The 57,671-nt window shown below is 46.8% G+C and carries 52 protein-coding genes, 1 pseudogene and 1 riboswitch (1 of these 54 running past the window's edge); of the genes and pseudogenes, 12 read left to right on the top strand and 41 right to left on the bottom strand.

The genetic code is table 11. The features are described 5' to 3' along the window. From AC4EHB_RS00650 to AC4EHB_RS00615, 8 genes are all read right to left on the bottom strand, one after another. Nucleotides 1–31: the 5' end (the start) of an FxsA family protein gene (locus AC4EHB_RS00650; RefSeq protein ID WP_490980412.1), read on the bottom strand. 353 nt of this gene lie to the left of the window's left edge; 31 of the gene's 384 nt are visible here — the first part of the coding sequence; the start codon lies at nucleotides 29–31; the stop codon falls past the left edge of the window. 24 nt (nucleotides 32–55) lie between these two features. After that, the gene (gene pyk, locus AC4EHB_RS00645; RefSeq protein WP_490973674.1) at nucleotides 56–1,816 is read right to left on the bottom strand and encodes a pyruvate kinase; all 1,761 of its coding nucleotides are present in this window, start codon (nucleotides 1,814–1,816) and stop codon (nucleotides 56–58) included. Between the two features lie 21 nt (nucleotides 1,817–1,837). Beyond that, complete coding sequence (gene pfkA, locus AC4EHB_RS00640; protein WP_490973673.1) at nucleotides 1,838–2,797, bottom strand: 6-phosphofructokinase; 960 nt, start codon at nucleotides 2,795–2,797, stop codon at nucleotides 1,838–1,840. A gap of 181 nt (nucleotides 2,798–2,978) precedes the next feature. Further along, on the bottom strand, nucleotides 2,979–3,962 hold the full coding sequence (gene accA / locus AC4EHB_RS00635) for an acetyl-CoA carboxylase carboxyl transferase subunit alpha (protein ID WP_490980411.1): 984 nt from the start codon (nucleotides 3,960–3,962) through the stop codon (nucleotides 2,979–2,981). After that, nucleotides 3,949–4,827, bottom strand: a complete 879-nt coding sequence (gene accD / locus AC4EHB_RS00630; RefSeq protein ID WP_490973671.1) for an acetyl-CoA carboxylase, carboxyltransferase subunit beta — start codon at nucleotides 4,825–4,827, stop codon at nucleotides 3,949–3,951. Before accD ends, accA begins: the two co-directional genes overlap by 14 nt. Continuing rightward, nucleotides 4,811–5,461, bottom strand: a complete 651-nt coding sequence (locus AC4EHB_RS00625; protein ID WP_490973670.1) for a FadR/GntR family transcriptional regulator — start codon at nucleotides 5,459–5,461, stop codon at nucleotides 4,811–4,813. The genes accD and AC4EHB_RS00625 overlap by 17 nt, the downstream gene beginning before the upstream one ends. Before the next feature lie 113 nt (nucleotides 5,462–5,574). Next, nucleotides 5,575–8,631 carry a DNA polymerase III subunit alpha gene (dnaE, locus tag AC4EHB_RS00620; protein WP_490981475.1) on the bottom strand — a complete coding sequence of 1,019 codons (3,057 nt, stop codon included), beginning with the start codon at nucleotides 8,629–8,631 and terminating at the stop codon, nucleotides 5,575–5,577. Between the two features lie 21 nt (nucleotides 8,632–8,652). Beyond that, a complete protein-coding gene (locus tag AC4EHB_RS00615; protein ID WP_490980410.1) occupies nucleotides 8,653–9,591 on the bottom strand; it encodes a DHH family phosphoesterase in 939 nt (312 codons plus the stop codon). 93 nt (nucleotides 9,592–9,684) lie between these two features. Between AC4EHB_RS00615 and AC4EHB_RS00610 the strand changes: the two genes are divergently transcribed. Beyond that, nucleotides 9,685–9,984: a YtpI family protein gene (locus tag AC4EHB_RS00610; protein WP_490973668.1), complete on the top strand. Its 300-nt coding sequence runs from the start codon at nucleotides 9,685–9,687 to the stop codon at nucleotides 9,982–9,984. 63 nt (nucleotides 9,985–10,047) lie between these two features. Here the strand turns inward: AC4EHB_RS00610 and AC4EHB_RS00605 are convergent, their stop codons facing one another. Both AC4EHB_RS00605 and AC4EHB_RS00600 read right to left on the bottom strand, forming a co-directional pair. Beyond that, complete coding sequence (locus AC4EHB_RS00605; RefSeq protein ID WP_490980409.1) at nucleotides 10,048–11,355, bottom strand: DRTGG domain-containing protein; 1,308 nt, start codon at nucleotides 11,353–11,355, stop codon at nucleotides 10,048–10,050. 147 nt (nucleotides 11,356–11,502) lie between these two features. Next, nucleotides 11,503–12,183: a metal-dependent hydrolase gene (locus tag AC4EHB_RS00600; RefSeq protein WP_490973666.1), complete on the bottom strand. Its 681-nt coding sequence runs from the start codon at nucleotides 12,181–12,183 to the stop codon at nucleotides 11,503–11,505. Between the two features lie 96 nt (nucleotides 12,184–12,279). Here AC4EHB_RS00600 and AC4EHB_RS00595 point away from each other — a divergent pair, with 96 nt between their 5' ends. Continuing rightward, nucleotides 12,280–13,377: a M24 family metallopeptidase gene (locus tag AC4EHB_RS00595; RefSeq protein WP_490980408.1), complete on the top strand. Its 1,098-nt coding sequence runs from the start codon at nucleotides 12,280–12,282 to the stop codon at nucleotides 13,375–13,377. A gap of 66 nt (nucleotides 13,378–13,443) precedes the next feature. Here the strand turns inward: AC4EHB_RS00595 and ald are convergent, their stop codons facing one another. Further along, nucleotides 13,444–14,562, bottom strand: coding sequence for an alanine dehydrogenase (gene ald / locus AC4EHB_RS00590; RefSeq protein WP_490980407.1), 1,119 nt, complete (start codon nucleotides 14,560–14,562; stop codon nucleotides 13,444–13,446). 560 nt (nucleotides 14,563–15,122) lie between these two features. On the opposite strand from ald, the pseudogene AC4EHB_RS00585 reads away from it, so the two are divergent. Continuing rightward, a pseudogene (locus AC4EHB_RS00585) lies at nucleotides 15,123–15,572 on the top strand (universal stress protein); the annotation flags it as partial. 206 nt (nucleotides 15,573–15,778) lie between these two features. On the opposite strand, the gene AC4EHB_RS00580 reads toward AC4EHB_RS00585, so the two are convergent. The 3 genes from AC4EHB_RS00580 to AC4EHB_RS00570 form a co-directional block, all read right to left on the bottom strand. Next, a complete protein-coding gene (locus AC4EHB_RS00580) occupies nucleotides 15,779–17,314 on the bottom strand; it encodes a hypothetical protein (protein WP_490980406.1) in 1,536 nt (511 codons plus the stop codon). A gap of 231 nt (nucleotides 17,315–17,545) precedes the next feature. After that, on the bottom strand, nucleotides 17,546–17,950 hold the full coding sequence (locus AC4EHB_RS00575) for a DUF4362 domain-containing protein (RefSeq protein ID WP_490980405.1): 405 nt from the start codon (nucleotides 17,948–17,950) through the stop codon (nucleotides 17,546–17,548). A 65-nt stretch (nucleotides 17,951–18,015) separates the two neighbouring features. Further along, entirely contained in the window at nucleotides 18,016–19,386 is a 1,371-nt protein-coding gene (locus AC4EHB_RS00570) for a M1 family metallopeptidase (RefSeq protein WP_490980404.1), read from the bottom strand. A gap of 108 nt (nucleotides 19,387–19,494) precedes the next feature. Beyond that, nucleotides 19,495–19,538: riboswitch (PreQ1 riboswitch) on the top strand. Between the two features lie 7 nt (nucleotides 19,539–19,545). Here AC4EHB_RS00570 and queC point away from each other — a divergent pair. The 3 genes from queC to queE are packed head-to-tail and all read left to right on the top strand — an operon-like array spanning nucleotide 19,546 to nucleotide 21,337. After that, nucleotides 19,546–20,211 (top strand): 7-cyano-7-deazaguanine synthase QueC, encoded by a 666-nt coding sequence (gene queC / locus AC4EHB_RS00565; protein ID WP_490980403.1) that lies wholly within the window; start codon nucleotides 19,546–19,548, stop codon nucleotides 20,209–20,211. Further along, nucleotides 20,208–20,633: a 6-carboxytetrahydropterin synthase QueD gene (gene queD / locus AC4EHB_RS00560; RefSeq protein WP_490973659.1), complete on the top strand. Its 426-nt coding sequence runs from the start codon at nucleotides 20,208–20,210 to the stop codon at nucleotides 20,631–20,633. The genes queC and queD overlap by 4 nt, the downstream gene beginning before the upstream one ends. After that, the gene (gene queE, locus AC4EHB_RS00555) at nucleotides 20,630–21,337 is read left to right on the top strand and encodes a 7-carboxy-7-deazaguanine synthase QueE (RefSeq protein ID WP_490980402.1); all 708 of its coding nucleotides are present in this window, start codon (nucleotides 20,630–20,632) and stop codon (nucleotides 21,335–21,337) included. The genes queD and queE overlap by 4 nt, the downstream gene beginning before the upstream one ends. Before the next feature lie 47 nt (nucleotides 21,338–21,384). Here the strand turns inward: queE and AC4EHB_RS00550 are convergent, their stop codons facing one another. From AC4EHB_RS00550 to AC4EHB_RS00515, 8 genes are all read right to left on the bottom strand, one after another. After that, on the bottom strand, nucleotides 21,385–22,203 hold the full coding sequence (locus AC4EHB_RS00550; RefSeq protein ID WP_490973657.1) for an STAS domain-containing protein: 819 nt from the start codon (nucleotides 22,201–22,203) through the stop codon (nucleotides 21,385–21,387). A gap of 129 nt (nucleotides 22,204–22,332) precedes the next feature. Beyond that, nucleotides 22,333–23,715 (bottom strand): Na+/H+ antiporter NhaC, encoded by a 1,383-nt coding sequence (gene nhaC, locus AC4EHB_RS00545; RefSeq protein WP_490973656.1) that lies wholly within the window; start codon nucleotides 23,713–23,715, stop codon nucleotides 22,333–22,335. Nucleotides 23,716–24,050: 335 nt separating this feature from the next. Beyond that, nucleotides 24,051–25,115: an AbrB family transcriptional regulator gene (locus AC4EHB_RS00540; RefSeq protein WP_490980401.1), complete on the bottom strand. Its 1,065-nt coding sequence runs from the start codon at nucleotides 25,113–25,115 to the stop codon at nucleotides 24,051–24,053. Nucleotides 25,116–25,313: 198 nt separating this feature from the next. Further along, nucleotides 25,314–25,703 (bottom strand): GNAT family N-acetyltransferase, encoded by a 390-nt coding sequence (locus AC4EHB_RS00535; RefSeq protein WP_490973654.1) that lies wholly within the window; start codon nucleotides 25,701–25,703, stop codon nucleotides 25,314–25,316. Nucleotides 25,704–25,826: 123 nt separating this feature from the next. Beyond that, complete coding sequence (locus AC4EHB_RS00530; protein WP_490973653.1) at nucleotides 25,827–26,723, bottom strand: DMT family transporter; 897 nt, start codon at nucleotides 26,721–26,723, stop codon at nucleotides 25,827–25,829. 291 nt (nucleotides 26,724–27,014) lie between these two features. Further along, nucleotides 27,015–27,572: a DEAD/DEAH box helicase family protein gene (locus tag AC4EHB_RS00525; RefSeq protein WP_490980400.1), complete on the bottom strand. Its 558-nt coding sequence runs from the start codon at nucleotides 27,570–27,572 to the stop codon at nucleotides 27,015–27,017. After that, nucleotides 27,569–28,117 carry a GNAT family N-acetyltransferase gene (locus AC4EHB_RS00520; RefSeq protein WP_490980399.1) on the bottom strand — a complete coding sequence of 183 codons (549 nt, stop codon included), beginning with the start codon at nucleotides 28,115–28,117 and terminating at the stop codon, nucleotides 27,569–27,571. Before AC4EHB_RS00520 ends, AC4EHB_RS00525 begins: the two co-directional genes overlap by 4 nt. 147 nt (nucleotides 28,118–28,264) lie before the next feature. Continuing rightward, nucleotides 28,265–29,512 (bottom strand): MDR family MFS transporter, encoded by a 1,248-nt coding sequence (locus tag AC4EHB_RS00515; RefSeq protein ID WP_490980398.1) that lies wholly within the window; start codon nucleotides 29,510–29,512, stop codon nucleotides 28,265–28,267. Nucleotides 29,513–29,614: 102 nt separating this feature from the next. Between AC4EHB_RS00515 and AC4EHB_RS00510 the strand changes: the two genes are divergently transcribed. After that, nucleotides 29,615–31,285 (top strand): ABC transporter substrate-binding protein, encoded by a 1,671-nt coding sequence (locus AC4EHB_RS00510; RefSeq protein WP_490980397.1) that lies wholly within the window; start codon nucleotides 29,615–29,617, stop codon nucleotides 31,283–31,285. 94 nt (nucleotides 31,286–31,379) lie between these two features. Here the strand turns inward: AC4EHB_RS00510 and AC4EHB_RS00505 are convergent, their stop codons facing one another. The 13 genes from AC4EHB_RS00505 to ezrA form a co-directional block, all read right to left on the bottom strand. Next, complete coding sequence (locus AC4EHB_RS00505) at nucleotides 31,380–32,195, bottom strand: nucleotidyltransferase domain-containing protein (protein ID WP_490980396.1); 816 nt, start codon at nucleotides 32,193–32,195, stop codon at nucleotides 31,380–31,382. A 17-nt stretch (nucleotides 32,196–32,212) separates the two neighbouring features. After that, a complete protein-coding gene (locus tag AC4EHB_RS00500) occupies nucleotides 32,213–33,058 on the bottom strand; it encodes a pentapeptide repeat-containing protein (RefSeq protein ID WP_490980395.1) in 846 nt (281 codons plus the stop codon). 60 nt (nucleotides 33,059–33,118) lie between these two features. Next, nucleotides 33,119–33,715 (bottom strand): histidine phosphatase family protein, encoded by a 597-nt coding sequence (locus AC4EHB_RS00495; protein WP_490973646.1) that lies wholly within the window; start codon nucleotides 33,713–33,715, stop codon nucleotides 33,119–33,121. 140 nt (nucleotides 33,716–33,855) lie between these two features. After that, the gene (locus tag AC4EHB_RS00490; RefSeq protein WP_490973645.1) at nucleotides 33,856–34,041 is read right to left on the bottom strand and encodes a hypothetical protein; all 186 of its coding nucleotides are present in this window, start codon (nucleotides 34,039–34,041) and stop codon (nucleotides 33,856–33,858) included. 73 nt (nucleotides 34,042–34,114) lie between these two features. Next, on the bottom strand, nucleotides 34,115–35,038 hold the full coding sequence (locus tag AC4EHB_RS00485; protein WP_490973644.1) for a class I SAM-dependent methyltransferase: 924 nt from the start codon (nucleotides 35,036–35,038) through the stop codon (nucleotides 34,115–34,117). A 54-nt stretch (nucleotides 35,039–35,092) separates the two neighbouring features. Continuing rightward, on the bottom strand, nucleotides 35,093–35,599 hold the full coding sequence (tpx, locus tag AC4EHB_RS00480) for a thiol peroxidase (RefSeq protein ID WP_490973643.1): 507 nt from the start codon (nucleotides 35,597–35,599) through the stop codon (nucleotides 35,093–35,095). A gap of 43 nt (nucleotides 35,600–35,642) precedes the next feature. Then, complete coding sequence (locus tag AC4EHB_RS00475; protein ID WP_490973642.1) at nucleotides 35,643–36,203, bottom strand: RDD family protein; 561 nt, start codon at nucleotides 36,201–36,203, stop codon at nucleotides 35,643–35,645. A 15-nt stretch (nucleotides 36,204–36,218) separates the two neighbouring features. Beyond that, entirely contained in the window at nucleotides 36,219–37,232 is a 1,014-nt protein-coding gene (gene sppA / locus AC4EHB_RS00470; RefSeq protein WP_490980394.1) for a signal peptide peptidase SppA, read from the bottom strand. An 84-nt stretch (nucleotides 37,233–37,316) separates the two neighbouring features. Beyond that, entirely contained in the window at nucleotides 37,317–38,234 is a 918-nt protein-coding gene (rarD, locus tag AC4EHB_RS00465) for an EamA family transporter RarD (protein WP_490981474.1), read from the bottom strand. Nucleotides 38,235–38,540: 306 nt separating this feature from the next. Then, nucleotides 38,541–40,112: an acyl-CoA synthetase MbcS gene (gene mbcS, locus AC4EHB_RS00460; RefSeq protein ID WP_490973640.1), complete on the bottom strand. Its 1,572-nt coding sequence runs from the start codon at nucleotides 40,110–40,112 to the stop codon at nucleotides 38,541–38,543. A gap of 155 nt (nucleotides 40,113–40,267) precedes the next feature. Next, nucleotides 40,268–41,470 carry a tRNA uracil 4-sulfurtransferase ThiI gene (thiI, locus tag AC4EHB_RS00455; RefSeq protein WP_490980393.1) on the bottom strand — a complete coding sequence of 401 codons (1,203 nt, stop codon included), beginning with the start codon at nucleotides 41,468–41,470 and terminating at the stop codon, nucleotides 40,268–40,270. A gap of 5 nt (nucleotides 41,471–41,475) precedes the next feature. Then, a complete protein-coding gene (locus AC4EHB_RS00450) occupies nucleotides 41,476–42,582 on the bottom strand; it encodes a cysteine desulfurase family protein (RefSeq protein WP_490980392.1) in 1,107 nt (368 codons plus the stop codon). Nucleotides 42,583–42,637: 55 nt separating this feature from the next. Beyond that, nucleotides 42,638–44,341, bottom strand: a complete 1,704-nt coding sequence (gene ezrA / locus AC4EHB_RS00445) for a septation ring formation regulator EzrA (RefSeq protein ID WP_490980391.1) — start codon at nucleotides 44,339–44,341, stop codon at nucleotides 42,638–42,640. 154 nt (nucleotides 44,342–44,495) lie between these two features. On the opposite strand from ezrA, the gene hisJ reads away from it, so the two are divergent. Together hisJ and AC4EHB_RS00435 are read left to right on the top strand one after the other, a co-directional pair. Then, nucleotides 44,496–45,290, top strand: coding sequence for a histidinol-phosphatase HisJ (gene hisJ / locus AC4EHB_RS00440; protein ID WP_490973636.1), 795 nt, complete (start codon nucleotides 44,496–44,498; stop codon nucleotides 45,288–45,290). A 26-nt stretch (nucleotides 45,291–45,316) separates the two neighbouring features. Then, entirely contained in the window at nucleotides 45,317–45,796 is a 480-nt protein-coding gene (locus AC4EHB_RS00435; RefSeq protein ID WP_490973635.1) for a GAF domain-containing protein, read from the top strand. A gap of 58 nt (nucleotides 45,797–45,854) precedes the next feature. Here the strand turns inward: AC4EHB_RS00435 and megL are convergent, their stop codons facing one another. After that, on the bottom strand, nucleotides 45,855–47,063 hold the full coding sequence (gene megL, locus AC4EHB_RS00430; protein ID WP_490973634.1) for a methionine gamma-lyase: 1,209 nt from the start codon (nucleotides 47,061–47,063) through the stop codon (nucleotides 45,855–45,857). 387 nt (nucleotides 47,064–47,450) lie between these two features. Here megL and rpsD point away from each other — a divergent pair, with 387 nt between their 5' ends. After that, the gene (rpsD, locus tag AC4EHB_RS00425) at nucleotides 47,451–48,053 is read left to right on the top strand and encodes a 30S ribosomal protein S4 (RefSeq protein ID WP_490973633.1); all 603 of its coding nucleotides are present in this window, start codon (nucleotides 47,451–47,453) and stop codon (nucleotides 48,051–48,053) included. A 100-nt stretch (nucleotides 48,054–48,153) separates the two neighbouring features. Here the strand turns inward: rpsD and AC4EHB_RS00420 are convergent, their stop codons facing one another. Further along, nucleotides 48,154–48,999 carry an STAS domain-containing protein gene (locus AC4EHB_RS00420; protein WP_490973632.1) on the bottom strand — a complete coding sequence of 282 codons (846 nt, stop codon included), beginning with the start codon at nucleotides 48,997–48,999 and terminating at the stop codon, nucleotides 48,154–48,156. Nucleotides 49,000–49,187: 188 nt separating this feature from the next. Here AC4EHB_RS00420 and AC4EHB_RS00415 point away from each other — a divergent pair, with 188 nt between their 5' ends. Continuing rightward, nucleotides 49,188–49,994, top strand: coding sequence for a cobalamin-binding protein (locus AC4EHB_RS00415; RefSeq protein ID WP_490980390.1), 807 nt, complete (start codon nucleotides 49,188–49,190; stop codon nucleotides 49,992–49,994). 36 nt (nucleotides 49,995–50,030) lie between these two features. Here AC4EHB_RS00415 and AC4EHB_RS00410 read toward each other — a convergent pair whose 3' ends face one another. From AC4EHB_RS00410 to AC4EHB_RS00400, 3 genes are all read right to left on the bottom strand, one after another. Beyond that, entirely contained in the window at nucleotides 50,031–50,882 is an 852-nt protein-coding gene (locus AC4EHB_RS00410) for a general stress protein (RefSeq protein WP_490980389.1), read from the bottom strand. 159 nt (nucleotides 50,883–51,041) lie between these two features. Further along, complete coding sequence (gene tyrS / locus AC4EHB_RS00405; protein WP_490973629.1) at nucleotides 51,042–52,310, bottom strand: tyrosine--tRNA ligase; 1,269 nt, start codon at nucleotides 52,308–52,310, stop codon at nucleotides 51,042–51,044. A 168-nt stretch (nucleotides 52,311–52,478) separates the two neighbouring features. After that, the gene (locus AC4EHB_RS00400) at nucleotides 52,479–52,655 is read right to left on the bottom strand and encodes a hypothetical protein (protein ID WP_490973628.1); all 177 of its coding nucleotides are present in this window, start codon (nucleotides 52,653–52,655) and stop codon (nucleotides 52,479–52,481) included. 68 nt (nucleotides 52,656–52,723) lie between these two features. Here AC4EHB_RS00400 and AC4EHB_RS00395 point away from each other — a divergent pair, with 68 nt between their 5' ends. Next, entirely contained in the window at nucleotides 52,724–55,783 is a 3,060-nt protein-coding gene (locus tag AC4EHB_RS00395) for a transglycosylase domain-containing protein (protein ID WP_490980388.1), read from the top strand. Nucleotides 55,784–55,830: 47 nt separating this feature from the next. Here AC4EHB_RS00395 and acsA read toward each other — a convergent pair whose 3' ends face one another. Then, on the bottom strand, nucleotides 55,831–57,549 hold the full coding sequence (gene acsA / locus AC4EHB_RS00390) for an acetate--CoA ligase (RefSeq protein ID WP_490973626.1): 1,719 nt from the start codon (nucleotides 57,547–57,549) through the stop codon (nucleotides 55,831–55,833). Nucleotides 57,550–57,671: the final 122 nt, after the last annotated feature.

Genomic DNA, 57,671 nt, shown 5'->3' with positions numbered 1-57,671 from the left:
CGATGATTAAAGCCAAGAAAAACCATTTCATAACGATTTACCCTCCTTGCTGAACTTATAAAACACTAGCATGGCCGTCATAGATAATGCCTGTTTCTGCATCTATCGTGACGTCGTAATCGTTCTTGATTAATGATGTGGCACCTTCAACTCCGACAATGACCGGAATTCCCAGGCTCAAACCGACTACAGCTGCATGGCTTGTCAATCCGCCTTCTTCAGTAATCAGCCCTGCACATTTCTCTATGGCTGGCATCATATCGCGGTCTGAACCGATTGTTACTATAATTTTGCCGGTAGCGTCATAAGCCAGCGCTTCTTCTGAGTTTTTTACGACAAGTGTTCTGCCGAAAGCGCTCATTCTGCCAATGCCTTGGCCTTGCGCTATGCTATCGCCAATGAGATGAACTTTCATCAAATTGGTCGTGCCTGCTTGCCCAACCGGAACGCCTGCAGTAATAACAACCAAGTCGCCATGTTTTACAAAATGATGGCGCAAGCTTTCATCCACTGCATTTTCAAGAACTTCATCGGTCGATTTTACTTCTTTGCCGACAATTGGCTGAACGCCCCAGACAAGTGTAAGTTTGCGTGACGGACGGTCAGATGAAGTCACAGCAATGATCGGCACACCTGGACGGTATTTTGAAATCATCTTCGCCGTATGGCCGCTTTCTGTTGGAGCAATAATCGCTTTCACTTTTAAGTTCAGTGCGGTATAGGCTACTGCCTGGCCGATTGCTTCCGTCATATTGGGCTCTTTTTCCTTGCGGCGGTTATCGACTAGCTGTTTGTAATTCAACGCTGCTTCCGTTGTCACCGCAATACGGTGCATCGTTTCAACAGATTCAACCGGATAAATTCCAGCAGCTGTTTCGCCTGACAACATGATTGCATCAGTTCCGTCAAAGATGGCGTTAGCAACATCGCTTGCTTCTGCTCTTGTCGGACGCGGGTTGCGCTGCATGGAATCGAGCATTTGCGTAGCCGTGATAACCGGCTTGCCTGCACTATTGCATTTTTCAATTAAAGATTTTTGGACAAGCGGCACTTCTTCTGCTGGAATCTCTACGCCGAGATCCCCTCGCGCAACCATCAGGCCGTCAGATACAACAAGGATTTCATCGATGTTGTCGACGCCTTCCTGATTCTCGATTTTCGGTATGATTTGGATATGCGAACCGTTGTTATTTTCCAAATGGCCACGGATTTCCATAACATCAGATGCTCTGCGGACAAACGAAGCCGCTACAAAATCCACGTTTTGTTCAATTCCGAAAAGGATATCCTGGGCATCTTTTTCAGTCATGCCTGGCAATTGAACAGAAACGCCAGGTACGTTTACGCCTTTTTTCGTTTTTAATGTTCCTGCATTTTCGACAACTGTATGAAGCAGTCCTTTTTCCTTATCAATGCCAGTAACATGCAATTCGATTAATCCGTCATCAAGCAAGATGACCGATCCGACATGCACATCATCGATCAATTGGCCGTAGCTGATTGAGAACATTTCCTTGGTTCCCAACACTTCAGTCATAGAGATGGCGATGTTTTGTCCGGTCTCCAAATCGATTGAGTCATTTTCCATTTGGTGGGTACGGATTTCTGGGCCTTTCGTATCGAGCAGAATGCCGACGATTTTCCCTGTTTTTGCTGCCGCTTCACGGATTCGTTTGATGCGTAGTGCGTGTTCTTCGTGATTGCCATGGGAAAAATTCAAGCGGGCCACATTCATTCCCGCATTGATTAGTTCTTCTAGAAGCTCCGGTGTTTCACTTGCCGGCCCAATTGTACAGACGATTTTCGTTTTTCTCAATGTGCTCACTCCAATATGCTTTTAAATTGATAGTTCTTTAGATAATTTATACAGGCTCATATCCGCTTTGCGTTTCTGCTTGAATGCTTCTTCCATATCATAGTCGACAACTTGGTTGTTGACCATGCCAATCGCTTGTCCACCTTCACCTTTTAGCAATGCTTCCACTGCCCGTGCGCCGAACAAACTGCCAAGCACCCGGTCACGCGCGGTTGGTGAACCGCCCCGCTGGATATGCCCAAGTACAGAGATGCGCGTCTCAGTATCCGATTTCTCCGCAAGCAGGCTTGCCAGATCTTGTGCGCTCATGACACCTTCAGCTACGATGATGATACTGTGCTTCTTGCCGCGCTTCTTCCCTTTTTCCAACCTGTCAATCATATCATCCAAGTCAAAATCTTGTTCCGGTATCAGGATGGTTTCTGCTCCACCGGCAAGCCCTGCCCATAAAGCGAGGTCCCCTGCATCGCGGCCCATTACTTCTATTATAAATGTCCGTTCATGGCTCGTGGCAGTATCGCGGATTTTATCAATCGCTTCAATTACCGTATTCAATGCTGTATCAAAACCGATTGTGTAATCCGTGCCCGGAATGTCGTTATCGATCGTTCCTGGAACTCCTACTGCCGGAATCCCTTTTTTCGTAAGTGCCATAGCGCCCCGGTAAGAACCGTCGCCGCCGATGACCACTAGCCCCTCAAGGCCGTGTTCTTTCATATGGGCAATCGCTTTTTCCTGCCCCGCGTCCGTGATAAATTCCGGACATCTTGCAGAATACAAAGCTGTCCCGCCGCGTTGTATGATATCGCCGACGTCTCCGGCTTCAAGTTTGGAGATTCTGCCATCGATCAATCCTTGATAGCCGCTGTAGACTCCGTAAACTTCAATTCCTTCATAAATACCTTTACGCACGACAGCCCTTACTGCAGCATTCATGCCTGGGGAATCTCCCCCGCTAGTTAAAACGCCGATCTTTTTCATGCAAATCCCTCCTGCCAATCCATTTACTCATTTCACCTTACCACGCTAGCACCTGACTGTCAGTCTTGAAAACCCTATTGTTCTGTTAATTTTTCGTTATTTTACCATTAAAACTCTGCTATCTGAAAAGTTGGCAATCCCTCTTGACTGCTGAAACGAAAAAAACCGCCGAAGCGGTCCTTTATTCACTAAAAACGCCTATTGATTTGAATTTTGCATAACGCTGGTTGATCAATTCTTCAGCGTTCAGTTTATTCAGCTCAGCAAGCGATTCTTTAATCGCTTCAGCCATGAATGCAGCTTGTTTCTGAGAATTATGGTGCGCGCCTCCGCGCACTTCTGGAATCATGCGCTCGATAATGCCCATTTCAAGCAAATCGGGTGCGGTGATTTTCATCGCCTCAGCCGCTGTCTGCGCAAGCGCAGAATCTTTCCAAAGTATCGATGCAGCACCTTCCGGCGAAATGACCGAGAAGGTTGAATTCTCCAGCATCAAAATATGGTTTCCGACACCCAGCGCAAGCGCGCCGCCGCTGCCGCCTTCGCCGATGACGATCGACAAGACAGGTACTTCAAGGCCAGCCATTTCGACAAGGTTGCGTGCAATTGCTTCACTTTGCCCGCGTTCTTCAGCCGCTTTGCCCGGATAGGCACCTTTCGTATCGATCAGGCAAATGATCGGTCGTTTAAACTTCTCAGCTTGCTTCATCAGGCGGAGGGCTTTGCGATAACCTTCCGGATGGGGCATGCCGAAATTGCGGCGGATATTTTCTTTTGTACTTTTTCCGCGCTGATGGCCGATCACCGTAACAGGCTGCCCTTCAAAAGAAGCGATGCCGCCGACAATGGCCTCGTCATCGCCGTATAAACGGTCGCCGTGGAATTCAATAAACTCTTCAAAAATTAGCGGGATATAATCCAAAGTTGTTGGACGCTCTGGATGCCGCGCCACTTGGACACGATCCCAAGGCTTCATGTTTTCGTAAATGTCATTCTCCAGCTTTGATAAACGATCTTCGAGGCTTTTAATTTCCGAACTCAAATCCACATCCGCCGTAGCGGAATACTCTTTCAACTCATTGATTTTTTTATGCAATTGAATCAATGGTTCTTCGAAGCCCATCGATTTTGGCGCACCTTTTTTTGACAATTTATGCTTGGGCATTGTGTTCAGCCCCTTTCGCGTGAAGTTTAACGATCGCCGTTAAGGTTTCTTTCATTTTCCCACGGTGGACGACGGCATCTAATTGACCATGGTCCAACAGGAACTCGGCTGTCTGGAAATCTTCCGGAAGTTTTTCGCGCACGGTTTGTTCAATGACCCGGCGGCCCGCAAAGCCAATGAGCGCTTTCGGTTCCGCGATATTGATATCGCCAACCGATGCAAAACTGGCCGAGACGCCGCCAGTTGTCGGATGCGTCAAAATGGAAACGAATAAGAGCCCGGCATTGCTATGGCGCTTTAATGCAACGCTTGTCTTCGCCATTTGCATAAGCGACAAGACACCTTCTTGCATGCGTGCACCGCCGCTCGCTGTAAAAATCAAAAACGGAATCCCGCGGCTAGTTGCCGCTTCGATGGCACGGGTGATTTTTTCTCCAACAACAGAGCCCATCGAACCCATGCGGAAATGCGAATCCATGACAGCAATAGAAATTTCATGGCTGCCAATTTTGCCGATTCCAGTCAACACAGCTTCGTTCAAGCCGGTCTTTTCACTATCGGACTTAATTTTTTCTGCGTAGCCGGGAAAGCCGAGCGGATTCTCGGATTTCAAATGGTCATCCATCGAGTGGAAAGATCCCTCATCCAACAAGCTGTCAATCCGTTCGTAGGCAGTCATTTTAAAATGATGGTCGCATTTCGGGCAAACTTTCAATAATTTTGTCAAATCTTTCGTCAAGGTGATTTCTTTGCATTCCGGGCACTTCGTCATCAGCCCTTCCGGCACATCCTTGGATTTCTTTGAAGGGATCGTTGCTTCTCTATCTTCTTTATTGCGTTTAAACATTTCACGAATTATCGCCATTTAGCATTCTCCTTTTTTCTATCCATTCGCTCCAGGTTTTAAAAGCGTGGATCGCCTTCTCTTCTTGCTGTTCTTCAAGTGCATCCAATATCGGAAGCATAAATTCCTTTTCGTCTTCGGCCACTTCGTGGGAATATGGGCTGCCGCTGTATTGATGCAGCAAAAACCATATTTTCAACGACAAGCGGTTGCCGGACAAGACCATCAATTCACGTACAAAATCGGTCCGTTGGAAACTTTCGCCTTCGAGCCTTTTCTTAAAGCTGTCCCAAATACGCAGCTCCGCCAACGCTTTGTTTTGGCAGATAGACTGTATTGCCGAAATTTCGTGCAACAACCTTGTCTCCCAGACATCTTCCCGGGATTGGTTGTCCTGCAATATGAAAGTGGATAAAACCTCCACTAGTTTGTGATTGCGATGGTCGGACAGGAACGTTCCTTCTCCCCTGCGTGTTTCGATGAGCCCTAATAATTCAAGGCTTCGCAGCGCTTCCCTGAGCGTCGATCTACCGACTTGAAGTTTTTCAGCCAATTCCCTTTCAGATGGAATGCGGTCGCCCGGCCTGATTTTCTCATGCCGAATCATGTCTCGGATTTCTTTGACAATGTCTAAATATCGCTTTGATTGATTCATGGTCGCCCCTATTTCCCATTAATTTGAAAGTGGTCTGGCCACTCATATTGTTTAGAATACAAAACTTTTTGCCATACGTAAAGAAAAAACTGCCTTTCTTGGAAGAAAGGCAGTCAGCTGTGGATCGTTTTGCATATAATAGTTGTTTTTTGGTTGCGATTTTCAATGGTGCCGTGCACTTCCAAAATGGCGTTCATTTCGAGCAATGCGTTGAACTTGGCGTATTCAGCCGGAAATAACGTAACAGATGCAGGCCCGGTATCGTCCTGCAATGTGACGAACCCCATTGCGTCCCCTTTTTTTGTACGAATCCGCTTGACATCCTCCACCATTCCGAGCACAAGAACGGGTTCGCGGTCTTTGCAGTTTTTTAATTCCGCTAAATCAGCAAAAGATTTTTGCCGCTGTTCTTTTTCCCGCGCAATCGGATGCGTCGACAAATAAAAGCCTAGAACTTCTTTTTCAAAATCGAGTTTCAAGTTTTCCGGCATCGGCGAAGCTTTAGCGTATTTCGGCTTCATGAAGCTTGACCCCATATCGTCAAAAAGCCCAGGTTCCTCGTTCGGCTTAACTAGTTCAGCGTGTTTCACAGCACTGTCGAGCGACGCCAGAAGAACTCCTCTATCCAGTCCAAAACCATCCAAAGTGCCCGCTTTTATCAGCGGTTCAAACGCTTTTCTAGTAAAATGCACGGCAGAAATGCGTTCTGCAATATTGAACATGCTGGTGAATGGACCTTCTTTGCGCGCATTCAGCAATGTTTTGATGGCACTGCCTGGCACGCTTTTCACCGAATTCAGCCCGATCCGGATCCCTCCATCATCCACTGAAAACGAGTAGCTGCTTTCTTGGATTGATGGTGGAAGAACCGGGATATTGCGCCCTTTTATCTCCTGCAGCAACTGCTGAATCTTTTCGTTATTGCCTGCACTGTTCGCCAGCATTGCCGCATAAAACGGAAGGGCGTAATGCGTTTTCATAAATGCCAGTTGATAAGAAATCATGCTATAGGCGACTGCGTGGCTTTTCGGGAATCCATAATCCGCAAAACGGACGATCAAATCGTAGACTTCAGTCGCTGCATCAGCAGGAAAGCCTTTTGCAGCTGCGCCTTTTGTAAAGTTCAAACGCTGCTCATCGAGAATTTCACGTTTCTTTTTGCTGACTGCCCTCCGAAGCAGGTCGGCTTCTCCTAGCGAAAATCCTGCCATCTGGGCAGCAATCTGCATAATTTGCTCCTGGTAGACAATAACTCCGTAAGTTTCTGCGAGAATCGGCTCCAGTATTGGATGGGCGTAAGCCACGGTTTCCTGTTTGTGCTTGCGGCGAGCATATAACGGAATAAATTCCATCGGACCTGGCCGGAACAATGCGTTGACCGCTACGATATCGCCGAAAGCCGTCGGTTTGACTTGCTGCAGCGAGCGTCTCATCCCATCGCTTTCAAGCTGGAATATGCCCGTCGTGTCGCCTTTTGCAAGCAGGGCATAGGTGGCATCGTCTTGGAGCGGAATTTTGCGGTAATCGATCCATTTTCCACTTTGGCGATGCAGCAGCCGGCGTATTTGTTCGAGAATCGTCAAGTTCCGCAGCCCTAGAAAATCCATTTTCAGCAGCCCGATTTGTTCCAGCTCTCCCATTGGCCATTGGGTGATATAGATGTCTTCACTGCCTTTTTCAATCGGTACAAGATCGACAAGCGGAGCCGGGCTTAATATTACGCCTGCAGCATGCGTCGAGGCATGCCGAGGCAGCCCCTCTAATTTCAATGCTGTTTTGAACCATGTTTTTCGTTCATCTTTGGAAGTGACCCAATCGCTGAATTTGGGGGATTCTTTTAATGCTGACCTTAGAGTCGTCCCCAGACGGTTCGGAATCATCTTGGAAATTGCCTCCAGCTCTTCCGCCTCGAAGCCGAAAACCCTAGCGGTATCGCGTGCGACCGCTTTTGCAGATAAGGTTCCGAACGTAATGATCTGAGCGGTTTTATCTTTGCCATATTTTCGTGCGACATATTCCACAACTTCATGGCGCCGATGGTCAGCGAAATCGATATCAATATCCGGCAGCGTCACGCGTTCCGGATTTAAGAAACGTTCAAATAACAACCCATGTTCTAGTGGATCAACGTCTGTAATGCGCAAAGAAAAAGCAACAAGTGAACTGGCAGAAGAGCCCCTGCCCGGCCCTGTCAGAATTTCTTGATCACGGGCAAACTTCATAAAGTCGGCGACAATCAAAAAGTAATCGATAAAGCCCATTTGGCTTATGACCCCTAATTCATACGACAGCCGCTGTGAATAGTCCGCAGTTGTTCCAGGCAGCCGCTCCTCAAGGCCAGTCTTGCAAAGTTCTTCTATGTAACGCAAACGGTCCGTCCCTTCCGGAAGCGGGAACAGCGGCAGCAATTGCCTGTTCAGAGCAATCGTCACTTTGCAGCCCGCCATCAACGCAGCTGCTTCAGTGATCCATTCCGGACGGTCTGAGAACCAGCCAGCAAATTCTTGTGTTGATGGCACATATGCTTTTACGTGCCCAGGCTTTTTGCGTTCCGGGTCATTCATTTTCAAACCTTGACCGATTGCTGAAGCTACTTCAAAAGCAAATGCATCCTCTTCGCGCAAGTAGCGGCATTCTTGTGTGGAGAAGATTGCAATCCCGATTTCGGTGCATTGCGCCACAAATCCTTCTTCGTATTCCGTCCGTTCCCCTCCCGGGCGGCTAACACTCGCGAAGCACTCCGCACCAAATACTGACTGCAAATAACGGAACGCTTTACTCCGGTCTGTCAGCGTCCATTGGATGGAATTCGGAATTACACAGACCAGCCCGTCTTTGTAAGCTTTGAGCCATTGCTCTGGAATTGAATTTTTATCGCGGGTCGACAACGCGCTCGTTATTTTCAATAAATTTTGGTAGCCTGCATTGGACCGGGCATACAGCACCACTGGATATTCCTGCCCATCGAATTCAATAAACGCCGAAAGGCCGGCCACCGCATGGATGCCTGCCTTTTTGCACGCTTCCCAAAAGGGCAGTATGCCGTATAATTTCGTATTGACGATGGCAGCCGCGACGGCCCCTTGCTGTTTCAGGAAAGGGAATAGTTCGTCAAGGCGCACCGTGCTTTTCAGCAGATCAGCCGAAGTGCTTATATGCGGGTAGACCATTGACAACACAATCCCTCCTTTTTATGATGAGCAAATTTCATTCAGGCGCGCAACAACTTGGTCCGCTTCTTCCCATGAATAAGCTGTAGCACCAGAAGCCATTGGATGGCCCCCGCCCCCGAACTCTTTTGCCAATCCGTTGATGACCGGGCCTTTAGAGCGCAGGCGGACACGGATTTCATTTTCTTCTTCGATAAAAATGACCCATGCTTTCAAGTCTTTGACGTTGCCTAAGGAACCGACTAGAAGCGAAGTTTCCGTCGCTGTAACGCCGAACTCCTTTAAAATATCCATTGTGATTTTGACATGGGCGGCACCGCTGCTTTCCATGACGAAGTTCTGATAAATATAGCCCTGCAGATGCAGAAGGCTGCGGTCCATTTCATACAAGCCGTTGTGGAGTTCGTTGCGATCGAAATCCGCTTTGATCAATTCACCGGCTACGTCGAACGTCTTTTCTGTCGTGCTCGGAAACAGGAATCGGCCTGTATCGGCGATTATGCCGGCATATAGCTGGCGCGCGGCTGAAGCCGGCAGATCCCAACCCTTGTGCTGGCGCCCGAAAGCGAACAATTCGAAAACGAGTTCAGAAGCAGAACTGGCTTTGGTATCGACCAAAAGCAGGTCCCCATAAGCGTCGTCATTCGGGTGGTGATCGATTTTCACTACTTTTTCCCCGGTCTTGTAACGTTGGTCATCGACGCGTTCGGTATTGGCAGTATCCGTTACGATTACAAGTGCGCCTCTAAAGTCCTGGTCTTCAACCGTATCCGGAAATCCGAGAAAGTCGAGCGTAAAATCGTGTTCGCCTGCCGCCAGAACTTGTTTTTCCGGATAATTATGCTGGAGGAGATATTTCAGGCCAAGCTGCGACCCGTAAGCATCAGGGTCCGGGCGGACATGGCGATGGATAATGATCTTGCTATACTGTTCAATTGTGTCGATGATTTGACTGTTCATATCCAAGTTCCTCCATTTATAAGGAAATCCATTCGCAATTTCATGCTTTTCTAAGTACAATAGATATGAATTATGCATGACAGGAGGTCCCTTATGTTAGTATTTGTATTATTGATCATTGTATCATTTGTTTTTTATTTTTATTATAAAACAAAACAATTCCGCGCGGTGCTGCCGATCCGCAAAAAGTGGTACGGCGCAACCGCATCGTTTTCGTTGGGTGCATTTATGCTGTTTTTCGGCATCAACCAGCTTTTCATCTTCCAGACAGCCGTCACATACATCATTGCCGGCATTTTCATCGTACTCGGCTTGGCAATGATCGTCACGAATTACAAAGCAGCTAAACATTATCACCAATTTGTTGCTGAAGAAGCGCGCTTGAACCAGTAAGCCGAATAATAGTTGCAAGAGCTAAAACCTCTCCTTTTTGGAGAGGTTTTTTCATATCCACTTTTATCGATCAAGCAATTGGAACGTCAATAAGGCTTTTCCGACAATTTCGTTGTCGAACGTTACTTCAACATCCACTTTTGCTGATTTACGGCTAATATCCAAAATTACAGGTTTTATGGATACGGTAGAATCGAGCTGGACCGGATTCAAGTAATAGACGGTCATGTTTTCCAACGCGCTGTCTTTCCGGTTTTTCGTTTTCAAAGCGGCCGTTGCCGCTTCGATCAAAATCATGGAATATGCTCCGTATGAAATCGAGCCGTATGCGTTTGTCATTTGCGGCGTCACTTTAAAATCGAGCGCCAGTTTGTCGGCTGACTGCTGATTCAGCTGGCTCTTGATGATGTCGTCAATTGTTTCGCCTTGCTGGGGCTGGCGCTGTGCGGTCTGGATCGCTTTCAGCACATCTTGCCTGCTGATAACGCCTTTCAGCTTGCCCTGGTCATTCGCCACTGGAAGCAAATCGATTCCTTCCCAGATCATGCGGTGCCCGGCAGCGGCGACACTGGTCTGCATAGAAACGGTGATGGGATCTTTTGTCATGACTTTCTCGACCATTTCAGATGGCGCGTGCCCCATAACGTCTCGTGAAGTAATGATGCCAACAAGCTTGCCATTGTCATCTACCACGGGAAATCCGCCATGGGATGTTTCTTCGTTCTTTTCATGGTAGCGGCTGATCGAGTCTTTTTCATTCAACAGATGTGTTTCTTCAAGGGGGATCAATATGTCTTCGGTCAACAGAATTTCTTTTTTGATCAATTGATCGTAAATCGCCCGGTTGATCATCGTTGCCACTGTAAACGTGTCATAACTGGTCGAAATGACCGGCAATTCGTATTCATCTGCCAGTTTCTTGACTGTGTCGGAAGCTTCGAAACCACCTGTCACGAGGACTGCGGCTCCAGCTTGCAAAGCATATTCATGGGCCTTGTAGCGGTTGCCGACAATCAATAGATTGCCCGCTTCGGTATAGCGCATCATATCATCGAGCTGCATCGCACCGATGACAAATTTGGTCAATGATTTATGTAGGCCAGCCCGGCCACCGAGCACTTGGCCGTCGACGATATTGACGATTTCTGCATATGTGAGCCTTTCGATATTTTCCTTGTTTTTCCGCTCGATGCGGATTGTGCCGACGCGCTCAATCGTTGAAACGAGGCGCTGGACTTCCGCCTCTTTAATCGCGCGATAAGCTGTGCCTTCGCTGACTTGCAGCTCTTTGGCAATTCGGCGCACCGAAATTTTTTCGCCGACCGGAAGTTTTTCGATATATTGCAGGATTTGTTCGTGTTTGGTAGCCATCTTCTCACCTTTTCCTTCTGCATGCTGTTCTTTTCAGTGTACCATATTCCCTAATAAAACAATGATACAGCTGAAGCATCGGAAAGAAAGGCTGCGCACTGGATGCCATAAAAAAAGTCCAGAGAACTGGGTTCTCCGGACCGGCTATTAAATATCAAGGATGGTTCCGATTGCCAATACTGCCACTTCGGCGCTTTTCACCATTTTCTTGAATTCTTCAGGATCTTGCTTGATCGGTGGGAATGTATCGTAATGGATTGGGACAGCTACTTTCGGTTTGATCAGGTCGACTGCGTAAGCTGCATCTTCCGGTCCCATTGTGAAAAAGTCGCCGATCGGCACGAACGCCACATCAATATCGTTTCGTTTACCAATTAATTCCATGTCACCGAACAAGTCGGTATCGCCCGCGTGGTAGATTGTCTTGCCTTCTGCTTTGAACAAGATGCCGGCTGGCATACCGCCGTAAATCACATCACCGCTTTCTGTTGTATAGGCAGAACTGTGAAATGCTTTTGTGTATTTAACAGTGCCGAAGTCGAATTCATGCGAGCCGCCGAGATTCATGCCGACTGCATCGACTCCTTGCGAACCGAGATAGTTTGCCAATTCAACTGGTGCAACCACCTTGGCATTTTTCTTCTTCGCGAGTTCCACTGTGTCCCCTACGTGGTCGTTATGGGCATGCGTCAGCAAAATTGCATCTGGTTGTTCCGTACTGACATCCAAGTCAGTCAAGCTGTTGCCATTGATGAATGGATCGATTAAAATCGTCTTGCCGTTCGTTTGAATCTTCACTACTGAATGCCCGTGGTATGAAAGCTGCATAGAATCCCTCCTGAGTTTGTTGACAATAGTTTCAAGCAGTAATATACCCTAGTATTTGTTATGCTACACCTATAATAATTTAGAGGAGGACTACATATGGACAAAGTCAACCAATTGGAAAGCTACTTGAACGAATTTGACATCGATGCTGCATTCATCACTAACCCGGATAACGTCTTTTATTTCAGTGGCTTTAAAAGCAACCCGCATGAGCGCCTGCTTGGCATAATGGTATTCAAGGATGCAGAACCTTTCCTGATTTGCCCGCAAATGGAAATGCCGGACGCTAAAAATGCTGGATGGGAAGGTGAAATTATCGGTCATGCCGATACAGACAATTCCATGTCGATCCTCGCGGCCGCTGTTGCAGAGCGGACGGGCAGCCTTGGCAGATTCGCAATTGAAAAATCGCATATGACGGTCGAACGCTATGACGCGCTTACAGAAGCTATTGGCGAGCTGAAAATTTTAGCATTGGATAATCGAATCAATGCGATGCGCGTCATCAAAGATGAACTTGAACTGCAAATCCTCCGTGAAGCGGCAGAACTCGCTGATTACGCAATTGAAGTCGGCGCTAAAACCTTAAAAGAAGGCATTACGGAAATCGAAGTCATGACGGAAATCGAATTGGCGCTGAAAAAACGCGGTGTCACGCATATGTCATTCGATACCACTGTACTGAGCGGGCCAAAAGCGGCGTCGCCCCATGGCAAGACTGGCGACCGCAAAATCCAAAAAGGCGACCTTGTTCTTTTCGACCTTGGCGTCGTGCACAAAGGCTATTGCTCAGATATTACACGGACGCTTGCTTTCGGCGAGCCGAACGCTGAGCAGATTAAAGTGTATAACTTGGTGCTGAAAGCTGAACTCGCCTCATTAGAAGCCGTCAAACCGGGCGTTACCGCTGCTCAGCTTGATGAAGCTGCGCGAAACGTCATCGAAGATGCAGGGTATGGCGAATTTTTCACGCACCGCCTCGGCCACGGGCTCGGCATTTCGGTCCACGAATTCCCATCCCTTCACGGTTCCAATAACTTGATTATCGAAAGTGGCATGGTGTTCACGTTGGAACCTGGCGTTTACGTTCCAGGCAAAGTCGGCGTGCGCATCGAAGACGATGTCGCTGTTACTGAAACCGGCGTAGAAGTGTTGACGAAATATCCAAAAGAGCTGCAAATTATTCAACCTTGATCAGCGTATGAAAAAAGGCTGTCCCCAAAAGTCATCAATCGTGACTTCGGGAACAGCCTTTGTTATTTATCGGGACAATAATTCGTCAACCGATTTGTATTCCAATCCTTGGTCATCCGCAACCGCTTTATAAGTTACATAGCCTTGGAAAGTATTGACGCCTTTTTTCAGCGCTTCGTTATCAAGCACTGCTTTTTCGAAGCCTTTATTGGCAATTTGCACTGCAAATGGCACCGTAACGTTCGTCAGTCCCATCGTCGATGTGCGTGGAACCGCTCCAGGCATATTTGCGACTGCATAGTGGACAACATCGTGTTTGATGTAAGTCGGGTTGTCATGCGTCGTGATGCGGTCGCTCGTCTCGAAAATCCCGCCTTGGTCGATTGCGATATCAACGACCACAGAGCCAGGTTTCATCGACTTGATCATGTCTTCAGTGACAAGTTTAGGAGCTTTCGCACCTGGGATCAATACTGCGCCGACAACAAGGTCAGCTTCTTTCACTGATTCCGCGATATGAAGCGGATTTGAAATCAAAGTTTGTACATCAGAACCGAACAAATCGTCCAATTGGCGCAGGCGATCCGGATTCAAGTCGAGGATCGTAACGCTTGCACCCATTCCCACTGCCACTTTTGCAGCGTTCGTACCGGCAACACCCCCGCCGATAACAGCTACTTTGCCGCGTGATACTCCAGGAATACCACCAAGCAAGATTCCGCCGCCGCCGTAGATTTTCTCCAGAAATTGCGCGCCGATTTGCGTGGACATTTTTCCAGCCACTTCGCTCATTGGCGTCAATAACGGCAATGTGTTGTTCGGAAGCTGAACCGTTTCATAGGCGATGCCGATCACTTTCGACTCAAGCAACGCTTTCGTCAATTCAGGCTCCGGAGCTAAATGAAGATAGGTGAACAGAATCTGCCCTTCGCGGAAGAAGCCGTATTCCGAAGCAACTGGTTCTTTGACCTTCATAACCATGTCGTGCGACCACGCTTCTTGGGCTGTTGCTGCGATTTGTGCGCCTGCAACAACATAGTCTTCGTCCGTAAAACCTGAGCCGAGTCCAGCTCCTGCCTGGATGAAAACTTCATGGCCGAATAATGTCAAATTGACAACGCCCGCAGGTGTCATCGCGACACGGTTTTCATTGTTCTTCACTTCTGTTGGTACTCCAATACGCATTTCAAAACCCTCCAATGTCTGTTCTACAATATATTATTGAGAAACCGGTTAAATGTTCAAAGCAAGTCCATTTTATCAGATATTCCCAGATTCCGCTCTTCTTTTTTCAAGATATATATATTGAGTTATTGAATTCAGTTGTCAAAATTTCGCAAAAAAGCTGCGAAGGCATGGACCCAAGCATTGGGGCAATGCCTTTGCGACGAAGTGCGCAGCACTGCAACGCACTCCAATGTTTCAAAGCTAGCGTAGCGTTGCAACGGTTTTTCATGTCCCGAAGCTAGCGCAGCGTTGCAGGGACAGGGACAGGGACAGGGACAGGGACAGGGACAGGGACAGAAACAATCGTCATTGCACTGCCCAAAGCGACCAGAGCAAATTCAAATACCCCACTTCTTTATTTCAACTAATATGGTTCAATCTATATAACAAAGCTTATATAGGCAAACGCAAACATTCAGTGACAGCAATAAATAATTTCCTAAATCTTTTACATTAAAAGAAGGAATTCCTCCTAAATTAAGAGAACTTTATACTTATCAATTAAGGAGGAATGCATAATGACTTTAAAGTATTCACAGATTCTTGTAGCGGTTGATGGTTCAAAAGAAGCGGAATGGGCTTTCAAGAAATCAGTAGGAATTGCAAAACGGAATCATGCTACTCTTAATTTGGTAAATATTATTGATACCCGTTCGTTTGCGGCAATTGAAGCGTATGACCGTTCAATCGCTGACCGGGCTCAGAAATTCGCTGAAGATCTGCTTAACGGCTACAAACGTGAAGCGGAAGCCGGCGGTGTTGAAAAAGTTAACATCGTTGTTGATTACGGTTCTCCAAAAACGATGATTTCACGTGAGTTGGCTGAACGGGTTTCTGCAGATTTGATCATCTGCGGAGCGACTGGACTTAATGCAGTTGAACGCTTCCTGATTGGCAGTGTTTCGGAACACATTGTCCGTTCTGCGAAATGCGACGTGCTCGTAGTGCGTACGGATGACCAAGGAGAAGAAATCGAGGCAGGCGAATTCGCAGCAAGCGACGAAATGTCCTCTAGCAATTCTGAACAGATTGTCGGAGACAAAACTCCATTGCAAAAATCGTCTGAGCCGGTAGTGGGCGAAAACATCGATCGACGTTAAACACACGGTTCTTAAAACTTTAAATAAACATTCAAAGCGGCCAGTCATCAGACTGGCCGCTTTCTTATGCAGTTTTAAAATACTCCAGGGTATTCCGTTTCCAATTGTTTCAGCAGCTGTTTTCGGATAATTTCATTGTAAACAATGTATTCTTCGATGAGTATTTTAAACCCTTCCAAACGGTCCGCTGAATTCACCTTTTCAAAAGCAGGCACCGAAAGTCCGAAATCGTAATAGTCGGTTTCACCGCTCGCTTCGGCCTCTTTTTCTGCCGCCAGGTGATATTCGAGCGCTTTTTTTGAATCCGTTAACAGATAAATCTCCGACAAGAACAACAAATCATCAATCGGGAATAGGCTGGTATTTTCTTTGAGTTTCTGTTCGGTATAGTCTGCTGCCTTTTCAAACTTGCCTTGCTGAAGGTACATATCCGTCATGAGCCACATCGCTTCATCGGCGTCGTATTCGCTGCCTGTTTTCAGAATGTCAGCCGCATATTCTTCCGCTTCTGCGAAACGCTCCATCTCAATTGCCGTCAACAGTCTATTGTATTTGGCTTCAGACGCTTGTTGGTCGCTGATCATTTCATCAAGGAACGTATCCTGGAACTCCGCAAGGTCCTGCTGGGTAATGTCTTCCAAGGTGCTGTAAAATTCCGCAACACTTTTGGTCGCTAATAATTCGGTTATCCGCTGTTCGCCATGCTCTTCTGCAATTGATGCTACCGCTAATGAACTTTGTACATATGGATCAAAATCATCGGAAAAAGCGGCATCGAAATTCTCAGGGTCATCCAAGCTGTGAAAATCCAATATTTCCACCGTTTCAAGGTCAACCCAGATAGCAACGTCTTCTGCAAGATAATCTGCCATGCCTTCTTCGAACCATTGCGGCGTCCTAGTTAAATTTAAACCGTTCTTTTCAGCGAAGAGATGACTTTGGTAATGGGCGTATTCGTGAATCAAGATTACTTCCCAGAATGGATCGTCTGGAACCAAGTGGATTGTCCGGTTTGCGCCGTTGTAGAAACCGGATATCTCTTCCATCCCACCGCTTTCCTCAAGCGAACTGTACTCTTGGTGAAACTCGATGGCGAGCCCGCCTTTATCTTGCGTGCCAAAAAAGGCATTGAATTCTTCCCTTTTTTCGGCAAGTACTCCATCGAATTTTTCTATCTCTTCGGCATTTTTTGCCGTGTGGTAATAAGCAACACCATTTTTCAATTCTTTCTGCAGCTCTTGCTGGGTCGGAATCTGGAGGACTGTACTGGTGAATAACCGTGTCTTTTCGGTGTGAGACAGCCCCCTCTCACCCAAAGTATATTCAACATACGAGTTGATCACAGCTACGAAAGTGACAACAGAAAAAAGCAGCACCGAAAATACCATTAAGCCGGCCGCTTCCCCTGAATTTGCAATCCGTAAAAAGGCGAACCCGCCTTTGATCATGGCGTAAAAGCTGATAATGAAAAGTACAGCGCATAACAATAACAGCAAAACCGCAGCCCCCAGCCCGCCAGCCAAGCCTGAACTTAATATCAAGTGATAGCTGCCAATTGACAAAGAGACCAAGGCAATAACATAAATGAAGAATTTCAATAAGCTTTTCATAGGGCCTCCCGTTAAGCTGAATGTGTTATTAAATTAATATTCACATAGACATATAAGCTAAATGTTTTCTATATATTAACAGTAATATAAATCTAAATACACTAAATTTTTTATTAATTGAAAAAGAACACACAGAAAGGCTTTGCATTTATGCCTTTCTGTTTGCTCTTTTCTTGCCACTCGAATCTCTTTCCCCGATTTGCGGCCGGATTTCAGGCGTTTTTCTTCTAATTATTTTTGAATTTCGATTATTGTGTATGCGGGATTTCCGCTGCAGCCGCCCAAAATATAGCTTGTCGATTCTTCACTTTCCTTTTTTTCCAGCGTATCGCAGTTGCGTTCCCATTCTTCGCCTGACCCATAAGCGTCTTCGCTGGCGTCATACTGAAGTAAAATGCCGTTGCTGGAATACCGCAGCGTTTCATATATCGGATCGCCTTCAATTGTGAAGTGTTCAATGCGGACTGCGTCTTCTTTTTTCTGTTCGAAATTTTCCAGGAACCGGTCGAGCCTTTCGATATTTTCAAGTTCTCCGTGTGTATCAACTATGAGGTCTTCTTCTGGCCAGCTGCCGGATGGCCCACAGCCACCTGACACCATCAGTGTAAGTAGGGACAATAACAATAAACGCAACATGCCCTTGCCTCCCTCTTTTATTCATTAGACGCATCAGCATCGAATAGATTACATCTGAAAGGCATTTATTTTAGCCAACTGTCCAGAAACTCACTTTGGTCCCCTTCAAAATAATCTTCAAAGAAAACTTTAAAGTCTTCGGTGTTCAAGAACTTGAATTGAAATTCGGTGTAGTAGGCAGACAAAAATGCTAATGCCTCTTCTTGGCCACCCCGTTCAGCGAAAAAGTCCCGCAATCTGAGCGGTGCTTCTCCGTAGACAGTGGAGACATAGCGGAGATCGCTGTACTCGTCGAGCGGCAGGTTCGTGTATTTCTCTGGATCTTCGGACAGCAGCGCCATTTCAGCAGAACTAAAGCCGTACGATTCGTCGCCGTAATATTCTGTCAAAAACAGTGATGAGGCAAATTCAGTAATGCTTTCGTCAAGCCATGCATCTTCGAAGGGATCGTTGCCGACGATGTAATAAAACCATTGATGTGCGATTTCATGCACCAGCACACTGTCGACTGAATCCTGGTCCGCCCCCACTTCAACGATGTTCGGGTATTCCATGTAGCCGTCGTTGCCGATGATGTCGAGTTCCGGAAAAGGATTGTCTCCGATCGATTCCTCGAAAAAAGCGAATGCTGACTGCGCCACTTCTGCCGATCTATCCAGCAATTCCTGATCCAGCGGCATGAAAAGCCGTATATCCGTTCCCTCGGATTGCACTGTTTCATGAAGCCATTGAGTTGGATTCAACAGCGCCATATAGAAGTCTTTAATCCTATCGCCCTGCACCATGCCGGAAGAAGATGCTTGGACAACTCCATCATCCGCCGAGGTAGCGACAAGAAATTCTTGCGGCAAGCTATAGGATACCGTGAACGAGCCAAAACCGGTATGGTACGACTCACCCGTCAGGTCGAAATCCTGGATATCCCATCCCCCGTCATATTGAGCGAGCATCGGGTACCACTGGGCCAAATAGAAATTCCGTTCATCCTGCGATAACCGCAAACCGCCTTCCGGCAGCTTTAAGGAGTAGCTGATATCGATTGTTTCACTTTCTCCGGGTTGGAGCGGACTATGGAGTTCAACCAGAAGTTCGTTATTTTCAAGGCTGTATGGCATATCACCATCTGAAACCGAAATTGCATCGATCTCAGATTTCGCTGAATCCTGATAAAAATCGAAAGTTTCATCCGGATTCAAGGCGTTCGGCACAAAATAAAACCCGATGTCTTCAAATGCCTCGTCCGAGTCGTTCGTCACTCTGATTTTTGCAGCGACGTGAAAAACGTCTTCGTTGTCGAGCTCCAGCTTTATATCATACACTGCGCTTGCGCTCATTTCCGTGGCACCGCTTTTCTTATCCTGTAATGCAACGGCTAGCCAAATGACAACCGCTGCTATCAAGGCTAAGCCCAAACCTATCCATATCCTGCGGTTCATTTTCATCCCTCATTTTCCATTTATTAATAAGTGGATTCGACAATCCTGTGCATTTCCCTTTATCTGAATGAAACCTTGCCTCCATCTATGTTATTATTAACGATGTTGAAAAAAGAGGTTCGCAAACTCCCTCTCTAAAAAACTAAGGAGATGTTTTCATTGAAAAAAGAAAAAGCGGTCGTCGTTTTCAGCGGCGGCCAAGACAGCACCACTTGTTTGTTCTGGGCGATTAAAAACTTCAGCGAAGTCGCAACTGTGACGTTCGACTACGGGCAGCGCCATTCAGCCGAAATCGAATGCGCCCGAAAAATTGCGGAAGAATTGAACGTTTCATTTAAAGTGCTCGATATGACATTGATCAATCAGCTTTCAGCGAATGCGTTGACACGGGATGATATCGAAGTGTCGGCACAAGAAGGCGAATTGCCTTCCACGTTCGTGCCGGGCAGAAACCTGCTGTTCCTGTCATTTGCGGCAGTTTACGCGGATGCAATCGGAGCACGCCAATTGATCACAGGCGTCAGCCAAACGGATTTCAGCGGCTATCCTGATTGCCGTGACACCTTCATCAAATCATTGAACGTCACGCTGAACTTGGCGATGGATAAACAATTCATCATCCAAACACCGTTGATGTGGCTCGATAAAGCGGACGTCTGGCAATTATCCGACGAGCTCGGCGCATTGGACTTCGTGCAGGAAAAAACCTTGACATGCTATAACGGCATCCCAAGCACGGGCTGTGGTGAATGCCCTGCCTGCCAATTGCGCAATGCCGGCCTTGCTGCTTACAAAGAACGGAAATTTGCAGGTGAATTCGTATGATGCAGCAATTCTATCCGACAGTGCCGCATGAATTCCGCTTTGAATTGAACAAAGACCTGAATTTCTCTGCTGCGCACTTCATCCCGAGCAAAGACGCCGGGCAATGCCAGGAAATGCACGGCCATACGTATTTCGTCAATGTCACCATCGGCGGCGATACGGTTGATGCCAGTGGCTTCTTGATCGATTTTAAACAAATCAAACAAGCAATCCATAAAAAATATGACCATTCGGTCTTGAACAACCATCCGGAATTTAAAGATAAGTTTCCGACGACTGAATTATTGGCTGAACAAATCTGGCAGACGATTCAGGACTTGCTTATGGCAACGGAAAACAAACCTTTTTGCCTGCAGGTCATCGTACGGGAAACTCCCACGAGCTATGTCATCTACCGTCCGCTCAAGGAGGATTTCCGATGAAGATTCCTGTCATGGAAGTGTTCGGCCCGACGATTCAAGGCGAAGGCATGGTCATGGGCCAGAAAACGATGTTCGTACGCACAGCCGGCTGTGATTATTCGTGTTCCTGGTGTGATTCCAAATTCACCTGGGACGGAACAGGCACGAGTGTTTCTAAAAAGCCGGAAGAAATTATCGACGAATTAATAGAAATCGGAGGCGCCGCATTTTCGCACGTCACCATTTCCGGCGGCAATCCTGCGCTGCATAAGGGCATCGGCGAGCTGGTCGATTTATGCCACTCGAATAACTGGAAAGTCGGCGTTGAAACTCAAGGCTCGTTTTGGCAGGATTGGATGCGAGAAATCGACGACATCACGATATCGCCAAAACCTCCGAGCTCAGGGATGAATACGGATTTCAGCAAACTGGATTTTTTCGTTGATAATCTAGCGGATGCCAATGCAACATTAAAAGTCGTCATTTTCGACGAAGAAGATTTCAAGTATGCGGAAGATCTCCATGTACGTTACCCGGCGTTGCCGTTTTTTCTGCAGGTCGGCAATAGCGACACCACAACTATCGACGACGCGAAACTCGTCTCCGATTTATTAGGCCGCTATGAATGGCTCATCGAACTTGCCGTGCGCTCCCAAATCATGAATGACGCGAAAGTTCTGCCGCAGCTCCACACACTCTTATGGGGAAACAAACGCGGCGTCTAAGGAATAGAAAAAGCACGCAATCGATTTTGATTGCGTGCTTTTTGCGTTTAAGGGATGCTTTGCAATGCTTGCTTCACTGTCGCATATGAATCGATGCCGGACATATCAATGTTGCTATTGACAATGGTCTGCGCGAGATCCGGACGCAGGCCCGCAGCCACAACATGAATGCCCATAAGGCGGAGTGTGCCGCCGATTTGATGCAGCGCATGAGCGACATGCTCATTGATTGTGGCGACACCAGAAAAGTCGGTGATGACGTGGTGGACATCTTTTTCCGCAATTTCAGGTATGACATTCTCCATGATATGTTTTACGCGCATATCGTCCAGATAACCGATCAATGGCAAGACCACAATTTCGTCTGTTATGGGAACGACCGGAGCGGACAGCTTCACCAACTCTTTCTGCACGCCTTCCTGTTTTGATTCCGACAATTTCTCATATGCCGAGAAGGTTTCACTTAGACTGGCATCCAGGAGATTATTGATTCGCTTGATGATGAACGCGTTTTGTCTAATAGATAATCCGAACTCTTCACTTAAATCCGTAAAGACATCCGTAAAAACATCACGTGTCGGCGGGTAACGGACAACTATGATAGACAACTGCCCACTTATGGCGACAACCATTTCTGCATTTTTTCTGCTCCATTCGATCAATGCCGGCGGGATGTTATGCTCGCTGTCTTGGTCAAGCAGCTCGGTCAAGTAACTCAAAAACTGCACATACATATCAATCGCCTGTTCTTTTTCACCTGGTTGAAGTTTAATCGCCAGCCTGTCAACGACTTCTTCCACAATCCGAGTTGATAAAGAAAACAAGTTGTCATTTATATGATTGGAAAAATTATTCAATGAACTCATCATTTCCCATCCTTTTCTTTGGCTATGTGTCCAATTATACCGCAAAAGATTAGGGAGGCGACAAGAATTTTCCATAAAAAAAGAGATTTTCGGCTCTGTTTCTCCGTTTTCGGGAATGGACAAAATCGTTTATTTGTTGATGGCCGTCAATGTTTTTCCAGCATAGCCAAATGCGATGGTCAATGCCGGTGACAATAGGCAGAAAAACGCAAACGGTAGATATTCCATCGTCGAAACACCAAGCACTGAAGCGATAAAGATGCCGCAGACGCTCCATGGGACCAGTGGGTTGACGACGGTACCCGCATCTTCCATCACCCGGCTCAAGTTTTTATTGCTGAGCCCGACTTTTTCGTATTGCTGTTGAAAAGCTTGGCCAGTCAATAAAATAGACAGGTATTGTTCACCAATCAAAACGTTGATTCCCACTGCCGTCAATGCTGAAGCCGTAATGACCGACGAAGCTTTTTTCAATGAGCTTTCAATTTTTGAAAGCAGTGTTTGAATAATTCCAAGTGTAAAGAGCAGACCGCCCATACTCAGCGCCAGCAGCACCAGGCTGACTGTGAAAAGCATGCTTTCCATACCGCCTCGCGTCAATAGGGAATCGATTTCCGCGACGCCTGTCGCCGATACATAACCACCGTACAGGACATTAAGAATCTCTGCAGGGCTAGACACCAGGTGCAGGTAAGATAGCGCAATCGCACTAATTGAGGTCGCTGCCAACGCCAGCAGCGCCGGCACTTTGGCGAGCGTCATAGCCACAAGAACGACCAGCGGCAACAGAGAATACCAGTGAACGCCGCCGGTCGCGAGCAGACCGTCCTGAAATGCATCGATATTAGCGCCGTCAATTTCCATGCTGCTAGGCGATAACACAGCAAAAATGATGAAGGAAATGATGAATGCCGGGACCGTCGTCCATCCCATATTGCGGATATGCTCGAAAAGATTGACTCCGACGATCGATGAAGCGAGATTGGTGGTATCCGACAACGGCGACATCTTGTCACCGAAAAATGCACCGGAAACGATTGCTCCCGCTGTAATCGCCAAGGAAAGATCCATTGCAGACGCCATGCCGATAAACGCGACGCCGACAGTGGCAACCGTCGTCAATGAACTACCGATTGATAACCCAATGATTGACACCACCGTGAAAACGATGGCAAAGAAAAAGGCCGGTGTGATGATGCTGAAGCCGATATAAATCATTGTCGGAATCGTACCGCTCAGCATCCAGCTGCCGATCAGCATGCCGATGAAGAAAAAGAGGAAGACTGCACCCATTCCTGCTCCCGCTCCTGCCACTAAACCACTTTCGATTTTCTGGTACGGTATTTTTTTAATCAAGCCGTAGCCCATCAATAGCAGGATTGAAAAGACGATCGGCAAATGCGGCACCGCTTCCCATTTGATAATTGAGACGCTTATGCTTGCTACGATGAGCAAGACCAAAATAACCGCTTCTTTTGTTGATGGATTCATCACCTTTTTGATTTCAAACATTCTTACTCCTCCTTCGATTGGCTGGATTGTTAGTTCCAAGCCTTATATTGCGAAAATAAAAAAAGAAGAAAACCATCCATCCCTAAAAATAAGGGACGAAGGTTTTCTCCGCGCTACCACCCAAATTGAAAGTTCTCCTAAGAAAACTGACCACTTCATTGACTAAGCTGACTAAGGATAAATGGTGTAATTCATGTACATTAACGCCTGAACTTGCACCTTCCGTTCAGTCTCTGCTTTCTGCGCTCAATGCCATTACTGGACCATTCGACAACTGCTATATATATTATATAAAAATAAATATTACCATGCCTTTTTAAGAAGTCAAGCGTGTTTTATTCTTGGAAACCGTGATTGGCTTTAGCATTGTCCGCTTTCATTGCACGGCTGCCAATTATTTTCACGAACGGCACGATGAAAATCGACAAGAAAAGAATGCGGAACAATTGAAATGACGTGACGACGGTGACGTCAGCATGGACGGACGCTGCGATGATGCCCATCTGGTCCAAACCGCCTGGCACAACGCTTAAAAAGCTTGTTGAAAAACTGAGTCCGTACAAATCGGACAGGATGAAACTAGTGCCGTAAGCCGCTGCGATAAACAGCATGCTTGAGAAGAATGCATAGAAAATGAGTTTGTTCGTCAGTTTAATATTTTCTTTTTTCAGCAGCAGTCCAATATAAATACCAATCATCACTTGGGCTGCGTGAAGGAAAGAACCGGGCATAACCGGCACTTCAATGCCCGCAAGATTAAAGCCCATGATGAGAAAAACAGGACCCAGCAAATACGCCGTCGGAACTTTTATCTTCTGGCTGGCCATGCCGGCCAAATAGCCGAGAGCCAACAACGCAATCAAATAAAGGGAAATCTCTCCGTGGACCGCTTGCTGCGGCGGGCCATTGCTGCCGCTTGCGACGATGAACGGCACGATTGCAACAATCAGCAGCACCCGCAGCACGTGGTAAAACGTCACAGCAGCCAAGTCGATGCCTTTTTGCTCTTCGGCAAAAGAAATGATTTGCGACAGGCCGCCGGGGACGCAGCATGTCATGGCGGTCGCTTTATCCGCTTTTGTCCGTTTCGCCATCAATGAACTGATCAACAGGAACAAGAAGAAAAAAGCAATATTGATAACCAGCATGGCCATAAAATATTGTTTCATGCCTTGAATGGCATCCAATGTAAAAGCGAAGCCAATAACATAACCCGCGATAACGAGCCCACCATTTCGGAGTGACGCATGCCATTTTAATTTTATGGGTGAAAACAATTGAACGGCGAGCACCGTAAACAATGGCCCAAGCAGCCAAGGCATCGGCGCGCCGACCAACACGAAAATGCCGGCTCCGGCAAGGCCGATTAATAATGCCTTGCCCATAGATAATAAGTCCATCCCTTCCATCTTCTTTCTTCGCAGCGCGAATCTATTAGAGATGAAGCCAATTATCCGACCAATGCAGGCCGAGGCTTCACTCCATCTAACCCCATTATATCTTTTTTCACGCTGGCTAAATATTTTTTTCGGTATTTGACCGAGTTTTTGAACAAAATACAAAAACCTGCCAGCAATGGCAGGTTTCGAATCATTTCTTTATGAAATTTCCTTCGCTTCGCGATAGGGCAAAATATCATCCGCCATGTTCCGGATTTTCCCGAGGTAGAGGGCAGCACCGCGGGACAAGATCATTTCCTTGCTGCGCATCAAAAGACGCAGCTCTTCCACGATCTGCAGGCCGGTTTCCTCTACCGGATAAGAAGGGTTCACGGACAAATGAAGAATGGAAAAATCATTATCGCCGATTTCAACACCCGCAAGGCCGGTGATATTTTCTCCCTCTTTCCAAAAATATAATTGCATATGTGGATTTTTTTCGTATACTTCAATCGTTTCCGATAAATGGCTTACGCTTTTGTTTTTTGTCACCAAAGACAAGAGTCCCATGGCAACTTTATTAGATGATTTCTTGTATTTATAAAGCATCTGTCGTCCCTCGTTCTCTCTATCAATCTAAGCAGCAGAAGATCCCCTGCAGGCTTGGCGGAAACTCCGCCTATACGTATATTCACGAATCCCGAATAAGATAAACATAATTTAACATATTTTTTATTTCAAAACGGTTTTTGCAGGTTTAGTGGATTCTTCTGTTTTTTCCGGCCAATTCACCAGGAATATTCCTGCGAATATAAGCGCGCCTCCCGCAAGCAAGGTTAACCCTATTTTTTCATCCAAAATCAGCCACCCTGAAAGGATGCCGAAAAACGGGGCCAGAAATAAGAAAGCACTGACTTTTCCCGGATTGCCGTTTTGCAGCAAATAAAACCATACAGCAAATTGGACGATTGATGCCGGAATCGCAAGCCAGATCATCACGAATACCGATACCGGATTGACAGCCAGCTGAAGGTCTTCAAGCAACAGGCTTAATAACAAGAGCAAGATTCCGCCAAACAGCATTTGGTAAGCTGTTAGCACCCATACGTCGAAGTTCTGCCCCCATTTTTTGATAAGCAAGGTCGCTGTGGCCCAAAAGAATGCGCTTGAAATACCGAATAGAGTACCCACTTCCAGCTGCAATTGCCCCCCCATCGTGATAAATACGCCGAATAATCCCAACAGCACCCCAGCCCATTGAATGATCCGGTAATTGATTTTTAGCGCAATCGTCCCGAGAATCACTACCAATAATGGATTGGTAAAGGTCAAGATGGCCGATTCGCCGGCCGTGATGGTTCTTAGGCTTAAAAAAATACAGCCCATTACGCCAGCTGTCTGGCAAGCGCCGATAACCGTGATTTTTATCCAGTCTAAACCTTTTTTTGGATGCGGCCTTTTAAAAAAGCGGACAATTCCAATCATCAGCACGCCAGCAAGAATAAAGCGTATGCCAACTAAAAGCAGCGGCGATATGTATTGCAGCCCAATTTTAGCGACTGCAAAAGATGAACCCATCAAGCTGGTTGTCAGTATCACCAATAAGGCGAACGTTATTTTGCTTTTCAATGGAACAGCTCCTTCACTGAGTTGCTTGCACAGCCAGTTTAATTTCGGATATTCGGAATCTCTCTCCTGCAGATGGACCATCTTATAATATTGGAACAATCACTTTGGCAATTCGTTGTTTAATGATTCCAGTGAGTGGAACGGTTGCGAAAAATCTGCGTTCAGTTGTTTTTAAGGCTTTCTTTTATCCTCTTTACCGTTTTTACGAAAGCTGGCATGCGCAAGGGCTGTTTTGCCCCCGCTCTTTTTTATATTTTTCAGCTTCGTGCTTTGATGATCGCCTCTCCTCAACTATAAGCTGAATTCCTTGCAGATTATCCTTGCCGCTTGTTCGGCTGATTTATCCGTATTGTTGATGCGTATGTATGGTTGATGGCTTATTTCTCCGTCCCAGGAATTCATACGGTGGTTCGCCATCGAATCAAGCAGATTCTTTTCTGACGCTGCAATATCCCTTTTGGTGGGTTTAGAGGCAACGCGCGCTTCCGTCTTATTGCGGAAAATCCTTATTGCCGCATCTGCTGCGAGCTCCACAAAGTACACAGTGTGGCCGGACGCCTCGAAAATCGCTTTTGTTTTATTGATAAAGTCCCAGTCTTCTTTCCTATCAAATTCCCACTCTATTGTAAAAATTAAGCCTGTTGAATCTCCAGCAGCCAATGATTTGAATATTTCTTCCCGAAACAAAGCGGAAAGCCGAAACGTTTCTTCACTGAAGCCAAAAAACGGATGCAGCAATTCAAGCGTCATGTGGTTATGGAGCAATGGAAAACCTGTCTTTTTTCCAAGCTCCTCGCCAACGGTCATCTTTCCGGAGGCTTGCGGCCCAAATATTATAACGAACTTCATTTCTGCAGGTCCCTCCATTCACTTTCCAGCATGCCGTATAGGAGTGAATCGCGCCAGCCGCCTTTCATCTTCAAGGCATCGCGGATCCGCCCTTCAGGCTGCATGCCGATTTTCTCTAATAATTTCTGTGAACCCGTATTGTCCGGCGCACATGTTGCTTGGATGCGGTGCAACGCTCTGTGCTTGAAACCGAACTCCAACAGCAGCTGCGCCACTTCGCTGCCAATCCCGATGCCCCAATAATCGGGATGCAGGATATAGCCGATTTCTCCGCACGAGTTTTCGAAACTGTCGTACCAAAGTTCTCCTGCCCCGATCACTTTTTCTGTTTCCCTCAACACGACTACCCACACAAAACGGCTTTGCGGCAGCTCTTGTGCATCTTTCAGTACATCACTGATATATGACCTTGTCTCTTCCAGCGTATTTGGTCCCCAAGGCTGGAACTGCGTCACATTCTCCATTGACGCATAACTATGGACCGCTTCCAGATCCCCGCTGCGCAATTCCCTTAAATAAAGCCGGCTGTTTTCCAGTTCCGCCATTTTCAGCCCCCCTAAGGTCAGAATTTTGATTATAGTTAATATATTTTAGCATATGCTTTGGAGCTATGGTCCATTTTTGCCCCAGCCTTTTCCAGCGCAAAGGAAAAAGCCATCCGTTCCGATGAAGGACTGGACGGCCACCATAGGCTAGATCTTCGACAATTCCATTTTTCCACCAGCGGATTTTCGTATGAACAAGCCGCTGTATACCAAAAGCGTTCCGGCAAGTAAGATGGCGCCGATGTATACCGACATCATTGCCGGCATCAAAAACGCACCAATGATGATTGTGGAACGAGCAATCATATCCGCTCCGCTGAATGATACACCAGAAAATGCGGAATAAGATCCTCTTTTGTCATCCGGCATCATATTCGCTTTTCTCGCGTTAAGTACCGGAGAATAAATGAGTTCTCCAAGCGTCGCAACTAACGTGAAGCCGATGAGCACATACCACGTGTCAGCTGAAGTCATCACGATATAGCCAATGCTATACAAGAGCAAGCCGAACAATAAGACATGTCGGCTATTAAAGCGGTCAGCGATTTTATTAACCACAAAGGTCAAGCAGACAACCAGCAGCATATTCTGGATGTTCAGGATGCTGAGCATCCGCACGCCGCCAATATCAAAGCCGTTAACACTGATGGTCATAAAGGATTCGGCAAGGCGGACACCAATATAGCTGTTCAGCGTGAATTCAGCTGCAAAGATGAACATCGAACCCGCCACCACTTTAGTGAACGGCGCATCTTGGAAAGCCACTTTGTAATTCTCCAGGACATCAACGAACACATTATTGTGCATTTTTGCGAGCAGCTGAACTTTGTCATCTGTCAGCCAGATCCCGTAAGCAATCGGCAAGCAGGTCGAAGTAATTGTCAGTAATGCAAATAACTCAATCTGATGGTTAACATACAACAGCCCGCCAAGTGCGGCTCCGATCGCCATGGATAAATTCGTCAACCAGTACTCGATCGTAAAGACCGCTTTTCGATTTTCCGGCGTCGTGGAATCGATGATGATTGCGTGCATCGCCGGGCGGCCAAGGCTGCTCGTAACAACAAATATCGTATAGGCAGAGGCAAACAGCCAGATCAGCCGATCTCCAGGAAGCAGGCTTAATGCCATGAACAAGAACATCAACGCACTCAAAGCGGCTGTCACGACCACCACCTTTTTCCGTTTAAAGCGATCTGAAATATAGCCGCCGATTAAATTGATGAAAAAGCCGACTACGACTGTCAGCATGAGGAAGGTGCCTGCCCAGACCTTGTCCATCTCTTCAGCAAAAAATAAAGCCATAAAAGGCATGACTGCTGAAAAAACAGCCCTGTTAAAAAACGATGTCAATAAACGTACTTTAATATTTTGCGGGTATTCGCTCCAGCGCATCTTGTCATCCCCTCCTTGCTTAGTTATATTAAACTAGACACATTAATTTAAAAATGGACAATATTTAATTATATGTCCACTTTTTGTAAGTGAGGGGTCCCCGTGGAAAAATTACTGTTAAAGTTATGGACTTCGGTGCCATCCGGAGAAACAAAAAAAGAGGATATAGCTGATATTCTGGCATTGAGCGCAAAACAGACTGCGCGTTATTTGCGTAAGTGGTCAGATGAAGGATGGTTGAGCTATACCGCTGGACGAGGCCGCGGCAACGTTTCTGCTCTGTTCTGGCTGAAGGATGTGGAAGAGCTTTTTATGGAGCGGGCAGTGGCAATCATCGAGCAGGAACCGGTGGAAATCAGCAGCAAATATTTATTGTTCGATTGGTCTGAAGCAGCTAAGATTGAACTGCTTGAGCGCTTCCGCAGCAAATTCGGCTATTCACAAACTAGCGGGGAAATTGCGAAGCTGATCATCCCCCGCAGATATAAGCTGGCGACTATGCACCCATTAGAGATGGCGGATGTCAACAGCGCCAATTTCGTCGCGACAGTCTTCAACCGGCTCGTTTCGGTCGAGAGCGCTGGAAAGGTTTCGCCTGAACTTGCGCATAGTTGGGACCTTTCGTGGACTCACCTGCGGCTGTATTTAAAAAAAGGCGTGAAATTCCATGACGGTTCGATCCTTACAGCCGAAGATGTTGCAGAATGTCTGAACCGCATGCGCACTTATCCGAACTTAAGTGAACTGTGGAAGCCGGTAAGCAGCATTTCCGTCCCTGCCCCGCTCATTGTCGATTTGCACTTTCCTGGGGGCTGCAGTTATTGCCTGCACATGCTCGGCATGATGAACTCCAGCATTTTTAAAGAATCCAAAGGCAATTTATACGGCAGCGGAAGCTTCTATGTAGACGACAGCCATGAGCTGAAGACTGTGTTAAGGGCTTTCGAAGATTATTATGGAGAACGTCCACTGCTGGATGAAATTGAATTTGTTCAAGTCCCAAAAGATATCGATATTACATACCGGTCATCGGAAACCAGTGAAACCGAGAAGACCTTTTTGGTTGAAAGCGATTCAGGCGTCGGCGTAGTCTTTATGAACAGTTTTCGTGATTCGCCGATCCGCCGCAAAGAAGTGCGGGACTTTATCCATTACGCCATTGCAAAACATCGGCCAGCAATCAATGAAGTTGATCCGCGGATTTTGCCGAATGACGAAGGGCTTTTGATCGGATATGGCCAAAACTTTGTTCCACAGTGTGTGCCGCTGCCACATTTTGAAAGGCCGGTCATCCTTAAAACTACCGGTTATCTCGAAGACACAGCCAATTGGCTGAAAGCCGTTTTGGAACAAGAAGGCATTCCTGTAGAATTGGTTTTAATGCCGTTTGAAGATTATATGCACGATAATGGCCTTGAGCAGGTGGCCGACCTGTATATACACGGAGAAGTTTTTGAAATGAACCAGGATTTTTCCTTTTTTTATTTTTTGGTCAACGGCCTGTCTCCTCTCCGCCCGCTCATTCCGACCCAGCGAAAGCTGGAACAGCTTCTTTCTCAGTACCGCACGGTCCCTTTTAGTGACTGGCATTCCTTGAATCTTGAATTCGAAACAAATTTAGTTAAGAACTCCATAATGGTCCCCTTGTATTACGGAAAACGACAAATCCCTTTTTCAGCGGAATTGATGAACGTCAAAATTTCGCATTTCGGCTATGTCGACTTTTCAAAATTGTGGGTGCGGCCAAAACTCAATAATAATCATATTATGTAATCTTTACTTCAAAACTTTACTAGAAAAATAAAAAAAGCTGATTCCACAACTGCTCTTTTGAACAGTTGTGGAATCAGCTTTTTTATTAAGTCCTTTACTCACCCTTTTTATTGCTAATGAGATTTTGCACTCCGTTTTCTTCCCTCGCGTAAAGGTCCAGCATGCTCTGCAGCAGTCTTTCAATATGCGCCCCATCTGCCAAATGTTCTTTTATCCACGGCAATTCTTTTTTGACCAGCCGGCTCATGGCTGCAGCCGATTCCGCATGGCGTACAGGTGTCATAGTCTCAAAAATCTCTTCTACTTGCCCAAAGAGGTCTGTTGGCAAAGAATGCTGCAACGATTTCAGCCCTAATTGTGCTCTTTGGGGTGCGTATTTAAAGAGCAGCACCCGAGCCAAATGTTCCGCAGCATTCGCCAGCATTTTGACAGACCAAATGCCATTGCCTCGGGAAGATGCTTTTTTATACTGGAATAAAAACCAGGCAACGTCATTGACGTGATTGCGAAACTCACTCCTGCTGAGTTCCAGTCCTTGTGTGTCGATGAACGCGGTGAGCCTGTCTTCTGGGTCATGGAGAACTTTGAAATAGTCTTTCCCAGAAAATGTTTCCGTTGTCACAGTGAACAAGTCGATATGGAGAAAATTATCGAATACTGCGATCAGCTGCGGCGCAACGATGAAGATATCATCCTGAAAAGTGACAGGGCGGTAAGCTTGCAGATGCATTAAACGATCGCTCAAGAATTCCTTTTCGTCTTCTTTATCCACGAGACAGTATAAGTCGATATCCGAATGCTCATCATACTCATTTCTGCCCATCGATCCTTTAAGGAATATCGCCTTAACCCTCCGGTCTTTGCGCAGGCTGTCTGTGATTTTTTGAACTGCAATTTCCTGTGGCAGCATATCGTTCCCGCTTTCTTTTAGAAATTTCTTTGGCCCTTTGCCCAATGGGACGGTCTGTTAATATGTGCCGGCAGCTTTGTCCGGCTGTCTCCAATTGCAGCATTGGCCTGGTTTTGAGCTAAAAAAAGGCTGTCGGTTAAATCAGCGCCGCTTATATCGGCATCACGCAAATCTGCGCCAAGAAAATTGGCTTTGCTGAAATCGGCCATCCGGCAATTTGCCGCTATTAAGTAAGCGCCCGTGAAATCGGCATTCACCAAATTTGCTCCTTTAAACTCTGCACCCTTCAACTCCTTGCCGCGAAAATCCTTGTGGGCTTTGCTTTTTCTCGAAGCTTTTTGCATATGCTTTCCGGCTTGCGCCAATAGGGGCCGGACCGTATTGCGGAGCGCAGCGGTATCGAGTGCTATAAGATCATCAGCTGCCAATTCAGACAGCTGCCTTATTTCAGCGAATTGCCGTTCCAGATCCCGGCGCAATAATTCCGGACGAGCCATTTCCATGGCATCTATTAAATACCAAAGCATTTCATGCAGCTCAATCATCACTGGCAAAGTACGGAACATCTTTTGTGCAATTTCCGGCTGGTTTATCCAGTCTTTTCCTCCGAATGTCTGTTGGGTCACTTGCTGCCCTGCGCCGTAGCAATCAAATGCAGCACAGCCTTTAAAGCCGGATCGCAGAAGCTTATCGTGTATGCTGCACCGGAAATCTTGCTGCAGGTTCTTGCATGGCTCCCCTGTTGCTTTGTCGTAAGCGAAATCGGTTGAAGCCGAAAAAGCCAGCGCTGTGCAGCATAATCCTGCACAGCTGGAACAATCCGCACGCAGGCTTTCCCGGTCGAATAACTGGTTATCCGCCATGCAATCAGCTCCTTAACAAATCGAATTCAGGCTTGCGCCTGGATAATAAGATTATAGAGGCTAGTCTCTGATTCCTGCAGTTTCCAAATGTTTTACGCAATTGTACAAGCTGCAGTCCCATTCGCTGCCGTTATGTTCAAGCATAGTGATTGAGGTGTTTTGCAAATCTGTTTTTCCGAATCGCTCGGGCAGCATTCTGCGGAGCGTGATGCCGATCAAAGCACCATGGCTGACCACCAGCACGCGTTTGCCTTCAAACTTTGTTAAGATGCTGTCTACCGCTTCCATGCTGCGTTGGGCGACACTGTCAGATGTCTCCATCCCCAAATCCAGCTTTCGCCAATCTGCGCCCCATTTCTCCAAGCGCTGCGTTTCAGTCGTCCCTTCGATTTCACCGCCGGACATTTCACGGAGCCGCGTATCGAAAAAACTGATCGGCAGCATCAGTTTTTCCGAAATGATTTCCGCAGTCTCTTTTGCGCGCGCCAAATCGCTTGACACGATCATATCCCATGGCCCATCTGATGCCAGCCGGTTTGCTAGCGCAGCCGCCTGGCTCTTTCCAGTGTCGTTCAATGAAACATCCGAGCTGCCTTGAGCGATGCCCGCTAAATTCCATTCCGTGATGCCGTGCCTTACTAGACCGATTACCGTCATATCCAATTCCTCCTGTTATGTAAAAGTTCTTCGTCTCCAGTTTACAATTTCTTTCCAATAGATGCCAGCCGTTCTTCAAACTTCCGGTTAGCTGCTAGAAATGCAAATAAAAAAGCCCGGCACAGGGCCGGGCTTGCTCATTACACGCCCATTTTTCGGCGTGTGTTGCTGACTTTTTTCGTTTGTTGGCTTTTCAGTTTTTTCGCTTCTTTTGAAGCACTGTTGCCGCCTTTACTGTTTGCTGCTTGGTTTTTCTTCGCTTCCAGCTGGCGTTTTACCGCTTCTTGCAAACTCACTTTTTTTGGTGTTTCGTTTGTTTCAGTCATGATCATCCCTCTTTTCTTCTACTTATTACTTGTGGGTGTTTTATGACTTCCATTATAACACAATTCGGCCATTTTATTGTTTGTTTTCTTTAAACCATGTGCTCACTTGGGAGAAGAATTTCGACATCGTTGTCGGATTCGACATATTCGGCACGCGGGCGAGCAGCACTTCTTTCGGTGCTTTGATGCCTTCTTTTTTCTTTTGAAGAACTAAGATGCCTTTTGCGTGCGCCGAGTTTTTAAACAGGGTGTCCGGTAATTCCATCACTGACTGGATATAAGCGGTCTTTTTCAGGAATGCATGGAGCTCTCCGGCTTGCGGCGATTCAAACAGCGCTTTTGGCACAACAAAAAACAAATAGCCGCCATCGACGGTATGTTTCATCGCTTGTTCGATAAACAAATGATGCGCATAAGACATGCCTTCTTCTGCTTTTAATTCAAAAAGAGCAGCTATTTCTTCATCCGGGTAATAGCCTACCGGCAAATCGGATACTACTGCATCGACGGGGTCGATCAATAGCGGCTGAAGTGCGTCTTGGCGGTAGAAAGTCACAGGCTGCTCGACAAGATCAGCGGCCGAGGCGGCCAAGCGGATCAGCAAGTCGTCAATTTCGACGCCCGTTCCTGTGATGCGGCCATCAAGGTAATTCATGATTGTCAGCATAAGGTTTCCCGTGCCGAGCGCAGGGTCCATCAGCGTGAACTTCTCCTGCTTTACAAACAATTCAACAAGATAGCCGACCAGTAAGCCAAGCGCGTCCGGCGTCATTTGGTGATGCGGCTGCACATGCTCTTTCATGCCTTTCAAAACAGCCAATTGAATCGCTTTGCGGATATCTTCCTTGCCCGCCTCCGCCGCTGGCTGAATATGGCCATCAAGCCAGCTTTCCGTCGTTTCCAGCAAGCTCTCGAGATAAGGGAGATCCTGTTCTTTTTGATACGCTGTCGCGTGCTGGTCGATAAAATTAAATACTTGTTCCATAGATGAATTCATTTGTTTCTCCGTCCTCAATAAGGAAACCCACTCGATTAAGAGTGGGTTTCTGTTTTAGTTTGTAAGGTTTTTGACTGCTTCAAGCGCTTTGTCATAATCCGGATGGTCTGTGCCTTCTGGGACATATTCCACATAAGCCACTTTATCATTCGCATCGATAACGAAAATTGAACGCGCAAGCAAGCGCAGCTCCTTCATAGTGGTGCCGTATGCTTGTCCGAAATCCAAGTCCCGATGATCCGATAAAGTTGTAATCGAATCAACGCCATTGATTTCAGTCCACCGTTTTTGGGCGAACGGCAAATCTGCCGAAATCGTTAATACTTCTACGTTTTCGCCAAGTGAAGCAGCTTCTTCGCTAAACCGTTTGGTCTGGTCTGAGCAAACTCCTGTGTCAAGCGAAGGCACAACACTGATCAACCGTACTTTACCAGCAGAATCCTGCAATGTGACCGGGCTCAGATCATTTCCAAGAACCGTAAAGTTTGGAGCTTGATCTCCGACTTTGACTTCATTTCCCGGCAATGTGACCGGATTGTTCTTAAACGTAACTTGTACCATCAAAACGCCTCCCTTTCAGTGTACCTCTATCTTACTAGAACGCTTAGGCGTCTTGCAACTCAGACCGTTCAGCGGAAGCCTTTTGAAACAATTTTCGCTTACGGTACGAGCTTTCGTGGATAACCGTGGTATCTGCGATAAAGTCATGCACGCCTTGCTTAAGCCTTGTAAAACCGACAAGCCAGTAAAGCGGCAGGATGGTCGCTGAGATAAAACGGCCGATCCATTCCCGAAATAACAAGGTACCCCATGTCAGTTTATCATCCGCCAACGAAATGACCCGCAATCCCATGATCATCTTGCCGACTGTCTGGCTGAAAAACTTCGTCATCAGCACAAAATAGCCGTAGAAAATAATCGCGGTCACAATGGCATACGGTGCATACCACACAGAAGATGCGGTTTCCGCACCTATCAACAGAAAAATGGGTTTTACCAGAATCGAGGAAGCGGAAGCCACTACGATCAAGTCGATCAGGTACGCCCAGAATCGGACCCAGAAACCAGCCGGCATGTGTTCATAATACAGAACTTCTTCGTATTCCCGTTCGGGACGCGGCGCCGTTCCGGCTGCAGCAATTGTCCCGTTAACTTGGTCCGCCATATTCATCGTCCCTCCTTATTTTTCACCGTAAAGATACATCATGCGCGGAGCACTGTGATCTGTCAGCAATTTTGCAATCATTTGCGATTCCATATCAGCTCCGAACAGCGAATTCACTTTCATTGAAAAGAGTGAGCCCAATCCTTGCTCTGCGCCGTATTCAAAAACTTCCGCCCCTGCCAGATCAAAATCTTCCTGGAGTGCAGCAATGACATCTTCATCGTATCCGAAATCATCCGCCAAATTGGCTTCTACTGCCTGCCGTCCGTTCATAATGCGGCCATCAGCGACTGCTTTTACTTGCGCTTCCGTCATTTCGCGCCCTTCAGCAATGACGTCGACAAAGCTTTCATAAGAATCATTCAGCATTTCCTGCAGGATTGCTTCTTCTTCCGCTGTCATATCGCGTGTCGGGCTCATGATATCTTTGTATGGCCCGGATTTGATGGTAACGAAATCAACGCCGTAGCGTTCTGCTAACTCACCATAATTGACGCTTTGCATAATAACACCCAATGAACCCGTTAAGGTTTCCGGGCTGACAAAAATCTTGTCTGCAGGCGCTGAAATGTAATACCCGCCAGATGCAGCTGTTGCGCCCATCGATACGTAAATCGGCTTTTCTGTGCTTTCTTGGATTTCTTTAATCTTGTCGTAGATTTCAGCGGACTCAACTACTCCGCCGCCAGGAGAATTCACTTTCAAGACGACTGCTTTGACCGAATCGTCTTCACCCACTTGTTCCAATTGTTCCATGAACGCTTGGTGATTATAGCCGGCAGCCCCGAACAGCGACGCTGCTTCCCCTGTGTCCTGGATGACGCCGTCTACGTTCATGACTGCGATTCGTTTGTTAATATCACCTGCTTCGATCACGTTCTCCAAAAATCCAGTATCGCTTGCGCCTATCAACTCATCGACCCCGCTGCCGAAACTGTTTTGGAAAAGGGCAAATGCCGAATTGATGACAATCGAAATTCCCAGTAAAGCAACTGCCGCGACAATCGCTATCCATCTTTTAGTGTTCATAAATGCTCATTCCCTCCTTTGGATGTCTCTTCTATTATACGGTCGAACCCATTCAAATGTTTCATTTAAAGTGTCGGCTTGGGCTCAATGCTGTGAATTCAGCCGGCCTTTTCGGACACTTCTCGCTTCGATCACTTTTGAAGCCGTGAAAATCGCCAGCGCCACCCAGACGAATGAAAATGAAATCACATTGATGCGGTTGAATTCTTCGCCGTATACCAGCACCCCAAGAATCAACATCAGCGTCGGGGCAATATACTGCAGGAAGCCGACCATGTAAAGCGGAATCAGCGGAGCTCCTGTCGCAAATAGGAATAGCGGCAGCGCAGTTGCAGCACCGCTGATCACTAAGAGGAGGTCCGTTGTCGAGCCTCTATGGAGAAACGATGCTTCTCCTGCAGCGAACAGGTAAACGTAATAAGCCAACGCAGCCGGCATGACGAATAGCGTTTCAAGCGCAAGCCCGCGCAAAGCGTTCAGCTTGATCGTTTTTTTGATCAGCCCATAAAACGCAAAACTGAATGCCATCCCGAACGCCAGCCATGGCAAAGTGCCGTAGGAAACCGTTAAAATGGCCACCCCGGCCGCCGCCAGCACAAAAGCGAACTTTATCGCCGGTGACAATTTCTCTTTCAGGAAAATCACACCGAGCAGCATCGATACGAGCGGATTGATGTAATAGCCCAAGCTTGTTTCCACAATCCGGTCATTGGTCACTGCGAAAATATACAGGAACCAGTTTAACGTAATCAGATAAGAAGCGAGCATCAACGTAAAAAACTTCTTCTTAGATTTCCATAAATCTTTCAAATCGCTGAGCAGCATTTTTCGGCCTTGCAGCAAGAAGATGAACGCCACTGTCAGGATCAGCGACCAGACTATGCGCGACGCCAGAATTTCATCACTCGAAACATGATCCAGCAGCTTCCAGTAAATCGGCAGAAATCCCCAAATCGTGTACGTCAGCATTGTATAAAGAATTCCTTTTTTCTCATCTGCCATCATTGAAAATTCACCAGTCTTTCTATTATTTTGTTTCTCGAAATATCAGCCTAATTATATGCCTGCCCATAAGCAAAGTAAACAAAAGAAAAATCAGCCTAATGGATCGGCTGTTTAATATGTTAAGAAAGCTCGTTGACATGCTGTTCATTTGCCGATATTCCATAAAACAGACCCGCTAAAACAAATACTCCTGCCTCTGTCCCTGTCTCTGTCTCTGCATCGCTGCGCTAGCTTCGAGACATGAAAGTGCGTTGAAGCGAAATGAAAAGGACTATCGAAATTTCTCGACAGTCCTTCCACTTCTTATTTATTCATTTCTTTCTGACGTAATTCGACACGGCGGATTTTGCCGGATGCTGTTTTTGGGAGTTCGGACAAGAACTCGATGGCACGCGGATATTTATACGGTGCAGTCAGCTCTTTCACGTGGTTTTGCAGTTCCTTGATCAGCTCATCGGATGGTTCGCTGTCTGGGACTAGCACGACGAATGCTTTTACGATGGTGCCGCGGATTTCGTCTGGCGCGCCGACTACTGCACATTCCTGTACTGCCGGATGCTTGACCAGCGCGTCTTCTACTTCAAACGGCCCGATTGTGTAGCCAGAAGAGATGATGATGTCATCGCCTCGCCCTTCGAACCAGAAATAGCCGTCATCATCTTTGGAAGCCTTGTCGCCCGTGACGTAATAATCGCCGCGGAATTGCATTTTCGTGCGCTCATCGTCTTTAAAATAGCCTTTGAACAATGCTGGCGTGTCGACGTGTACAGCGATATCGCCTACTTCTCCGGCCGGTGCGGGTTCGCCGAATTCGTTGATGATTTCAACGCGGTTGCCAGGCGTCGGTTTGCCCATCGAGCCGATGCGCGTTTCCATCCCTTTCATCACGCCGACAAGCAACGTGTTTTCTGTCTGTCCATAGCCATCCCGCACTTCCAAGTTAAAATTATTCTTGAAGACGTTAATGACTTCCGCATTCAGCGGTTCGCCAGCTGAAACAGCGCTGTGAAGCGAAGATAAATCGAAAGATGCTAAGTTTTTCTGCTTTGCCATCAAACGGTATTCGGTTGGCGTACAGCAAAGGACATTGATTTTGCGGCGCTCTATAATCTGCAGGTAGGCTTCCGGATCGAATTTGCCGTTGTAGACAAATCCTGTCGCTCCGCTTCCAAGCGTTGCAAGGAAGGGGCTCCAAATCCATTTTTGCCAACCTGGGCTTGCCGTCGCCCAAACGAGATCGCCTTCTCTTGCGCCTAGCCAATGCTCAGCTGATGTCCGCAGGTGGGCATATGCCCAGCCATGGCTGTGGACTGCGCCTTTTGGATTGCCCGTCGTTCCGGAAGTATAAGATAAGAACGCCATATCGTCTTTGCGCGTGTCCGCTGCTTTATAAACGCTGGAAGCGATTTCCATTTCCTCCGTTAACGAAATCCATGTATTGTCCGACTTGCCAATAATGAATTTCTTGACTTGATCCATTTCCGCCACGTCCGCAAATTGGTCCATGAATGGTTCATATGCAATCACCGCTTTGGCGTCGCTGTGGTTTAATCGATAGGAAATGTCTTTAGCGCGCAGCATCTCCGAACTAGGTATAACAGCCAAACCGGCTTTCAATGCCCCTATATAGGCAACGTATGCTTCGATCAAGCGCGGTACCATGATCAGTACGATATCCCCTTTTTTCAGCCCTGCTTTTTCAAAACTGTTTGCCGCTTTATTGGCGCGCGCAATCAGTTCATCATATGTAAGTTCTTGTGTTTCCCCTTTGTCGTTCTCCCAAATAATGGCCATCTTGCCATCGCCTGTTGCGAAATTTTCAATTTCTTCTGTCAGATTATAAGATTCAGGTGCTACGAGTTCATTTCGATCCATATTATTATTCCCCCTTGGCTTATAGTAAGTTCTTCTTTTAAAGTATACCGTAAAATTCCCAGTATTCAAAATACTCCTTAAAAAAAGCAAACTGCCCAGTTAGGCAATCTGCTTTTCGATTTGCGAATGTCTATCTAAATCTTACCAATTCAAATTTACAATAAATCATCGTAAACGGCTTTTTTAGGACGCGGAAATTTAATGATTTCCCGGTTTTCCACCGCTTCTTGGATAAGGGCGTCAAACGACACGAATTTCTCGTAATACTCGACTTTCTCGAGCTTAGGCTTTGTTTTCGGATTTGCCGGGGTGAAAATCGTGCAGCAATCTTCAAACGGGCGGATGGAAATGTCATAGGTATCGATTTTCTGGGCTGTCTCAATAATATCAAGTTTGTCCACCGCAATGAGCGGGCGCAGCACAGGCGTATGGGTCACCGCATTGATGGCTGCAAGCGACTCGAGCGTCTGGCTAGCGACTTGGCCAAGGCTGTCGCCCGTGATGATCGCTTGGCATCCGGTGTCTTCCCGCACTAAATCAGCAATGCGCATCATCATCCGGCGCGTCGAAGTCATCGTGATGTTGTCCGGCACTTGCTTATGGACTTCCTGCTGGAGCGCCGTGAACGGAATGACGTGCAATCTGACAGAAGAGCCGAACTGGCTCAACTTCTCCGCCAGGTCAAACACCTTCTGTTTGGCGCGCTCATTCGTGAATGGCGGGCTAAAAAAATGAATCAGTTCCAGACGCACGCCGCGCTTCAGCATATGGTAGCCTGCTACTGGGCTGTCGATGCCGCCTGACAGCAGCAGCAAGGCCTTGCCGGATGCTCCGACAGGCAAACCTCCCGCTCCTGCAAATGTTTCAGCCATCATGAACGCGCCTTCAGCGCGCACTTCAATCTTCAACTCGATGTCGGGATTTTTCATCTGCACAGTCAGGTCCGGGAAATTCCGCAGTACCTGGGAACCGATTGTCTGAACAATTTCGGGTTTTTCATGTGGAAATGCTTTGTATGGGCGCTTCACCGACACTTTAAAACTTTTTCCAGCACGGTCCGTTTTCTCCATCACGGTCATAGCCGCATTCTTCATTGATTCAAGATTCAACTCGCACTCGGTTACCGGACTGAACGACTGGATTCCAAAAACATTCTGCAGGCGGGACTGGACTTGCGCAATTTCCGCTTCGCTGTCCGAATAAATGAACATCCGGTCGCGCTCAGCTTTGACACGTATGCCTGGAAGATCCGAAAATGTCTGCCTGACGTTGTCGCGCAGACGGCCGATAAATGAACTTCTATTTTTTCCTTTGGTGGATAACTCGCCGTAGCGCACGAGGATTTGATTTGTTTTCATGATGGTCAGGCTCCTTTAATGATCGCGTAGACATGTGCAAACGCTTTTTGGAATGATGCTATATCTTCAGCTGTGGTGAAAGCACCAAAGCTGATGCGGATAACGCCGTCTTTGAATTCTCTCGGCAAGCCGATTGCATCGATGACATGGCTCGCAGCCGTGCTTTTTGAAGAGCATGCGCTCGATGTTGAAACAATGACAGATTGCTGCTGTAAACCGGAGACCAAAACTTCGCCTTTGATGCCCTTGCAAGCGATCGCAAGGATATGCGGCGCCGCAGCTTTAGGGCTGACGACTTTCACGCCATTAAAGACGGAGAGAAAATCGCGCACTTGTTGATTCCATATGGCGAACTCCGGCCGCGGCTCTGCAAGCCGCAGGGCTTTTGCAAGAGCCACGGCATCTGCGACAGAAACTGTGCCGCTCCGCAGGCCGAATTCGTGGCCTCCGCCGTACTGGACAGGCACCATTTCCACTCCTTTATTATAGGCTAAAACCCCGCTGCCCTTCAGGCCATGGATCTTATGCCCTGAAATCGTCAGCAAGTCTGGCATGTTTTGCCGGTCTATCGGCACTTTCCCAACACTCTGAACCGCGTCGCAATGCAATAAGGTCCGGGTACCCGCTAATAGTTTTTTCACTTCCGCAATAGGATGTACGGCTCCGATTTCGTTATTGACATGCATCAAGCTAACCAAAACCGTATCATTTCGCAAAGCCTTCTTCAACTCAGACAAATCGATTTCGCCCAACCGGCCGACCGGCAAGCGGGTAATTTCAAAACCGCGCTTTTCCAGTGCATCCATCGTTTTCAAAACGGATGAATGTTCCGAGACCGCGGTAATCAAATGCATTCCGCGTGCTTTGGCCGCTTCTGCAACGCCCTGCAACGCCAAATTGTTGGCTTCAGTGCCGCCAGACGTGAAGATGATTTTTTCCATCACCAACAGATCCGCGATTTGCGCCCTTGCGCCTTCCAATAAATCTTCCGCTTGGTTTCCCATCAGATGGATGGAAGCTGGATTGGCGTAATAGTTTTCATTTACTTTTACAAATGTCTCGAGGATTTCTGTTTTCGGTTTTGTCGTTGCGCTATTGTCCAGGTAAATCATTTTAAACTCCTCCGAAAAGAAAACCACCAGCGCGTCGGCTGGTGGTTTTCTCATTTTATACGCGCCAAGCATCTTCTTTCACCAGTACTTCGATTCGTTTCATCGACCCTGGCTCAAAATTTTCAACTGCTGTAGCCGCTTCTTCCAACGCTTTTGAATACCGGAGCTGGCGGAAAGACTCTTCAGCTTCCATCAACTTGGCGTTCATCTGCGGATTCGTTTTTCTGTAACGGTTGCCGTACTGGATAATGCGCTCAACCAACAGCACATTTTCAACCATTTCATTTGCTTTTTCTTCGACTTCGTCGATGCATTTCTCGGCTTTCGTCAAGTAACTGTCGACCAGTTTCATATTAAGCGGCACTTCCTGCAAACCTTGCATAGCGACGAATAAATGCTCTTCCGCTTCTTCTAGGCGAACATCCATCTCTTCCGGAATCCCCGGAGTGTTCGCTTTATGCAGCATGCGGTCCGTCTCTTGCAGTTGGCGCTTGAGATGTTCCAATTTTTTGCGTGCTTCGTTTTCATCAATTCGCAAGTTTTTCATAGATCCGGCCAATCCGCTTTGGGCAATATGGACTTCAGTAAGCTCTTTGCGGATATTCATCAATTCTTCTTCCAGGCTGGAATAGGCTGCCTGCTCTTCTTCAGTGCGTGATTGAAGCAAATCGAAACGGCGTTGGAGCTCTTCCAATTTATCAAGGCATGCACGCGGAATCGCGGCGTCGCTTTCGGAAATCTTGTAGCTCTGCTGCACGACTGCGCATTCATCATACGTATCGCGTGTCTCACTTGACACCGTATCCAATTGTCTGCCGGTTGCTACTTTGTATTGGTCAACGAAATGCTTCGCCTCTACTTCTTTTTCAAGAAGCTCATAAAATGAATCGATGCGGTCTTTCATCGCTTCTGCTTTCACAGTCGTTTCAGCGATTTTCAACTCGGCAATCTCTCGTTTCATAACGCCCAATTCCTGCTCCATCGCATCCAATTGCCCAGTCAATTCGAGGTGGTTCAAATAATACGATTGTGATTCCATTTCACGCTGCCCGCTCCGCAATTCTTGGATCGAAGCCGGTATTTTCGACTGTACATCTGCCAACAATGGCGGGATGTTGTCGATAAGCGAGAATACGTATTCCCCTTCATCTGCCAAGCCCATAACCGTTTCCCGGGCTTCAAGGTAATTTCCTTCTTCTGTCAAGTTATCGTACTCACTGAACAGCGGCGTGAACGATTCAAGTTTCTTCTCTAGAGGTCCGGCCGCTGCACCATACGAATGCTGGTGCGCCAATAAGGTTTTACGCGCTTGGCGGTATTGGTCTTTCATCAAGTCCATTTCGCTGCGGTTCTTTTCTTCACTGCCGATCAAGTCGCTCAATTCCAAAAGGATTTCGTTCATCTGCTGGTCCACTTTTTCAATTCGGACTTCGATGTCGTGTTCAATCGATGATGCTTTTCCGAAATTGAAACGGTCAATCGCATCTTCTGCGTCGAACAACGATGCGTCGATTTTCGGAATATGTAAGTCCATGATTTCCGTCCAGACAGCGCGCCAGCGTTCGAACATCTCTTCCGTCTGGCCATTCATGTTCAATTGTTTCACTTTCGTCAGTTCTTCGAGTATCGGTTTGTTTTGTATTTGCAGTTTTAACTGTTCCAAGCGTTCAATTTCCGCGTTGTGCTTCTTTCGAAACATGAATCCGACGATAATTACCGCTATTAGAATGATGACCGCAATGATGATATACTTCATCATAAGCCAAATAGCCCCCTGTTCCAAAATCCATTTCCACTTCTATATAAATGCATTTCATGATTCTACTATTTTAACATGTATTCTATTGTTTTGTTTGTGAAATTAGAAGAAATGATAAAATATTTTTATTCTCTAAAGAAAGTTGGTTTTTCCTATGAAAAGAGACGGCCATATTCATACCCCCTTTTGTCCACATGGCACTGCTGACGCATTGGAATCTTATATTGAAAAAGCGATAACTTCAGGTTTCCTGGACATCTCATTCACCGAACACGCTCCCCTCCCCCCATCTTTTACAGATACGACACCGTTGAAAGACAGCGGAATGAGCGTTGAGACATTCGCCCGTTACTTTGACGCCGTTGAAGCCGTAAAAGATGCATATAAAAATGATATCCGGATCCGGGTTGGGCTGGAAGTCGATTTTGTCCAAGGCTTTGAAGAGGAAACGCGCACTTTTTTAAATGAAATCGGACCGCGGCTGGATGATTCGATTTTGTCTGTTCATTTCGTCAAATCGGGGCTCCGCTATTTCTGCATGGATTATTCACCGGATGTTTTTATGGAGTTTGCGGCTGCAGCGGGTTCTGTCGAAGCGGCGTACGGCATCTACTATGATACCGTTGAAGCATCGATTGCTGCTGACCTCGGCGAATTCAAACCGAAGCGCATCGGACATCCAACGCTGGCGCATAAATTTCAGCTGGCCCATGGCGCGAACATCGACGACGAATTGCGCATCAAAGGGATCATCGACAAAATCGCTGAAGCCGGCGCAGAGCTTGATGTCAACAGCGCTGGTTATTTCAAACCGGACTGCCTGGAGCCCTACCCTCCGAAAAAATGGATCCTTTATGCCGAATCACTCGGCATACCACTGGTGTTCGGTTCCGACGCCCACAGCGTCAAAGGCTTGCATCAAGGCTATGACAGAATCTATAATAGATAAATCCACAAACGAAACGAGGGTCTTTTATGTTTACTCAAACAGATTATAGCGGCACGCGCGCGAGCCAATACGCGATGCTCGGCAAACAATTGGATGCCTTGCTCGAAGGCGAATCGAATGCTATCGCCAACTTAAGCAATGCATCCGCTTTACTAAACCAATTTTTAGACAACATCAACTGGGTCGGATTTTATTTAATGGAAGAAGGCGAACTTGTGCTTGGCCCATTCCAAGGCTTGCCAGCATGTGTGCGCATCAAGGTTGGCCGAGGCGTATGCGGCACTGCTGTTTCTGAAAAGAAAACAATGCTCGTCGAAGACGTCCACGCCTTCCCAGGACACATTGCTTGCGATGCGGCTTCCCGTTCAGAAATCGTTGTACCATTAATTAAAAACGGTGAAGTGATCGGCGTCCTTGATATCGACAGCCCAGAACTCAGCCGCTTTACGTTAGATGACCAAGCAGGACTTGAGCAATTTGCTAAAACACTGATTAAGCATCTTTAATCCTTACATTTAAGAGAGCCCCCGAATCATGGAAATGATTCGGGGGCTCTCTTGTTTTCTAAGCTTCCTGCAAATTCGGTTTGACCGCTTCGAAAGCTGCAGCCAGATCTGTTATCAAATCGTCGGTGTGTTCTAATCCGATGGACAGCCTCATTAAGGATTCGGAGATACCCATCGCTTGACGGTTTACTTCCGGTACAATTTGATGCGTCATGGAAGCCGGGTGCTGGATCAGCGTTTCCGGATCTCCGAGGCTCACTGCGATTTTTATCATTGACAACGCATTCATGAACGTCTGCGCTTCTTTTTTGCCACCTTCGATCTCAAATGATATCAAGCCGCCTCCATCGCGCATCTGGCGTTTCGCAATATCAAATTGTGGGTGATTCTCGTCATGCGGGTAAAGGATTTTTGTTACCAGGGGTTCCTGCTTCAGGAACTCCAGCACTTTTTTGGCATTCGAGATATGGCGGTCCATGCGCACATGCAAAGTTTTCATGCCGCGCAGCAGGAGCCATGCATCGAAAGGCGACATGATGGCACCGATATCCTTTTGAACTGTAAAACGGATCGTTTGCATTTCTTCTGCATTCTTGCCGACCAAAACACCGCCGACCACATCCCCATGGCCGTTCAAGTATTTAGTCGCACTGTGCAGAACAAAATCCGCCCCCATTTTCAACGGATTTTGAAGATACGGCGAACTGAACGTATTGTCCACCACTACTCGCAAACCATGTTTATTGGCTACAGCGATAACCGCATCAAGATTAACAATCTCCATCGTTGGGTTGATCGGCGTCTCTACATAGATGCAAACGGTTTCCGGGCGCAATGCTTTTTCGATTTCCTCTTCTGTCGTCATGCTGACCAAATTATGGCCAATGGCGTATTTTTCTTCCAGCATTTCCAGAAGTCCGAACGTGCAGCCATAGATGCCTCGTGAACAAAGGACATGATCCCCAGCCTTCGTCAGGTGAATCAGGATCGCACTGACAGCGGCCATCCCTGATCCGAAGGCCAACGCTCCTCCTCCGAACTCAATGGCGGCCATGCGTTCTTCAAGAACCCGCACTGTCGGATTGCCTAAGCGTGAATAAATATTGCCTCCGCACGTTCCGGCAAAGCGCTCTTCGCCCTCTTCCGCTGTCGCAAAAGAAAACGTCGATGTCTGATAAAGCGGCGTTGCCAAGCTATCGTGGTGGAGCTGGCTATCATAACCACTGTGGATAATAGCAGTTTCCATGTTCATAGATGATTTTCTCATGTTAAAACACCCCTTAGTTTAAATAGAAAGCGCTTACATTTTGTCTTATTTTCATTTTACCGTGAATTGCAAAAAAAGGAAAGCGCGCTTTTCCTTTGACGGAAGCGGCCTGGACAGTCTGATACACGTCATTAGTACAGCTGTCATGAAGAAAGCTTTCCTTTGCCATTGACTTATAGAGCGCGGTCCGGTTATACTAGAATTTGTGTAAAATAATCGCAGCAGTTGTATGTGCGTGTCTGTCCATTTTATTCCTTACTTTATAGAAGGTGTATCGCGTAACTCTTGGCTGCCGAGCGAAGGTACAAGAATATAAAATGGCTTACAGCATGAATGCATCTGGTTTTTATTTTACTTCAAAAACCAAAAACAGAGGAGGAGACATATATGTCTCGTTATACAGGTCCAGCATGGAAACTGTCACGCCGTCTAGGAGTATCTCTTAGCGGAACAGGTAAAGAATTAGAAAAACGCCCTTATGCACCAGGTCAACACGGTGCTAACCAACGCAGAAAAGTTTCTGAGTACGGTTTGCAACTTCAAGAAAAACAAAAACTTCGTTTCATGTTTGGTGTAAACGAACGCCAATTCAAAACTCTATTCAACAAAGCAGGCAAAATGCCTGGTAAACACGGTGAAAACTTCATGATCTTGCTTGAAGCTCGCCTTGATAACGTTGTCTACCGTTTAGGTCTTGCGCGCACTCGCCGCCAAGCTCGTCAAATTGTAAACCACGGCCACATCCTTGTTGATGGCAAACGCGTTGACATTCCGTCATTCAGCGTTAAACCAGGACAAACGATCGCTTTCCGTGAAAAATCAAACAACCTTGATGTAGTTAATGAAGCAATCGAAGTAAGCAACTTCGTTCCTGAATACGTAACAGTCGATGCCGACAGCAAAACAGGCACGTTTGTACGTTACCCAGAACGCAGCGAATTGTCAGCTGAAATCAGCGAGCAATTGATCGTTGAGTACTACTCACGTTAATATCTGCTTTTAACCCCCTTGAAACGGCAAAGCGTTTCAAGGGGTTTTTCTATGCAAAAAAAACCTCAGCAAGAATAGCTGAAGTTTGGATGCAAAGCATTTATTTATAGAAATGAATTTGGTTCTGTTTTAGTGCTTGAGCCAGCGTGTTATAAACTTCGATGTCTATGAACTTGATGCCCAAATGGACAGCTGTCTGTGCGATAACTGGGCTGATGCCTGACAATGCCGCTTTAACGCCGATAATTTCCAAACCACTGATTAGCTGGAAAATCTGCTGAGCAACCATCGTATCAATAACCGGCACACCCGATAAATCGATGAACAGCCTTTCTAGATTGTGCTTCGAGCTCTGCGCCAAGGTTTTTTCAAAAATGATTGCCGCCCTGTGGGAAGTTACTTCCCCGATCAACGGCAGCAAGCCTGCATTTTTCGTCAACAAGATGACCGGCGCGCTCATTTCCACAATCATTTGCTGTTGTTGCTGAAGACGGGATTGTGCTGCTTTTGTATTCTGCGAACAGAACTCACCAATCACTTTGGATATGGTATTGACGATTGCGAAATTCCATTCGTTCAATTGCTCTAGATTGACTTTATCCTGATTCTTCACCGTATACTCCCCGATTATTTCTAAATACTGCAATTGGGTTCGAAAAAATTCTTCAATTACTGCAACAAGAGGCGTCTTCAAATGTGCCTCGTCTTCCGCAATCTCCTTGATCCATTCATGGAAGTTTTCATGGAATTCGTTTTCTTCTTTTAAAAACATCGAACAAAATCGTTTATGAAATTCATGATTCTGGTTTTTAAGAATCGTTATTTTTTCAGGATCGTTCGTGCCATATACTCCGCCTTTGCTTTTATCAAGAGTTTCATACCATTTTTCAGTTAAATCCCATGTCCGTTCACCTATGTAATCATGCATTGCCTGATTCTTAATCATGCTGTCTCTCCTTCTGTTCAATCCAAAACATTTTTCTCTATAATAATACATTATTGTTAAACATGCATTAATGGACTAAACTTTTTCCAGTTGCATTTGAATGTCTGAAATTTATGCCCTTTGCAGCTTGAGCATTTCACGCAAAATCCTGAATATGATAAAATGGACCAAACCGGAGGTGCATTTCAATGCGGATCATATCAATATGTCCGAGCAACACAGAACTTCTCGCTTTTTTAGACGCGGAACATTTGCTGGTTGGCGTCGATGATTACTCGGATTGGCCAAAACCTATCGATTCTTTGCCAAGGCTTGGCCCTGACCTTGCCATTCGGATGGACGAACTGCAAGCGTTAAAGCCCGATTTGGTTCTGGCTTCGCTCAGTGTGCCAGGCATGGAAAGGAATGTCGAAGAACTCATAAGGCGGAAAATCCCCCACTTGATCCTGAACCCGCAATCGCTCGACGAAATTGGCAGCGATTTGCTAGCGGTCGGCCAAGCATGCGGCATTGATGCTTTGCCTGTATATAATGCTTATCAAGAAGTCATTGAAGAAATCAAAAAGCGGTCAGCCGCAGCTAAAACTCGGCCATCCCTTTACTGGGAATGGTGGCCAAAACCCGTTTTCACTCCTGGAAATATCAACTGGCTTAGCGAAATCAGTGAAATTACAGGTGCCAGAAATACCTTTTCCGACATTGAGTCAGCCAATATCCAGACTGATTGGGCAGATGTTGAAAAACGGGACCCTGATTATATTCTCCTTGCTTGGGTCGGCATCATGACTTCCAAAGTTAAACCTGAGTTGGTCCGCAAGCGTCCAGGCTGGGAAAATATGAAGGCTTACGAAGAAATCCATATTATGGAGGAGGAATTATATTGCCGGCCTTCCCCTCGTTTAATCGAAGGCGCAATCCGTTTAGGCAAGCTCATTCATCCACTTCTTTTCGAAGATATGGAACTACCGCAGTTTATCAAGAAAAAACAACTATGAAAAAAGCCAACCTGTAAGGGTTGGCTTTCTTTTTATTTACAATCCTGCACGTCCTCGTTTAGATGGATTATCACTGTCATCAAGAAGGGAATCGCGATCTCCTCTGATGGTGGTATCGCGTTCGCCGCCAATCAGGGGATCACGGTCATGACTATTGTCTGAGCCTGAGCGCCGCTCGGTATCATGCAATAAACCTTCATCACTTCCTAAGCCGCTGCTCCGTTTATTGTCGTCCAGCAAGTCCCGGTTGCTTCCCAATCCAGCGGTCCGTGCTTCATCATCAAATAAATCATGGTCATTTCGTCCAGTGCTTCTGTGCCCAGCATGGGTGTCCGACGCTTGCCCGCGTTCATGTCGGACATCACCGTCGCTTCCAATGACTGTTCTGTCTCCTGAAAGCGTCGAATTCCGATCGCTATCTGCAAAACGATCTCGGTCGTTGCTGTCTGGAATCGTCGATTTTGAGTCATTGACCATGACTAAGATACCGCCATCCTTGAAATGGCCTTCATATTCTTTAGCTTCGTCTTCCGGTATGCCGGCACCAATCAATGCGCCTGCCAAACCTCCAACACCTGCTCCAGCTGCTGCTCCAGTCAGACCGGCGACTATCGGACCTGCTGCTACAATTGGGCCAATGCCTGGAATCGCTAATGCGCCTATGCCGGCGAGTACGCCGCCAAGCCCTCCAAGTGCTCCACCAGTTAATGCGCCAGTAGCAGCGCCTTCTCCTGCATGTGTCCCTGTTTCTTCAGTAACATGCTTGGTTTCTCCTTTATCTTTGCTAAGTACCGAAATATCTTCTGAGCGGTACCCTTGTGTTTTTAAATCCTCAATTGCTTGAATCGCTTCGTTTTCTGAATCGTATGAACCTACCATTCTTGACATCGTGTTAACGCCTCCTATGAATTTGGATTTATTAATTTATGCCTGAAAGTTGTGTCTAATGTTTGGTTACCCGCCGCTTTATTTTTTAAACACAGCGTTCCCAGAAAACAAGAAAAAGGACAGGGGATTAGGCCCGCCCTTGTTCTATAATCCGTTTATTTAATTGAATTGCACCATATGGTATTTCTTCTTGCCTCTGCGTAAAATCGCAAACGCGTCCTCGAGACGGTCTTTTTCATCAATGACGTATTCAAGGTCTGTCACTTTCTCGCCGTTGACGGAAATCGCACCGTTGGATACATCTTCCCGAGCTTGGCGTTTTGACGGGGAAATTCCAGCTTCGACAATCAAATCGACGATTGATTTCGGCTCTTTCGAAAGTTCTACTGAAGGAACGTCTTTAAACGCAGCGCGCATTTCGTGAGCTGACAAAGCTTTTAAATCGCCGCTGAACAATGCTTTTGTGATGCGCTTTGCATCTCCAAGCGCTTGTTCACCGTGGATCAGCTTAGTCATTTCTTCCGCCAGCACGATTTGGGCTTTGCGCAGATGGGCTTCCGCTTCTACGGATTTTTCCAGTTCCTGAATTTCATCACGATTGATAAACGTGAAAATTTTCAAGTATTTGATGACATCCGAGTCAGCTGTGTTGATCCAGAATTGGTAGAATTCATAAGGTGAAGTCTTTTTCGAGTCAAGCCACACAGAGCCGCCAGCGGATTTCCCGAATTTCGTGCCGTCCGCTTTTGTCACCAACGGAATCGTAATGCCGAACGCTTTTGTATTTTCCGCATCATGCGTTTTGCGGATCACTTCAAGGCCGGAAGTAATATTGCCCCATTGGTCTGAACCGCCGACTTGGACGCGGCAATTAAAATTGTCGTATAAATGATTAAAGTCAATCGCCTGGATCAATGTATAGGAAAACTCAGTAAACGAAATCCCAGTTTCCAGCCGCGATGCAACCGAATCTTTCGCCAACATGTAATTGACGGAAATCAATTTCCCGTAATCCCGCAAGAATTCAATCGTGCTCATTTTGCCAATCCAATCATTGTTGTTGACCATCACTGCGCCATTGTCCGACGCAAAATCAAAAATCTGTTCCATCTGGACTTTGATGCCCTGCACGTTCTGGTCAATCTGCTCCATCGTTTGCAGCTGGCGCTCTTCGTTTCTTCCCGACGGATCGCCGATCATACCTGTCGCCCCGCCTACCAAAAGGATTGGCTGATGTCCGTGCAACTGGAAGCGCCGGAGCGTCAGCAACGGCACAATATGCCCGATGTGCATGCTATCGGCAGTCGGATCCACTCCGCAGTACAATGAAATTTTTTGTGCTTCCAATAATTCTGCAAGCCCCTCTTCATCGGTCTGCTGGTAAATCAGGCCTCTCCATTTCAAATCATCCAATAATCCGTTAACCATTCTAATTCCTCCTCTTAATCTTCCACTTCAGTATCTTGCCATTCATTGAAAACAACCTTGATGAAGCCGAAGAAGAGTTGTGCAAAATAAAAACGCCCCTGCATGATATTTCATGCAGGGGCGCATTTGCGCGGTACCACCCAGCTTGGAGAATCCGATTCTCCCGACTCAATATGTGCCGAACGGGGCACAGCCGCAAACTCCAAGCCTGTAATTCAGCCGCTGCGCTTTGACCGGTTCGCACCATCCACCGGCTCTCTTGACAAAGTTCGCACGCCCTACTTCGGACCCTTCTTCGTTTTCATATAAATTATATAAAAATAAGTTTACTTTATTCTCTGACATTGTCAATCTTTTTAGTCCAAAATAAGAGAATATGCTATAATGGAACGAGATTTTAGGGGGGGAATATTGTGCAAGAAAAATTCAGGAAAGTTCTCAGTCAATCTGAAGAAACTTACAATAAATGGACCGCCACCAAATGGTATAGAGGGCTTAATATCACCACCGGCGTCTTTTGGAATTTAGCGATTCTGCTGTTCATCATTCTCATCACGGGCGGCGTTTTTGCCGCTTCGGTCGGTGCCGGCTATTTCGCATCGTTAGTGGACGAGGAAAAGCTCCGCACACCGGACGAAATGAAACAACAGATTTACAGCTACAATGAAACATCTGAAATGTATTTTGACAACGAAGTTTATATTGGCAACATCCAGACAGATCTTGAACGCAAAGAAACAACGCTTGATAAAGTGTCAGATTACGCAATCGACGCTGTCCTAGCAACAGAAGATGAATATTTCTCGGAACATGAAGGCATTGTCCCGAAAGCCATTTTCCGCGGCTTGTTCCAAGACGTATCAAACTCTGATAGCCAGACGGGCGGCTCTACGCTGACCCAACAACTGATTAAAAACCAGATACTCACCAACGAAGTTTCTTATGAGCGAAAAGCGAAAGAAATTTTGCTTGCCATGCGCTTGGAGAAATTCATGGAAAAAGATGAAATTCTTGAAGCATACCTGAACATCATTCCTTATGGAAGAAGTTCATCCGGCGCAAATATTGCTGGTATCGAAACGGCGGCAAACGCTTTATTCAATGTTCCTGCAAGTGAATTGAACCTGCCTCAGGCAGCATTCATCGCGGGCATTCCGAAAGCTCCATACCGCTATACGCCCTATTCTTCGGATGGCGGCAAGCTGAAAAGTGAAGAGCTTCTGCAGCACGGCATCAACCGTATGAAGACGGTCTTGTTCCGTATGAAAGAAACAAATTACATTACTGACGCGGAATACAATGAAGCTGTCGCCTATGACATCACGAAAGATTTCCGCACAGGCGAATCGAGCTCTTTTAAAAAATACCCTTATATCACTGCTGAATTGCAAAGTCGCGCAAACCGCATCATCATGGATGTGCTCGCGGAACAAGATGGCATTGATCCTGTAGAACTGACAGAAAACGATAAACTATACGAAGAATATGCTATATTAGCGGATCGCGCCGTGCGTTCTAACGGCTACCGCATCCATTCGACGATTAACAAAGATTTGTACGATGCACAGGAAAAAGCGAAAAATGCCTATAACGGCTACGGCACGACGTTAAGCATTCAAGCGACAGATGAAGACGGCAAAGAAATTACCAAGCAATTGCCGGTCCAGGTCGGCAGTATGACCGTTGAAAACAGCACAGGACGCATCCTGAGCTTTGTCGGCGGCCGCGACCATAAAGTCGAGGCGCTGAATCACGCAACCCAAGCCTTCCGTTCCATCGGGTCGACAGTTAAGCCTTTATTGGTTTATGGACCCGCTCTTGAATTAGGTGCAATCGGCGCAGGCAGCCCGGTTGTCGATGTGAAGTTCACAATGAACGACAACGGAAATAGCTATGAACCTGCCAACTTTACCGCGATCAGCGAACAAGGCATCATGCCTGCGCGCAATGCGCTTGCCGAGTCCCAAAACTTGCCAGCGCTCCGCTTGTTCGCCCAGATCAAAGAAGATTTGCCGATTCAGTACTTGATGAATAACGGCTTTTCTACTGTAGTGGAAAATGAAAACTACAACGCATCCGCTGCTTTAGGCGGCGGGATTGAAGGTTCTGTCGAAGAAGTGACGAGCGGTTATGCGACAGTTGCCAACGGCGGAAAACGTGTTGGAACTCATATGATTTCCCGCATCGAAGACGCAGATGGCAATATCCTCTTTGAACAGAAAGTCGAAGAAAAAGAAATTTATACACCTCAAGCTGCTTACGTGTTGACCGATATGCTTCGCGACGTATTTAAAACCGACCGCGGCACTGCAAACCGGGCAAACGGCCTGCTCGATTTCGGCAGCGATTTTGCCGGCAAAACCGGAACGACTCAGGAAACACGCGATGTGTGGCTTGTCGGCTACAATCCGAACGTAACGATGAGCGTCTGGCTCGGATATGATAAAGAAAAATATTCGCTAGACAATTTTAAAAACCAAAACTTGATGCCGTCCGTACGTGTAAACCAGCTATGGGCGAGCCTCATGAATACAGCTTATAAAGTAGAGCCGAAACTCGTCGGCACCAAGGAAAAATTCAAGGAACCTAAAGGCGTCGTTTCGCGCTCGTTCTGCGGAATTTCAGGACTTGCCCCTGGTAAATCTTGTACAGCTGCCGGACTTGTAAAATCGGATCTATTCATCTCGAATATCATGGTTCCGACAAAACCGGACGACAGCTTGACGTCAGGTTCTTATACCACTGTCAATGGCAGTCGGTATGCAGCTCTTCCAAGCACTCCTGGTGAATTTGTATCCAGCGGAGGAACGGGCGTCAACCAGGCATTTGTAGACCGTATGTTAGCTCCATTCGGAGGAGATGCCGGAAAATTATTCCCTGGCAACTCCAGATTCTCGAATGTCGTATCTGGCGCTACACTTAACCACGATGGTGTAGCACCTGCTGGAGTCGGAGCCAAACTTAGCGGCTCCACGATTTCATGGAGCAATTCACCATCGAACGATATAGTCGGATACCGCATCTATCGCAGCGGCGGATCTACAATAGCTTCTATTTCTGAATCCAAAGGCAACACTTATAGTCTGCCAGGTCCTGGAAGCTACACAGTCATAGCGGTAGACATTACCGGTAAACAGTCTTCTCCTTCTAACGCAGTAACGATTGAAGAAGCGAAGCCGGAACCTCCGCCGAAAGAAAAACCTAAAGAAGAACCTAAAGAAGAAAAGCCTAAAAAAGAAGAACCTAAAGAAGAAGAAGTGAAAGAAGAAGAGAAACCAGAGGAACCACCTGAAGAAAAACCGGAAGAACCTGCAGAACCGGAAGAACCGGAAGAACCAACCGAGCCGGCTGAGCCTGAGCCAGAACCTGAAGAGCCGGAAGAACCAAAAGAACCGGAAGAACCAACCGAGCCGGAACCTGAAGAGGCCACCTCTACTGAGTCAACAGAAACGGATAGTGGGAGCGAAGAATAAGAAAAAGTCGCAGCTGAAATTCAGCTGCGACTTTTTTCTATGCTCGATTAGTCTTCCATTGTGGATAAATCGCCTGTCGGCAAATCAAGTTCCCAAGCTTTCAGTACACGACGCATGATCTTGCCGCTGCGCGTTTTTGGAAGCTTATCCTTGAATTCAATTTCTTTAGGCGCAGCATGTGCTGCCAACCCTTTTTTCACAAATTGCTGGATATCCTGGGTCAATTCTTCGGATGGCTCGTAGCCTTCATTCAATGCTACGAACGCCTTAATAATTTCCCCTCTGACAGGATCCGGTTTTCCAATAACGCCTGCTTCGGCCACTGCTGGATGTTCCAATAGCTTGCTTTCCACTTCAAATGGCCCCACACGCTCTCCTGATGTCATGATGACATCATCGACGCGTCCTTGGAACCAGAAATAACCATCTTCATCCATATAAGCGGAGTCACCTGATACGTACCATTTATCGTTCATGAAGTAAGACTCATATTTCGCTGGATTATTCCAGATTTGCCTCATCATCGATGGCCAACCTTTTTCGATTGCCAAGTTCCCCATCTGATTCGGCGGCAGTTCGTTGCCACGGTCATCAACGATGGCCACCTTGATGCCAGGAACAGGCTTGCCCATAGATCCCGGTCTAATGTCCATTGAAGGATAATTGCAGATTGTCTGTGCACCGGTTTCCGTCATCCACCATGTATCGTGGATGCGTTTGTTGAAGACTTGGACACCCCAGCGCACAACTTCCGGATTTAAAGGCTCTCCGACTGACAGAACATGGCGCAATGTTGAAAGATCATATTCTTTCACCAATGCATCCCCTGCCCCCATCAACATGCGGAAGGCAGTCGGGGCGCTATACCAAACGGTTACGCCGAAATCTTCGATCGCTTTGTACCATGCATCAGGTGAGAAGCGCCCACCGATTATCACAGTAGTTGTGCCTGTCAGCCAAGGAGCGAACACACCATATGCCGTTCCTGTGACCCAACCTGGATCGGCTGTGCACCAATAAATATCCTGCTCATTCAGATCCAAAACCCATTTAGCCGTCTGGTATTGCTGCACCATTGCATATTGCGCGTGCAGAACCCCTTTTGGTTTACCTGTAGACCCTGACGTATAATGCAAAACCAGGCCGTCTTCTTTATCCAGCCATTCGATTTCAAAATGGTCGGAACAAGTGTGAAGATGCTTCTTAAAGTCTACAATTTTGTCATCCTCTTCTATATTCTCGCCGACAAGGAATACGGTTTTCAAATTCGGCAGACGGTCTAACGGAATGCGCGGCAATAATTCTGGAGTCGTGATGATCGATTTTGCTTCACTGTCATCCAGCCTGTCGTAAATTGCGCCTTCCATGAAAGCTTCGAACAACGGACCTGCAATCAATCCCATCTTCAATGCCCCGAACATCGCAAAATACAATTCAGGCGAACGCGGCATGAAGATGAAGAAACGGTCTCCTTTTTCCAAATCCGAATGCGCTTTCAAAAGATTTGCCGCACGATTCGTCATGCGCTTCATTTCGTAAAACGTATAGGATTCGTTGCGCTTCTGATCTTGGTAGTAAAGAGCTACTTTGTTTTTCCGGTCCGATTCAGCGTGGCGGTCGATCGTTTCGTAAGCCATATTGATCTTCCCTGTTTTAGACCAGCTGAATTCTTTCTCAACATCAGCCCAATTAAAATCCGATGAAACCTCTTCATAATTATGTAAGTTGTAGTCTCCTTGGACAGCTGCAATTGTTTCGACTTTCATACCCATCATCCTTTCGAATTGATTCTCTTCCATTCTACAACAACCATTCAATCGATTGCTAATAATTTTAATTTTTTAGAATATTGAACGGGCGGTCGATGAAACTTTACAAAATTTAAGCG

This window comes from Planococcus sp. TJ-302, assembly GCF_058268455.1.
Note: the sequence above shows the minus strand (reverse complement) of the source record. Positions and strands in the feature narration are given on the sequence as shown.

Coding starts and splice junctions, on each gene's coding strand:
- pfkA (WP_490973673.1), bottom strand. CDS start 2,797: ATGAAAAAGATCGGCGTTTTAACTAGCGGGGGAGATTCCCCAGGCATG.
- accA (WP_490980411.1), bottom strand. CDS start 3,962: ATGCCCAAGCATAAATTGTCAAAAAAAGGTGCGCCAAAATCGATGGGC.
- accD (WP_490973671.1), bottom strand. CDS start 4,827: ATGGCGATAATTCGTGAAATGTTTAAACGCAATAAAGAAGATAGAGAA.
- AC4EHB_RS00625 (WP_490973670.1), bottom strand. CDS start 5,461: ATGAATCAATCAAAGCGATATTTAGACATTGTCAAAGAAATCCGAGAC.
- dnaE (WP_490981475.1), bottom strand. CDS start 8,631: ATGGTCTACCCGCATATAAGCACTTCGGCTGATCTGCTGAAAAGCACG.
- AC4EHB_RS00615 (WP_490980410.1), bottom strand. CDS start 9,591: ATGAACAGTCAAATCATCGACACAATTGAACAGTATAGCAAGATCATT.
- AC4EHB_RS00610 (WP_490973668.1), top strand. CDS start 9,685: ATGTTAGTATTTGTATTATTGATCATTGTATCATTTGTTTTTTATTTT.
- AC4EHB_RS00605 (WP_490980409.1), bottom strand. CDS start 11,355: ATGGCTACCAAACACGAACAAATCCTGCAATATATCGAAAAACTTCCG.
- AC4EHB_RS00600 (WP_490973666.1), bottom strand. CDS start 12,183: ATGCAGCTTTCATACCACGGGCATTCAGTAGTGAAGATTCAAACGAAC.
- AC4EHB_RS00595 (WP_490980408.1), top strand. CDS start 12,280: ATGGACAAAGTCAACCAATTGGAAAGCTACTTGAACGAATTTGACATC.
- ald (WP_490980407.1), bottom strand. CDS start 14,562: ATGCGTATTGGAGTACCAACAGAAGTGAAGAACAATGAAAACCGTGTC.
- AC4EHB_RS00580 (WP_490980406.1), bottom strand. CDS start 17,314: ATGAAAAGCTTATTGAAATTCTTCATTTATGTTATTGCCTTGGTCTCT.
- AC4EHB_RS00575 (WP_490980405.1), bottom strand. CDS start 17,950: ATGTTGCGTTTATTGTTATTGTCCCTACTTACACTGATGGTGTCAGGT.
- AC4EHB_RS00570 (WP_490980404.1), bottom strand. CDS start 19,386: ATGAACCGCAGGATATGGATAGGTTTGGGCTTAGCCTTGATAGCAGCG.
- queD (WP_490973659.1), top strand. CDS start 20,208: ATGATGCAGCAATTCTATCCGACAGTGCCGCATGAATTCCGCTTTGAA.
- queE (WP_490980402.1), top strand. CDS start 20,630: ATGAAGATTCCTGTCATGGAAGTGTTCGGCCCGACGATTCAAGGCGAA.
- AC4EHB_RS00550 (WP_490973657.1), bottom strand. CDS start 22,203: ATGAGTTCATTGAATAATTTTTCCAATCATATAAATGACAACTTGTTT.
- nhaC (WP_490973656.1), bottom strand. CDS start 23,715: ATGTTTGAAATCAAAAAGGTGATGAATCCATCAACAAAAGAAGCGGTT.
- AC4EHB_RS00540 (WP_490980401.1), bottom strand. CDS start 25,115: ATGGACTTATTATCTATGGGCAAGGCATTATTAATCGGCCTTGCCGGA.
- AC4EHB_RS00535 (WP_490973654.1), bottom strand. CDS start 25,703: ATGCTTTATAAATACAAGAAATCATCTAATAAAGTTGCCATGGGACTC.
- AC4EHB_RS00525 (WP_490980400.1), bottom strand. CDS start 27,572: ATGAAGTTCGTTATAATATTTGGGCCGCAAGCCTCCGGAAAGATGACC.
- AC4EHB_RS00520 (WP_490980399.1), bottom strand. CDS start 28,117: ATGGCGGAACTGGAAAACAGCCGGCTTTATTTAAGGGAATTGCGCAGC.
- AC4EHB_RS00515 (WP_490980398.1), bottom strand. CDS start 29,512: ATGCGCTGGAGCGAATACCCGCAAAATATTAAAGTACGTTTATTGACA.
- AC4EHB_RS00505 (WP_490980396.1), bottom strand. CDS start 32,195: ATGCTGCCACAGGAAATTGCAGTTCAAAAAATCACAGACAGCCTGCGC.
- AC4EHB_RS00500 (WP_490980395.1), bottom strand. CDS start 33,058: ATGGCGGATAACCAGTTATTCGACCGGGAAAGCCTGCGTGCGGATTGT.
- AC4EHB_RS00495 (WP_490973646.1), bottom strand. CDS start 33,715: ATGACGGTAATCGGTCTAGTAAGGCACGGCATCACGGAATGGAATTTA.
- AC4EHB_RS00490 (WP_490973645.1), bottom strand. CDS start 34,041: ATGACTGAAACAAACGAAACACCAAAAAAAGTGAGTTTGCAAGAAGCG.
- AC4EHB_RS00485 (WP_490973644.1), bottom strand. CDS start 35,038: ATGAATTCATCTATGGAACAAGTATTTAATTTTATCGACCAGCACGCG.
- tpx (WP_490973643.1), bottom strand. CDS start 35,599: ATGGTACAAGTTACGTTTAAGAACAATCCGGTCACATTGCCGGGAAAT.
- AC4EHB_RS00475 (WP_490973642.1), bottom strand. CDS start 36,203: ATGGCGGACCAAGTTAACGGGACAATTGCTGCAGCCGGAACGGCGCCG.
- sppA (WP_490980394.1), bottom strand. CDS start 37,232: ATGAACACTAAAAGATGGATAGCGATTGTCGCGGCAGTTGCTTTACTG.
- rarD (WP_490981474.1), bottom strand. CDS start 38,234: ATGGCAGATGAGAAAAAAGGAATTCTTTATACAATGCTGACGTACACG.
- mbcS (WP_490973640.1), bottom strand. CDS start 40,112: ATGGATCGAAATGAACTCGTAGCACCTGAATCTTATAATCTGACAGAA.
- thiI (WP_490980393.1), bottom strand. CDS start 41,470: ATGAAAACAAATCAAATCCTCGTGCGCTACGGCGAGTTATCCACCAAA.
- AC4EHB_RS00450 (WP_490980392.1), bottom strand. CDS start 42,582: ATGATTTACCTGGACAATAGCGCAACGACAAAACCGAAAACAGAAATC.
- ezrA (WP_490980391.1), bottom strand. CDS start 44,341: ATGATGAAGTATATCATCATTGCGGTCATCATTCTAATAGCGGTAATT.
- hisJ (WP_490973636.1), top strand. CDS start 44,496: ATGAAAAGAGACGGCCATATTCATACCCCCTTTTGTCCACATGGCACT.
- AC4EHB_RS00435 (WP_490973635.1), top strand. CDS start 45,317: ATGTTTACTCAAACAGATTATAGCGGCACGCGCGCGAGCCAATACGCG.
- megL (WP_490973634.1), bottom strand. CDS start 47,063: ATGAGAAAATCATCTATGAACATGGAAACTGCTATTATCCACAGTGGT.
- rpsD (WP_490973633.1), top strand. CDS start 47,451: ATGTCTCGTTATACAGGTCCAGCATGGAAACTGTCACGCCGTCTAGGA.
- AC4EHB_RS00420 (WP_490973632.1), bottom strand. CDS start 48,999: ATGATTAAGAATCAGGCAATGCATGATTACATAGGTGAACGGACATGG.
- AC4EHB_RS00415 (WP_490980390.1), top strand. CDS start 49,188: ATGCGGATCATATCAATATGTCCGAGCAACACAGAACTTCTCGCTTTT.
- AC4EHB_RS00410 (WP_490980389.1), bottom strand. CDS start 50,882: ATGTCAAGAATGGTAGGTTCATACGATTCAGAAAACGAAGCGATTCAA.
- tyrS (WP_490973629.1), bottom strand. CDS start 52,310: ATGGTTAACGGATTATTGGATGATTTGAAATGGAGAGGCCTGATTTAC.
- AC4EHB_RS00400 (WP_490973628.1), bottom strand. CDS start 52,655: ATGTCAGAGAATAAAGTAAACTTATTTTTATATAATTTATATGAAAAC.
- acsA (WP_490973626.1), bottom strand. CDS start 57,549: ATGAAAGTCGAAACAATTGCAGCTGTCCAAGGAGACTACAACTTACAT.